The 54,960-nt window shown below is 70.9% G+C and carries 51 protein-coding genes and 1 pseudogene (2 of these 52 only partly in view); 27 read left to right on the plus strand and 25 right to left on the minus strand.

Annotation, left to right across the window (positions count from 1 at the left end; all coding sequences use genetic code 11):
* Both HNQ01_RS11510 and tsaE read right to left on the minus strand, forming a co-directional pair.
* On the minus strand, positions 1-737 hold the 5' portion of the coding sequence (locus HNQ01_RS11510; RefSeq protein WP_173805580.1) for an N-acetylmuramoyl-L-alanine amidase. It extends 712 nt beyond the left edge of the window; the window shows 737 of its 1,449 coding nt (coding positions 1-737); it begins with the start codon at positions 735-737; its stop codon lies off the left edge, out of view.
* Between the two features lie 29 nt (positions 738-766).
* Positions 767-1,267 carry a tRNA (adenosine(37)-N6)-threonylcarbamoyltransferase complex ATPase subunit type 1 TsaE gene (tsaE, locus tag HNQ01_RS11515; protein ID WP_173805581.1) on the minus strand — a complete coding sequence of 167 codons (501 nt, stop codon included), beginning with the start codon at positions 1,265-1,267 and terminating at the stop codon, positions 767-769.
* Between the two features lie 3 nt (positions 1,268-1,270).
* Here tsaE and queG point away from each other — a divergent pair, with 3 nt between their 5' ends.
* Positions 1,271-2,389, plus strand: a complete 1,119-nt coding sequence (gene queG / locus HNQ01_RS11520) for a tRNA epoxyqueuosine(34) reductase QueG (RefSeq protein WP_173805582.1) — start codon at positions 1,271-1,273, stop codon at positions 2,387-2,389.
* 12 nt (positions 2,390-2,401) lie between these two features.
* Here queG and HNQ01_RS11525 read toward each other — a convergent pair whose 3' ends face one another.
* Positions 2,402-3,313, minus strand: a complete 912-nt coding sequence (locus HNQ01_RS11525) for an AEC family transporter (RefSeq protein ID WP_173805583.1) — start codon at positions 3,311-3,313, stop codon at positions 2,402-2,404.
* A 114-nt stretch (positions 3,314-3,427) separates the two neighbouring features.
* Between HNQ01_RS11525 and HNQ01_RS11530 the strand changes: the two genes are divergently transcribed.
* Positions 3,428-4,405, plus strand: coding sequence for a tripartite tricarboxylate transporter substrate binding protein BugE (locus tag HNQ01_RS11530; RefSeq protein WP_173805584.1), 978 nt, complete (start codon positions 3,428-3,430; stop codon positions 4,403-4,405).
* Positions 4,406-4,490: 85 nt separating this feature from the next.
* Here the strand turns inward: HNQ01_RS11530 and HNQ01_RS11535 are convergent, their stop codons facing one another.
* Positions 4,491-5,423 (minus strand): porin, encoded by a 933-nt coding sequence (locus HNQ01_RS11535; protein ID WP_173805585.1) that lies wholly within the window; start codon positions 5,421-5,423, stop codon positions 4,491-4,493.
* A gap of 230 nt (positions 5,424-5,653) precedes the next feature.
* On the minus strand, positions 5,654-6,406 hold the full coding sequence (locus tag HNQ01_RS11540) for an amino acid ABC transporter permease (protein ID WP_173805586.1): 753 nt from the start codon (positions 6,404-6,406) through the stop codon (positions 5,654-5,656).
* A gap of 265 nt (positions 6,407-6,671) precedes the next feature.
* Between HNQ01_RS11540 and HNQ01_RS11545 the strand changes: the two genes are divergently transcribed.
* Positions 6,672-8,888 carry a putative bifunctional diguanylate cyclase/phosphodiesterase gene (locus HNQ01_RS11545; RefSeq protein ID WP_173805587.1) on the plus strand — a complete coding sequence of 739 codons (2,217 nt, stop codon included), beginning with the start codon at positions 6,672-6,674 and terminating at the stop codon, positions 8,886-8,888.
* Here HNQ01_RS11545 and HNQ01_RS11550 read toward each other — a convergent pair.
* The 3 genes from HNQ01_RS11550 to HNQ01_RS11560 form a co-directional block, all read right to left on the minus strand.
* Positions 8,837-9,679 carry a basic amino acid ABC transporter substrate-binding protein gene (locus HNQ01_RS11550; RefSeq protein ID WP_173805588.1) on the minus strand — a complete coding sequence of 281 codons (843 nt, stop codon included), beginning with the start codon at positions 9,677-9,679 and terminating at the stop codon, positions 8,837-8,839. The genes HNQ01_RS11545 and HNQ01_RS11550 overlap by 52 nt on opposite strands.
* A 206-nt stretch (positions 9,680-9,885) precedes the next feature.
* On the minus strand, positions 9,886-10,854 hold the full coding sequence (gene hslO, locus HNQ01_RS11555; RefSeq protein WP_173805589.1) for an Hsp33 family molecular chaperone HslO: 969 nt from the start codon (positions 10,852-10,854) through the stop codon (positions 9,886-9,888).
* 62 nt (positions 10,855-10,916) lie between these two features.
* Positions 10,917-11,444, minus strand: coding sequence for a gamma carbonic anhydrase family protein (locus HNQ01_RS11560; RefSeq protein ID WP_173805590.1), 528 nt, complete (start codon positions 11,442-11,444; stop codon positions 10,917-10,919).
* Positions 11,445-11,495: 51 nt separating this feature from the next.
* Here HNQ01_RS11560 and HNQ01_RS11565 point away from each other — a divergent pair, with 51 nt between their 5' ends.
* Entirely contained in the window at positions 11,496-12,338 is an 843-nt protein-coding gene (locus tag HNQ01_RS11565; RefSeq protein WP_173805591.1) for a ferritin-like domain-containing protein, read from the plus strand.
* Here the strand turns inward: HNQ01_RS11565 and HNQ01_RS11570 are convergent.
* From HNQ01_RS11570 to pnuC, 3 genes are read right to left on the minus strand one after another with little or no spacing between them, the layout of a single operon-like run.
* Positions 12,259-13,626: an acyltransferase family protein gene (locus tag HNQ01_RS11570; protein ID WP_173805592.1), complete on the minus strand. Its 1,368-nt coding sequence runs from the start codon at positions 13,624-13,626 to the stop codon at positions 12,259-12,261. The two genes, HNQ01_RS11565 and HNQ01_RS11570, sit on opposite strands and share 80 nt — an antisense overlap.
* A gap of 27 nt (positions 13,627-13,653) precedes the next feature.
* On the minus strand, positions 13,654-14,298 hold the full coding sequence (locus tag HNQ01_RS11575) for an AAA family ATPase (RefSeq protein WP_173805593.1): 645 nt from the start codon (positions 14,296-14,298) through the stop codon (positions 13,654-13,656).
* Positions 14,295-14,936, minus strand: a complete 642-nt coding sequence (pnuC, locus tag HNQ01_RS11580; RefSeq protein WP_173805594.1) for a nicotinamide riboside transporter PnuC — start codon at positions 14,934-14,936, stop codon at positions 14,295-14,297. Before pnuC ends, HNQ01_RS11575 begins: the two co-directional genes overlap by 4 nt.
* Before the next feature lie 137 nt (positions 14,937-15,073).
* Here pnuC and HNQ01_RS11585 point away from each other — a divergent pair, with 137 nt between their 5' ends.
* The 3 genes from HNQ01_RS11585 to glcF are packed head-to-tail and all read left to right on the plus strand — an operon-like array spanning position 15,074 to position 18,945.
* Entirely contained in the window at positions 15,074-16,567 is a 1,494-nt protein-coding gene (locus tag HNQ01_RS11585) for an FAD-linked oxidase C-terminal domain-containing protein (protein ID WP_173805595.1), read from the plus strand.
* A complete protein-coding gene (glcE, locus tag HNQ01_RS11590; protein WP_173805596.1) occupies positions 16,567-17,685 on the plus strand; it encodes a glycolate oxidase subunit GlcE in 1,119 nt (372 codons plus the stop codon). Before HNQ01_RS11585 ends, glcE begins: the two co-directional genes overlap by 1 nt.
* 24 nt (positions 17,686-17,709) lie before the next feature.
* Positions 17,710-18,945, plus strand: a complete 1,236-nt coding sequence (gene glcF, locus HNQ01_RS11595; protein ID WP_173805597.1) for a glycolate oxidase subunit GlcF — start codon at positions 17,710-17,712, stop codon at positions 18,943-18,945.
* 22 nt (positions 18,946-18,967) lie between these two features.
* Here the strand turns inward: glcF and ftsB are convergent, their stop codons facing one another.
* From ftsB to panB, 6 genes are all read right to left on the minus strand, one after another.
* On the minus strand, positions 18,968-19,261 hold the full coding sequence (gene ftsB / locus HNQ01_RS11600) for a cell division protein FtsB (protein ID WP_173805598.1): 294 nt from the start codon (positions 19,259-19,261) through the stop codon (positions 18,968-18,970).
* A gap of 15 nt (positions 19,262-19,276) precedes the next feature.
* Entirely contained in the window at positions 19,277-20,560 is a 1,284-nt protein-coding gene (gene eno, locus HNQ01_RS11605; RefSeq protein ID WP_173805599.1) for a phosphopyruvate hydratase, read from the minus strand.
* 215 nt (positions 20,561-20,775) lie between these two features.
* Entirely contained in the window at positions 20,776-21,633 is an 858-nt protein-coding gene (gene kdsA / locus HNQ01_RS11610; RefSeq protein ID WP_173805600.1) for a 3-deoxy-8-phosphooctulonate synthase, read from the minus strand.
* Between the two features lie 34 nt (positions 21,634-21,667).
* Complete coding sequence (locus HNQ01_RS11615; RefSeq protein WP_173805601.1) at positions 21,668-23,320, minus strand: CTP synthase; 1,653 nt, start codon at positions 23,318-23,320, stop codon at positions 21,668-21,670.
* A 161-nt stretch (positions 23,321-23,481) separates the two neighbouring features.
* Positions 23,482-24,336 carry a pantoate--beta-alanine ligase gene (panC, locus tag HNQ01_RS11620; protein WP_173805602.1) on the minus strand — a complete coding sequence of 285 codons (855 nt, stop codon included), beginning with the start codon at positions 24,334-24,336 and terminating at the stop codon, positions 23,482-23,484.
* A 36-nt stretch (positions 24,337-24,372) separates the two neighbouring features.
* Positions 24,373-25,230, minus strand: coding sequence for a 3-methyl-2-oxobutanoate hydroxymethyltransferase (panB, locus tag HNQ01_RS11625; RefSeq protein ID WP_173805603.1), 858 nt, complete (start codon positions 25,228-25,230; stop codon positions 24,373-24,375).
* Between the two features lie 138 nt (positions 25,231-25,368).
* Between panB and HNQ01_RS11630 the strand changes: the two genes are divergently transcribed.
* Positions 25,369-25,974, plus strand: coding sequence for a DUF938 domain-containing protein (locus tag HNQ01_RS11630; RefSeq protein ID WP_173805604.1), 606 nt, complete (start codon positions 25,369-25,371; stop codon positions 25,972-25,974).
* 432 nt (positions 25,975-26,406) lie between these two features.
* On the plus strand, positions 26,407-28,680 hold the full coding sequence (locus tag HNQ01_RS11635) for an HzsA-related protein (RefSeq protein WP_173805605.1): 2,274 nt from the start codon (positions 26,407-26,409) through the stop codon (positions 28,678-28,680).
* Here HNQ01_RS11635 and HNQ01_RS11640 read toward each other — a convergent pair.
* The 3 genes from HNQ01_RS11640 to mutS form a co-directional block, all read right to left on the minus strand.
* A complete protein-coding gene (locus tag HNQ01_RS11640) occupies positions 28,656-29,516 on the minus strand; it encodes an alpha/beta hydrolase (RefSeq protein WP_173805606.1) in 861 nt (286 codons plus the stop codon). The genes HNQ01_RS11635 and HNQ01_RS11640 overlap by 25 nt on opposite strands.
* 5 nt (positions 29,517-29,521) lie before the next feature.
* The gene (locus HNQ01_RS11645) at positions 29,522-30,355 is read right to left on the minus strand and encodes a proteasome-type protease (protein ID WP_173805607.1); all 834 of its coding nucleotides are present in this window, start codon (positions 30,353-30,355) and stop codon (positions 29,522-29,524) included.
* 68 nt (positions 30,356-30,423) lie between these two features.
* The gene (gene mutS / locus HNQ01_RS11650; RefSeq protein WP_286180722.1) at positions 30,424-33,111 is read right to left on the minus strand and encodes a DNA mismatch repair protein MutS; all 2,688 of its coding nucleotides are present in this window, start codon (positions 33,109-33,111) and stop codon (positions 30,424-30,426) included.
* A 305-nt stretch (positions 33,112-33,416) separates the two neighbouring features.
* On the opposite strand from mutS, the gene HNQ01_RS22600 reads away from it, so the two are divergent.
* Both HNQ01_RS22600 and HNQ01_RS11660 read left to right on the plus strand, forming a co-directional pair.
* Positions 33,417-33,740 (plus strand): HNH endonuclease, encoded by a 324-nt coding sequence (locus HNQ01_RS22600; RefSeq protein ID WP_353621693.1) that lies wholly within the window; start codon positions 33,417-33,419, stop codon positions 33,738-33,740.
* A gap of 27 nt (positions 33,741-33,767) precedes the next feature.
* Positions 33,768-35,006: a DUF2252 domain-containing protein gene (locus HNQ01_RS11660; RefSeq protein WP_173805609.1), complete on the plus strand. Its 1,239-nt coding sequence runs from the start codon at positions 33,768-33,770 to the stop codon at positions 35,004-35,006.
* A gap of 420 nt (positions 35,007-35,426) precedes the next feature.
* On the opposite strand, the pseudogene HNQ01_RS11665 reads toward HNQ01_RS11660, so the two are convergent.
* A pseudogene (locus HNQ01_RS11665) lies at positions 35,427-36,249 on the minus strand (inositol monophosphatase family protein); the annotation flags it as partial.
* Between the two features lie 169 nt (positions 36,250-36,418).
* Between HNQ01_RS11665 and HNQ01_RS11670 the strand changes: the two are divergent.
* The 5 genes from HNQ01_RS11670 (at position 36,419) to HNQ01_RS11690 (ending at position 43,354) form a co-directional block, all read left to right on the plus strand.
* The gene (locus tag HNQ01_RS11670) at positions 36,419-37,144 is read left to right on the plus strand and encodes an RNA methyltransferase (protein WP_173805610.1); all 726 of its coding nucleotides are present in this window, start codon (positions 36,419-36,421) and stop codon (positions 37,142-37,144) included.
* 116 nt (positions 37,145-37,260) lie between these two features.
* Positions 37,261-38,040: a serine O-acetyltransferase gene (gene cysE / locus HNQ01_RS11675; RefSeq protein WP_173805611.1), complete on the plus strand. Its 780-nt coding sequence runs from the start codon at positions 37,261-37,263 to the stop codon at positions 38,038-38,040.
* A gap of 111 nt (positions 38,041-38,151) precedes the next feature.
* Complete coding sequence (locus tag HNQ01_RS11680; RefSeq protein WP_173805612.1) at positions 38,152-39,792, plus strand: hypothetical protein; 1,641 nt, start codon at positions 38,152-38,154, stop codon at positions 39,790-39,792.
* A gap of 192 nt (positions 39,793-39,984) precedes the next feature.
* Positions 39,985-41,709: a right-handed parallel beta-helix repeat-containing protein gene (locus HNQ01_RS11685; RefSeq protein WP_173805534.1), complete on the plus strand. Its 1,725-nt coding sequence runs from the start codon at positions 39,985-39,987 to the stop codon at positions 41,707-41,709.
* Between the two features lie 79 nt (positions 41,710-41,788).
* Positions 41,789-43,354: a right-handed parallel beta-helix repeat-containing protein gene (locus HNQ01_RS11690; RefSeq protein WP_173805613.1), complete on the plus strand. Its 1,566-nt coding sequence runs from the start codon at positions 41,789-41,791 to the stop codon at positions 43,352-43,354.
* On the opposite strand, the gene mog is transcribed toward HNQ01_RS11690, so the two are convergent.
* Entirely contained in the window at positions 43,342-43,956 is a 615-nt protein-coding gene (gene mog / locus HNQ01_RS11695) for a molybdopterin adenylyltransferase (RefSeq protein WP_173805614.1), read from the minus strand. The genes HNQ01_RS11690 and mog overlap by 13 nt on opposite strands.
* Complete coding sequence (gene yjgA, locus HNQ01_RS11700) at positions 43,949-44,590, minus strand: ribosome biogenesis factor YjgA (RefSeq protein ID WP_173805615.1); 642 nt, start codon at positions 44,588-44,590, stop codon at positions 43,949-43,951. The genes mog and yjgA overlap by 8 nt, the downstream gene beginning before the upstream one ends.
* Positions 44,591-44,685: 95 nt before the next feature.
* On the opposite strand from yjgA, the gene pmbA reads away from it, so the two are divergent.
* The 5 genes from pmbA (at position 44,686) to HNQ01_RS11725 (ending at position 49,803) form a co-directional block, all read left to right on the plus strand.
* Positions 44,686-46,119 (plus strand): metalloprotease PmbA, encoded by a 1,434-nt coding sequence (pmbA, locus tag HNQ01_RS11705; protein WP_173805616.1) that lies wholly within the window; start codon positions 44,686-44,688, stop codon positions 46,117-46,119.
* A 28-nt stretch (positions 46,120-46,147) separates the two neighbouring features.
* On the plus strand, positions 46,148-46,570 hold the full coding sequence (locus tag HNQ01_RS11710; protein ID WP_173805617.1) for an ion channel: 423 nt from the start codon (positions 46,148-46,150) through the stop codon (positions 46,568-46,570).
* A gap of 144 nt (positions 46,571-46,714) precedes the next feature.
* Positions 46,715-47,797, plus strand: a complete 1,083-nt coding sequence (locus tag HNQ01_RS11715; RefSeq protein ID WP_173805618.1) for a TRAP transporter substrate-binding protein — start codon at positions 46,715-46,717, stop codon at positions 47,795-47,797.
* A 108-nt stretch (positions 47,798-47,905) separates the two neighbouring features.
* Complete coding sequence (locus HNQ01_RS11720) at positions 47,906-48,988, plus strand: TRAP transporter substrate-binding protein (protein ID WP_173805619.1); 1,083 nt, start codon at positions 47,906-47,908, stop codon at positions 48,986-48,988.
* Positions 48,989-49,146: 158 nt separating this feature from the next.
* Positions 49,147-49,803, plus strand: a complete 657-nt coding sequence (locus HNQ01_RS11725) for a peroxiredoxin-like family protein (RefSeq protein ID WP_173805620.1) — start codon at positions 49,147-49,149, stop codon at positions 49,801-49,803.
* A 30-nt stretch (positions 49,804-49,833) separates the two neighbouring features.
* Here the strand turns inward: HNQ01_RS11725 and HNQ01_RS11730 are convergent, their stop codons facing one another.
* Complete coding sequence (locus HNQ01_RS11730; RefSeq protein WP_217427511.1) at positions 49,834-50,817, minus strand: LysR family transcriptional regulator; 984 nt, start codon at positions 50,815-50,817, stop codon at positions 49,834-49,836.
* Positions 50,818-50,965: 148 nt separating this feature from the next.
* Here HNQ01_RS11730 and HNQ01_RS11735 point away from each other — a divergent pair, with 148 nt between their 5' ends.
* From HNQ01_RS11735 to HNQ01_RS11760, 6 genes are all read left to right on the plus strand, one after another.
* Complete coding sequence (locus tag HNQ01_RS11735; RefSeq protein WP_173805621.1) at positions 50,966-51,601, plus strand: FMN-dependent NADH-azoreductase; 636 nt, start codon at positions 50,966-50,968, stop codon at positions 51,599-51,601.
* Between the two features lie 89 nt (positions 51,602-51,690).
* On the plus strand, positions 51,691-52,104 hold the full coding sequence (locus HNQ01_RS11740; RefSeq protein ID WP_434801500.1) for a c-type cytochrome: 414 nt from the start codon (positions 51,691-51,693) through the stop codon (positions 52,102-52,104).
* Positions 52,105-52,166: 62 nt separating this feature from the next.
* The gene (locus tag HNQ01_RS11745) at positions 52,167-53,081 is read left to right on the plus strand and encodes a metallophosphoesterase family protein (RefSeq protein ID WP_434801501.1); all 915 of its coding nucleotides are present in this window, start codon (positions 52,167-52,169) and stop codon (positions 53,079-53,081) included.
* Entirely contained in the window at positions 53,078-53,500 is a 423-nt protein-coding gene (locus HNQ01_RS11750) for a cupredoxin domain-containing protein (protein WP_173805622.1), read from the plus strand. Before HNQ01_RS11745 ends, HNQ01_RS11750 begins: the two co-directional genes overlap by 4 nt.
* Complete coding sequence (locus HNQ01_RS11755) at positions 53,497-54,042, plus strand: sigma-70 family RNA polymerase sigma factor (protein WP_173805623.1); 546 nt, start codon at positions 53,497-53,499, stop codon at positions 54,040-54,042. Before HNQ01_RS11750 ends, HNQ01_RS11755 begins: the two co-directional genes overlap by 4 nt.
* Positions 54,043-54,051: 9 nt before the next feature.
* On the plus strand, positions 54,052-54,729 hold the full coding sequence (locus HNQ01_RS11760) for an anti-sigma factor family protein (RefSeq protein WP_173805624.1): 678 nt from the start codon (positions 54,052-54,054) through the stop codon (positions 54,727-54,729).
* Between the two features lie 72 nt (positions 54,730-54,801).
* Here the strand turns inward: HNQ01_RS11760 and HNQ01_RS11765 are convergent, their stop codons facing one another.
* Positions 54,802-54,960 carry the 3' portion of a LysR family transcriptional regulator gene (locus HNQ01_RS11765; protein WP_217427523.1) on the minus strand. 735 nt of this gene lie beyond the right edge of the window, so the window shows 159 of its 894 coding nt (coding positions 736-894); its start codon lies off the right edge, out of view; the stop codon is at positions 54,802-54,804.

The raw sequence follows: 54,960 nt of genomic DNA on the forward strand, positions 1-54,960 counted from the left end.
AGCGCGCCGCTGCGCAGGATCGACGGTGCGGGCGACGGGGCCGCGGCCACGCGCGGCGGTGCGGCCGGCGCGGGCGACGCCGGACCCGGGCCGGGCGCCGGCGGCGAGGCCGGTGCGGTGGCCAGGCCCGGTCCGGGTCCGGGGGCCGGCCCCGGCCGGTCGACCCGGCCGATGAACTCGCCCAGCGCGTCGTCCAGGTCGGAGGCGGCCTGCTGCGCGGCCTCGGCGGTGCTGCTGCCGGCCGGCGCGGCCGGCGCCCCCGCGGTGTCGCGGGCCAGCGCGACCAGCGGATCGGGCGCCTTGACCGGATACAGGTCGAAGACCAGCCGGTGCCGGTACGGCGCGATCGGCGCCAGCGTGAAGACCTGCGGCGTGACCGCGCGCTTCAGGTCGAAGACCATGCGCACCCGGCGCGGCTGGTTCTGGCCCAGGCGCACGCCGCCGATCTGCGGATCGTTGCTGGCGATCTTGGCGACCAGCTCGCGCAGCTGCGGGCTGAGCTCCAGGCCGTCGATGTCGATGACCAGCCGCGACGGGCCGTCGGTGACGAAGTGCTGGGCCTCCAGCGCCACGTCGGATTCCAGCGTCACCCGGGTGTAGTCGGCGGCCGGCCAGACCCGCACCGCCACCAGCGTCGCGCCGAAGGCGAGGTCGCCGGCGCCGAGCGTCAGCACCAGCGCACCGGCCTGGCGCAGCCAGCCGCGCCGTTCGGGACAGGGGGAAAGCGGGGTGGTCATGATGCGGGTCCTCCTCGCGGGAATGAAGGTCAGTGTCGGTGATCCTGCAGCGACCGCAGCGGCTGCAGCAGCTCGCGGCCCCGGGCGGTGCCGGCCTGCCAGGTCACGCGGCGCAGGCCGTCGGCCTGCAGGTCCAGCACCAGCGCCAGGTCGGGCTGCGGCAGCAGGCCCTCGGCCTTGTCCGGCCATTCGACCAGCTTCAGCCCGGGGCTGGCGAACAGGTCCCGGAAGCCGGCATCTTCCCATTCCCGCGGGTCGCCGAAGCGGTAGAAATCGAAGTGCCAGATGCCCAGATCCGGGCAATCCGGCAATTCGTGCGGTTCGACGATCGCGTAGCTGGGGCTCCTGATGCGCCCCTGCACGCCCAGCGCGCGCAGCAGGTGGCGCACGAAGGTGGTCTTGCCGACGCCGAGCGTGCCGTGCAGCGTGATGCAGGCGTCACGGATCGGCGGCGTGCCGGCCAGCGCTTGCGCGGCCCGTTCGCAGTCGGCCTCGTCGGCCCAGGTCTGGTGGCAGGTTTCTAGAATCACCGGATGAAGGATGACGAACGGATCGCCCGGGACGGGCGGACACCCGCAGGCGCGCCGGACCCCGATCGGCTGGTGGTGCGGGTGCGCGAATGGGCTCGTGAACTGGGATTTTCCCAGATCGGCATCGCCGATGTACATCTGGCTACAGCCGAACCGGGTCTTCTGGCCTGGCTGGAGGCGGGCTTCCACGGCTCGATGCAGTACATGGCCGCGCATGGCCTGCGCCGTGCGCGGCCCGCCGAGCTGGTGCCGGGCACGGTGCGGGTGATCAGCGTGGCCATGCCCTACCTGCCGCAGGGCACGGCGCCGGGCTGGCGCGACGACGAGCGCGCCCGGCAGCACCAGCCCGGCGAGGCGGTGATCTCGGTCTATGCGCGCGGGCGGGACTATCACAAGGTGGTGCGCGCGCGGCTGCAGCACCTGGCCGACCGGCTCGCCGCCGAGATCGGCCCCTTCGGCCATCGGGTCTTCTGCGATTCGGCGCCGGTGCTCGAAGTCGAGCTGGCGGGGCGCGCCGGCCTGGGCTGGCGTGGCAAGCACACGCTGCTGCTCGACCGCTCGGCCGGCTCGATGTTCTTTCTCGGCGAGCTTTTCGTCGACCTGGCGCTGCCGGTGGATGCGCCCGCCGAGCCGCACTGCGGGCGCTGCAGCGCCTGCATCGACGCCTGCCCGACCGCGGCGATCGTCGCGCCCTACCGGCTGGATGCGCGGCGCTGCATCAGCTATCTCACGATCGAGCACGACGGCCCGATCCCCGTCGAGCTGCGCGCGGCGATGGGCAACCGCATCTACGGCTGCGACGACTGCCAGCTCGCCTGCCCGTGGAACAAGTACGCGCGCACCAGCACGCTGGCCGACTTCGAGGTGCGCCCCGGCATGAGCGGCGCCACGCTGCTGCAGCTCTGGGCCTGGGACGAGGCGGGCTTCCTGCGCCGCACCGAGGGCAGCCCGATCCGGCGCATCGGCCACGCGCGCTGGCGGCGCAATCTGGCCGTGGCGATCGGCAACGCCTGGCGCGAGACGGGCGACGCGGTGCTGGCCGAGGCGCTGCGTGCGGCCCGCGACGGCGCGGACGCGCTGCTGGCCGAGCACATCGACTGGGCGCTTGCGCAGCGGGCTTGAAGGGCGGCGGGCTCAGCCGCCGTGCAGCACCCGGAAGGCCGCCAGCGCCACCGGCAGGCCGATCATGCCCAGCAGCGTCGAGGCGGTGACCAGACCGGCGACATAGGGCCCGTCGCCGCCCATGCGCGCGGCCAGCACGAAACAGCTCGACGCAGTGGGCATCGCGGCGAACAGCAGCAGCACCTGGGCCTGGCCGGTCGGCAGCCCGAGCAGCAGGCCCAGCCCCAGCCCGGCGGCCGGCAGCAGCGCGTGGCGGATCGTCAGCAGCGCCGTCGCCAGCCCCGGCGCCTTGCGCAGCCCGCCGAACTGCAGCCCTGCGCCCACCGCCATCAGCCCCAGAGGCAAGGCCGCGGCGCCGATGCGCGTGAGCGTCGTGGCCACCGGCACGGGCAGCTGCAGCCCGGCCAGATTGCCGAGCAGCCCGGCGACGGTGGCCAGGATCAGCGGATTGCGGATCAGCTCGGCGCCGATGCGGTGGCCGCCATGGCGCGCCAGGCTCCAGACCGCACCGATGTTGCACAGCGGCACGCACAGCGCGATCAGCAGCGCCACCCAGGCCAGCGCCGGCGCGCCGCCGATCCGCTCGGCCATCGCCAGCGCGACATAGGAGTTGAAGCGGAAGGCCACCTGCGCGCCGCTGGCCTGCAGCTTCGGATCGATCCCCGGCAGCCAGCGCAGCGCGGTCGCCAGCGCGATGCCGGCCAGCACGGTCAGCACGCCGCCGGCCGCCAGCCCCATCGTCGCCGCCGGCGCCAGCGGGCTGCGCACGATGGACACGAACAGCAGCACCGGGAACAGCAGCCAGTAGACCAGACGCTCGACGCTCTCCCAGACCGGGCGGTCCAGCGCGGTGCGGTGGCAGATCGTCCAGCCGGCCACGATCAGCAGGAAGTCCGGGAGCAGCAGCAGGGCGGTGTCGAGCATGGTCGGCAAGGCTATCCGGAGGATGGGGGGTTTCCACTACGCGGCATCCACAATCAGGTGGCCTAGCATGCCCCGGGCACCGCCCGATCCATCCGACCCCAGGAGCCTCCCCGAATGAAACGACGTCTGGCCCTCGCGATCCCGACGCTGGCGCTGAGCGCCGCCGTGCCGCTGCCGACCCTGGCCCAGTCCGCCTATCCGGCCCGTCCGGTCCGGGTGATCGTGCCGTTTGCGCCCGGTGGCACGACCGACATCATCGCGCGCATCATTTCCGACCGGACCGGCGCCGCGCTGGGCCAGCCGATGGTGGTCGAGAACAAGGCCGGCGGCGGCGGCATCGTCGGCGCGGGCGAGCTGACCAAGGCCGCGCCCGACGGGCATGTGCTGGGCATCGCCACCGTCTCGACGGTCGCCTCCAACCCGGCGATCAACCCGCGCACGCCCTACAACCCGCTGACCGACTTCACGCCGATCATCAACATCGCCGCCACGCCGAACGTCATCGCGGTGCATCCGAGCTTTCCGGCGCGCGACCACAAGACCTTTCTCGAGGTGCTGAAGAGGAGTCCGGGGCGCTACAGCTACTCCAGCTCCGGCACCGGCGGCATCGGCCACCTGCAGATGGAGCTCTACAAGAACCTCGCCGGCGTCTTCGTCACGCACATCCCGTACCGCGGGGCGGGGCCCGCGCTCAACGACACGGTCGCCGGTCAGGTGCCGATCATCTTCGACAACCTGCCCTCGGCGCTGCCCTTCATCCGCGAGGGCCGGCTGATCCCGATCGTCGTGGCCGCGCCGCAGCGCCTGGCGGTGCTGCCGGGGGTGCCCACCTTCAGGGAGGTCGGCCTCGAGCCGGTCAACCGCATGGCCTTCTACGGCCTGGTCGGGCCGAAGGGGCTGCCGAAGGAGGTGGTCGAGAAGGTCTCGGCCGCGGTGCGTCACACGCTCGACGATCCCGCGGTCCGCAAGCGCATCGATGACACCGGCTCGCTGATCGTGGCCAACACGCCCGAGCAGTTCGCCGCGCAGATCCGCGCCGAGTTCGACGTCTACCGCCAGGTCGTCGACAAGCAGAAGCTCACGCTGGACTGACGCCCGCGGCGACGCCGACCGCCGCGCAAAGAAAAAAGGCCGGTCTTGCGACCGGCCTTTCTTGGCTGTCAGGATCGACGGGCGATCAGAACAGGTGACGCACGCCGACGGCGTACGAGGTCAGGTCGGTGCCCGAGGTCGCCTTGTAGTCCAGGCGGGTCACGTAGCCGTAGACCTTGGTGCGCTTGCTCAGGTTGTAGTTGTAGGCCAGGGTCGCTTGCTTGGCTTGCGTGTTGGCGACACCGCCCAGCTTGCCCGAGTAGCCGACGTTGGCGTGGAATTCCGACGCGCCCAGGGCGTACATGCCGGCCAGGCGGAAGGTGTTCTGCGACTGGTCGGCAGCGTTGGTGAAGCGGGCAGCGTAGCCGCCGAAGGTGAAGGCACCCAGGCCGTACGCAGCGCGAGCCGAGAAGGCCTTCGCACCGTTGGCCTTGCTGTAGCCGGCACCCAGCTTCAGCGCGCCCAGCTCGTAGTTGGCAGCCAGGTCGACCGGACGCTTGGTCTGGCCGGTGGCGCGCTCGGCGGTGGCGGCTTCCAGGGTCAGGCCCTTGACGAACTCGGGGGTGCGGTAGGCGACCTTGTTCTGCTTGAAGGTGCTGCTGTAGTCGTACAGCGCATCAGCCGACGAGCCGGTGTCGTGGTTGTGCATGCTGACGAAGTCAGCGGTGGCCAGCTCCGACTCGGCGTCGAAGTTGCCGATGCGGACCATGCCCAGCTTGTCCGAGCTCAGGTTCACTTCCGACTGACGGCCCCAGAAGGTCGAGGTCGAGGCGGTGCCGGTGGTCGGGTCGAAGCTGCTCTCGACGACGAAGCCGGCCTTCAGGCCGCCGCCCAGATCTTCCGAACCCTTCAGGCCCAGGTACGACGAGTTGTTCTCCAGCGTGTTGTTCTTGACGCCGAGGGCCTTCTGGTGCTCGGCCGTCACGTTCAGGCGGCCATACAGCGTGACCGAGCTTTGGGCGAGAGCAGCGCCGGAAGCCAGGGTGGCCAGCACGGCGAGTGCGATGGAGCGCTTCATGAGTTTCGTCCTAGAGAAGTGAGTGAGTTTCAGGATCCACGGCTTGCTCGAAGGCGCCGATTGCAGGCCATTCTAGGATCGAAGATTCGGGAAATTGCGCATGACCAGAGCTTGACGCCACGGAAGATGGTCTGTTTCGTTGTGATGAAACAACATGGCACGAGGGCTGTGCAGGCGCTGCATCAGGCCTGGGCGTGATGCACCACACGGATCACCGTCGTCTGCCCGCGTCAGCGTCCGCGCAGATGGGCCGGCGCCTCCAGACGGCGCGCCAGCGTCGTCAGTATCAGCGTCAGGATCAGGTAGATCGCCGAAATCGCCAGGTAGGGTTCCCAGTAGCGCGAATAGGCGCCCGCCACGGTGCGCGCGGCCAGCGCGAGCTCGGCCAGGCCGATCGCCGACACCAGCGAGGAATCCTTGATCAGCGTGACGCCCTCGTTGACCAGCGCCGGCACCATGCGCCGGAAGGCCTGCGGCAGGATCACGAAGCGCATGCTCTGCGCGTGGGTGAAGCCCAGCGAGTAGGCGGCCTGCGTCTGGCCGAGGTGGATGCTCTGGATGCCGGCGCGGAAGATCTCCGAGATGTAGGCGCCGGCATTCAGGCTCAGCGCCACGCAGCCGGAGAAGAAGGCGCCATGCTCCTGGCGGAAGGTGCGTGCGGCCTCGCCGGACATCAGCCAGCCGCCGTCCGGATGGATCAGCGCCGGCATCAGCGCGAAATGCACCAGCAGGATCTGCACGAACAGCGGCGTGCCGCGGAAGAAGGTGACGTAGGCGGTGGTGAGCGCGCGCAGCAGCTTCATCAGCGCGGCACTGGCCGTCGAGCGCGGCGGCGGCGCGCTGGCCGAGCTGCTCACCAGCCCGAAGGCCACGCCCAGCAGCAGGCCGGCCGCGATGGCCACCAGCGTCAGCTTGATGGTGGTCAGCACGCCAGCGGCGAACAGCGGGCCGTAGCCGGCCAGGATGTCCCAGCGAAGATCCATGATCGAAGGAGGGGAAAAAGGAGGGGGGGTTGCGGAAAGGGCGGAGTGTGCCCGTGACATGGTTCGCGAGTCTACGCGCCGGGTCCGCCCGCCGGGCCCGGGAGGCACCCTTGCCGCAGACCGGCCCGCCAGCACGCGTCCTGTTGAAATGCATCACGGGAACTGGTCTGTTCCTCTGCCGGATGAGCCGTCCCGGGGTTCTACTCGGGGGAGCGGGAGCCGGATTTTCCGGTTCTGTTCAAGGCATCTCGAGGCAGTCGGCATCATGGACGGTCAGGGACACGGCAAAGCGCAAGAGCAAAAGCAAGAGCCGGCGCATGGATCAGGGCGCGGGCAGGGCCGCGGCACGGACGCGGGCCGTTCGGTCTGGGAAGAGGGCGCGGACTTCGCGCGCATCCTCTTCCGCGGCCTGCCCGACCTGGCCTGGCTGAAGGATCCGCAGGGGCGCTACCTGTGCTGCAACCGCAGCTTCGAGCGGGTCGTCGGCCGGTGCGAGGCCGATCTGCGCGGGCTGACCGACCTGGACATGTTCTCGGCCGAGGACGCGGCCTTCTTCCGCAGCAACGACCTGGGCGCGATCGAGGTCGACGGCCTGCATGTCAACGAGGAATGGCTGACCTTCCGCGACACCGGCGAGCGCCGGCGCTACGAGGTGCTGAAGACGCCGTTGCGCGGAGACGACGGCGCCTTGATCGGCGTGCTCGGTGCGGCCCGCGACATCACTCGCCAGCACCGCCAGGACGAGGCGCTGAGGCTGGCCGCGCGCATCTTCGAGTCGGCCGGCGAGTCGATCCTGGTGACCGACGCCAGCGGCGCCATCGTCGCGTCCAACGCCGCCTTCAGCCGCATTTCCGGCTACCCGGCCGCGGAGGTGATCGGCCGCAATCCGCGCCTGCTGCGCTCGGGGCGCCAGGGCGCGGCCTTCTACGAGCGCATGTGGCGCCAGCTCGCGCTGCACGACCGCTTCCAGGGCGAGTTCTGGAACCGCGCTCGCGACGGGCGGCTGTACCCGCTGCTGCAGACGATCACGGTGCTGCGCGACGAGCATGGCCGCATCACCCACTACATCGGGGTCGGCGCCGACCTGTCGCAGCTGCACGAGGCCGAGCAGCGCTCGCACCACCTGCGCCAGCACGACACCCTGACCGATCTGCCCAACCGGCAGCTCATCGCCGCGCGGCTGCACGAGTGGATCGAGGCCCGGCGTGGCGGCGATCGCGCCGCGGCGGTGTCGCTGCTGGTCATCGGGCTGGACGGCTTCAAGTCGATCAACGACACGATGGGCCATGCCGCGGGCGACCGGGTGCTGGTCGAGATGGCCGAGCGGCTGCGGGTGCTGGCGGGCGCGCACAGCTTCGTCGGCCGGCTCGGCGGCGACGAGTTCGTGGTGATGCAGGCCGATGCCGGCCTCGAGCGGGTGCAGGCCGAGGCCCGGGCCTGGCTGGCGGCGCTGGCCGAGCCGATCGCGCTGCAGGGCCATGCGCTGACGGTCACCGTCTCGATCGGCATCGCGCATTTTCCCGAGGACGGCGAGGGGGCCGACGCGCTGCTGCGCCATGCCGAGAGCGCGCTGCGCGGCGCCAAGGGCGAAGGGCGCAACACGCTGCGCCGCTACGACCCGCAGCTGCACCAGGCCTCGCTGGAGCGGCTGCTGCTGCTGTCGTCGCTGCGCCGGGCGGTGCCGGCCGGCGAGCTGCATGCCTGGTACCAGCCCAAGCTCGATCTGCACAGCCGCGAGCTGGTCGGCGCCGAGGCGCTGGTGCGCTGGCTGCATCCGGAGCTGGGCTGGGTGTCGCCGGCGCAGTTCATCCCGGTGGCCGAGCAGACCGACCTGATCGTGGCGATCGGCGAGCGCATGCTCGACACCGTCGCGGCGCAGGTCGCGCGCTGGCATGCGCAGGGGCGCGGCTGGCTGCCGGTGGCGGTGAACCTGGGCGCGCGCCATTTCGCCGACGCGGGCCTGCCGGCGCGGCTGCAGGCGCTGCGCGATCGCCACGGCCTGCCCGCGGGCGTGCTGGAGCTGGAGATCACCGAGTCGATGCTGATGACCGCCGGCGGCGCGCCTGAGCAGCGTCTGGGCGAGCTCAGGCGCGCCGGCGTGAAGCTGTCGATCGACGACTTCGGCACCGGCTACTCGAGCCTGTCCTACCTGAAGCGGCTGCCGGTCGACGCGCTGAAGATCGACCGCAGCTTCGTCGCGGCGATCGAGAGCGACCGTCGCGACCTGAGCATCGCCACGACCATCATCGCGCTGGCGCGCGGCCTGGGCCTGACGGTGGTCGCCGAGGGTGTCGAGACCGAGGGCCAGCGCGAGCTGCTCGAGCAGGAAGGCTGCGCCCAGGGCCAGGGCTGGCTGTTCGCGCACGCGATGCCGCCGGCCGAGTTCGAGGCCTGGTGGCAGGTCTGGGCCCCGTCGCCGGGGCCGCAGGATCACTTCGACGCGGCGGCGGCGGCCGGCGCGGCACCGAACCAGCTGGCGTAGATCTTGTCGTAGGTGCCGTCGGCCTTGATGTCGGCCAGGCCCTTGTTGATCTTCTCGAGCAGCTCGGCGTTGCCCTTCTTGACGACGATGCCGTACTGCTCGGGCGTGAAGGTGGTGTCGCTGACGGTCTTGAACTTCGAGCCCGCGTTGTTGGCCACGTAGTGGATGACCACGCCGTTGTCGGCGACGACCGCGTCGACGCCGCCCGACTCCAGCTCCTTCAGCGCCAGCGGGGTCGACTCGAAGCGCTTGATCGCGGTGCTGTCCTTGCCGATCAGCTTGGTCACCACCTCGTCGCCGGTGGTGCCGGTCTGCACGCCGACCTTCAGCTTCTTCAGGTCCTCGAACTTCGCGACCTTCGAGTCTTCCTTCACCGCGATCAGCTGCTGCGCGTCGAAGTAGGGCGCCGAGAAGTCCATCGTCTGCTTGCGCTCGTCGGTGATGGTGATCGCCGACACCAGCAGGTCGCGGTCGCCCTGGGCGACGGTGTTGAACATGCCCTCCCAGGGCGTGTTGACGAACTTGACCTGGATGCCCGCCTTCTGCGCGACCGCCGAGACCACGTCGATGTCGAAGCCGACGATCTCGCCCTTCTCGTTCTGCGACTCGAACGGCGCGTAGGCGGCGTCGGTGCCGACGACGTAGACCCGCGCGGGCGGCGTCTCGGCGGGGGCCGAGGCGGCGGCGGCCGGCGCGGCCTCTTCCTTCTTGCCGCAGGCGGCCAGCACCAGGGCGACCGCCAGGGCAGCGCCGGTCTTCAGGAAACGTCGGGTGGTCAGGGAGGTCGACATGGAGATCCTTGGGGGGTGTCAGGGTACCTGGCAGTTTAGGTGCCGTGCGGCGTGCCGGCCACTGTCTCAGGCAGAAGTCGTGACCCAACGCAGATTCCGTGCCCGGCATGCGGTCCGGCCGGGGGCCGTCCGAACCCGGGGCGGCCGGACGGAAAACCGTTCCGGCGTCCGCGGCGGGCGACGTGATGCCGTCCGCACGCGTCGGCTCACTGCACCGTGCCGCTGCCGGCCGGGTGATCGGCCGCCGGCACGAAGAGCTCGCCGGCATCGACCGCGTCGAAGCGGTACTGCGCGCCGCAGAAGTCGCAGCCGACCTCGATCTCGCCGCGCTCGGCGATCACCGAGTCGACCTCCTCGCGGCCCAGGCCGACGAGCATGCGCGCGACCCGCTCGCGCGAGCAGGTGCAGGCGAAGCGCGGCGTCTGCGGCTCGAACAGGCGCAGGTCCTCTTCCCAGAACAGCCGGCGCAGGATGGTCGGGGTGTCGAGCGTGAGCAGCTCCTCGCGCTTGAGCGTCGAGGCCAGGTGGGCGATGCGGTTGTAGCCCTCGTGCAGCCGGGCCTCCTCGTCCTCGGAGCGGACCTCGAGGTTTCCGGCGCCCTCCAGCGGCAGGCGCTGGATCAGCAGGCCGGCGGCGACCTGCTCGTCGGCGGCCAGGATCAGGCGCGTCTCGAGCTGCTCGGACTGCAGCATGTAGTGCTCGAGCACCTCGGAGAGCTGGTGCATCGGTTCGCCGTGCTCGCCGTGCAGCGGCACGACGCCCTGGTAGGGCTGCTGGCCGGGCTGGCGGTCCTTGGGGTCGAGCGTGATGACGCAGCGGCCCTGGCGGTTCGCGTCGAGCATGGACTTCAGGCTCGCCTCGGCCGGCACGTCGCCCACGACCTTGGCGGTGGCACGCACGGCCAGGTCCGGCTGGGCCTCGGCCACCGCCAGCTTGACCGGGCCGTCGCCCTGGATCTGCAGCACCAGCGCGCCGTTGAACTTGATGTTGGCCTGCATCAGCGTGGCCGCGGCGCTCATCTCGCCGAGCAGCTGCTGCACCGGTGCCGGGTAGCCGCCGGCCCCCTGGCGCCGCGCCAGCATCTCGGTCCAGGCGCCGGTCAGGCGCACCAGCACGCCGCGCACCGGCAGCCCCTCGAAGATGAACTTGTGCAGCTCGCCGCCGTGGATGGTCATGGACAGGTCCTTGTTCGCAAAGAAAGGGGGGGCAGATGCGGGCGCCGGGGCGCAAGTCAAGGTCAGCGCTCGATGCGGCGCAGCGTGTCGCGGTGGCGCCGGGCGTTGTCGACATAGTGCGCCGCGCCGTGCTGGAAGCGCTCGGCCTCCTCGGGCGTGAGCGTCTTCACCACCTTGGCCGGGCTGCCCAGGATCATCGAGTAGTCCGGAAACTCCTTGCCCTCGGTGACCAGGGCGCCGGCGCCGACGACGCAGTGCCGGCCGATGCGCGCGCGGTTGAGCACGATCGCGCCGATGCCGATCAGCGAGCCGTCGCCGACGGTGCAGCCGTGCAGCATGCACTGGTGGCCGACGGTGACGTTCTCGCCGATCACCAGCTCGATGCCGGCGTCGGTGTGCAGCACCGAGTTGTCCTGGATGTTGCTGCCGCGGCCGATGCGGATGCGGTCGGTGTCGCCGCGCACCACGACGCCGTACCAGACGCTGCTGTTCTCGGCCATCTCGACCAGGCCGATGACGTCGGCGCTGTCGGCGATGTGCGCCGTCTCGTGGATCTGCGGAATGTGCTCGCCGAGCTGATAGAGGGCCATCGTCTCTCCTTGAAACGGAACGGGGCGGCTGGAGGGGGCAGAATTCTACGGATGGACCTGAGACAGATGGCCCTGGGGGCCTTGTGCGTGACCGATCCGGTGCGCAAAGCATACGCGGTGCAGTCGCTGTGGGCGCAGCTCGAGGCGCGCGATCCGGGCCTGCGCATCGACGCCGCGCAGGTGCTCGACGAGCCGGCCTTCCTGCCGGGGCGTCCCGAGCGGCCGCGGCTGGTGCCGGCGGTGGAGGTGCCGCAGCGCTCGCCCTTCACGCCGGAGGGGCGCGCGGCGCTGCTGCACGCCATCGCGCACATCGAGTTCAACGCGATCAACCTGGCGCTGGACGCGGTCTGGCGCTTTGCCGGCCTGCCGGAGAAGTTCTACGTCGACTGGATGCGCGTTGCCGCCGAGGAGGCGAAGCACTATCTGCTGCTGGCCGGGCATCTGGCCACGCTGGGCCATGTCTACGGCGACTTCGACGCGCATGACGGACTGTGGAGCATGACCTGGAAGACGCGCAGCGACTTCGTCGCGCGCATGGCGCTGGTGCCGCGCACGCTGGAGGCGCGCGGGCTCGACGCCACGCCGCTCATCCAGGTCAAGCTGCGCAAGGCCGGCGACCTGCGCGCGGTCGAGATCCTCGACCTGATCCTGCGCGAGGAGGTCGGCCACGTCGCCATCGGCAACCACTGGTACCGGTGGGCCTGCGAGCGCGAGGGGCTCGATCCGGTGCCGCACTACCGCACGCTGGTGGCGCAGTACGCCGCGCCGCGGCTGCGGCCGCCCTTCAACCGCGAGGCGCGGCTGGCGGCCGGCTTCAGCGAGATCGAGCTGTCCTGGCTGGAGGAAGCGGTGCCGTCAGCCACGCCGGCCAGCGGCGGCGCGCCGGCGCCCTGAAGCGGCGGCGTGCCGCCGCGTCGACGCGGCCGCGCGGCACCGCCGAGGTCGCATGGTCGACCGGGCGTAGGACCGGCCGGGCCGGCGCGGGCTGCCGGGCCGGCTCCGACGCCGGCTCCAGCGGTGCCAGCCAGCGCGAGCGCAGCGACAGCACCGGCCGCTCGAACACGCGCCAGGACAGCCAGCCGATCGCCCAGCAGGCCAGAGCGGTGACGGCCAGGTAGGCCAGCGCGATCGCCGGATCGGCAGTCGCGTCGTCGCCGCTCCAGCGCCGCAGCAGCGGCAGGCCGATCAGGTCGTGCACCGGCTTGTGGAAGACGTAGATCGCGTAGCTGTAGCGGCCCAGGCTGGCGAGCACGCCCGAGCGCAGCACCCGGCTCGGCCAGCCCATCAGCGCGCTGCGCGCGCGTGCCCGGTCGCACAGCATCGCCCAGCCGACGAAGGCGACGCAGCTCAGCGTCAGCAGCGTGTAGCCGCCGATCTGCGCCGTGTCGCCGAGGCGGTGGAAGCCCTCGCTGAACAGCGCCGTCAGGCCCAGCAGCAGCACGCCCAGGCGCAGCAGGTGCGCCGCGCGCCAGCGGGTCGCGCCGCCGAGCGCGCGGCCGCGGTCCCAGGCGGCCAGCGCGGCGCCGGCGGCCAGCGCATCCATCCGGCTGATCGTGAACTCGTACAGCGCCTCCGCCGGCAGGCCGAGGCCGAGCATCAGCAGGCGCAGCAGCGGGCTGGCCGCCACCAGCGCCAGCGACAGCAGCCAGATCTCGCGCAGGCCCAGCCGCCACAGCAGCAGCGGCCAGACCAGATAGAACTGCTCCTCGACGGCGAGCGACCAGAAGTGCGGCAGCGGCCCGCCCTGCGGATCGAAGGGCGTGACCCAGTTCGACAGGTAGAGCCACAGCCAGGCGGTGCCGAAGGCGGACTCGTGCGGCAGCCGCATGCCCAGCGCCGGCAGCAGCACGGTGAACAGCAGCAGCGCCAGCCAGTACAGCGGGAAGATGCGCAGCACCCGCTTGACGAGAAAGTCGCGCAGCCAGCCGGGCCGGCCCCGCGTCTCGAGCAGGCCGCGGGTGATCAGGAAGCCGCTGAGCACGAAGAACAGCTGCACGCCGATCCAGCCGAGGTAGAAGGTTTCCTTCAGCAGCGCGGCGGCGCGCCCGTGCTGCGGCGCCAGGTCGAGCACGTCGAGGTTGTGCAGCAGCACCAGGGCGATCGCCAGTCCCCTGAGCCCGTCGAGCGAGGGCAGGTGGTCGAGAGCCGTCGGGGAGGCGGGGGCAGCACGGGGGGCGTTCACGGTCGCCGATGCTGCCACAGGCCGGGTTCACGGCGCGCGTTCGCGCAGGCCGTGCCGCTCGCATGCGGGGTCGCCGCAGCGGCCGCAGACATGATTCCACCGGATCTTCGGCTTCGGGCCGTGCCCGCGCTGCCAGGCCGCCCAGGCCGACAGCGCCGCCTGCAGCCGGGCCTCGCCCTGGCCGGCCACCACCGAGAAGCCCAGCCCGGCACCCAGCAGCAGCCCGCGCAGCAGCCGGTCCGTCGGCGCGCGCACCTGCGGACCGTCGCGCTGCAGGCCGTCGGCGACCCAGGGCAGGTCCAGCGCCATCAGCAGCGTCAGGTCGGCCTGGCGGTGCGCGGCCAGCGCGTCCTCGTGCAGCGAGCGGTCGCCGAAGATCATCTCGCTGTAGACGGCCGTCATCAGCGCGGTGGTGTCGGCCACCACCACGTCGACCGGCAGCAGCCGCGAGCGCCGCGCCGCCTCGATGCGCCGGCTCTGCTCGGCGGCGATCGCGGCCTGCTCGTCGGGGCGGGGCGTGCGGCCGTGGCGGTCGCAGAACTCGCGCAGGTACTCGTCGACGCAGACTGCCTCCAGCCCGTCGGCGCGCAGCCGCGCGGTCAGCGCGCGCGCCAGCGTCGACTTGCCGCTGCTCTCGGCGCCGACGATGGCGATCAGCGCGGCCGCGGTCACGGCCGGCGCGCCTGCTCGCGCCAGGCCTTCCAGCCCAGCACCGACAGCACGACGAAGACCGCGTACAGCAGCACCGTCAGGTACAGGCCCTTGTAGGCGAACAGCGCCACCGACACCAGGTTCACGCCGATCCAGGTCGGCCAGTTCTCGACATGCTTGCGCGCCAGCAGCCACTGGCCGACCAGGCTGAAGGCGGTCGGGAAGGCGTCCCAGTAGGGCACGTCGGTGGGCGTGCGGGTGTCGAGGAACCAGCCGATGGCCGGCCACAGCAGCAGCCCGCTGCCGAAGACCGGCAGCCAGGCCCGGCGCGGCAGCGCGCGCACCTGCAGCGGCGCGCCGTCGTCGGTGCCGCGCAGCCACTGCCACCAGCCCCACAGCGAGACCACCGCGAAGAAGATCTGCAGCGAGCCGTCGCCGTAGAGCTGGTAGCTCCAGAACAGCCCGAAATACAGCAGCGAGGACACGATGGCCAGCGGCCAGGCCACCGGCATCACCCGCATGTTGGCGAACACCATCGCCAGCGACAGCACGAAGGCCACCATCTCCAGCCAGGTGAAGGGCGCCTCCCACAGCGTGAAGGCCGGCACCAGCAGCGGCTGCAGGGCCAGGGTCAGGGCATCGGGGGCGGGCTCGGTCATGGTGGCGTGGGGCGGAGGCGACGGGGCCGGCATCATGGCATGGCGGCGCTTGAAAAAGCTTCATCGCCCGTTCCAACAACTCTCAAGCCGGCGGGCCGGCGGCGCCTCGATCATCGGCCTCCCGTTCGGGAGGAGACATGAGCGACCCCATCCATTCCACCCCATCCACCCCGGCTGCCGATGCGGTCCCGGTGCTGGCGCGCCTGCGCGAGGTGCTGCCGGCGCACGCGCTGCTGTCGCGCCGCGGCGAGCTGACCCCCTACGAGTGCGACGGCCTGACCGCCTACCGCGAGCGTCCGCTGCTGGTGGCGCTGCCCGAGACCGAGGCGCAGGTCGCCGCGGTGCTCAAGACCTGCCATGCGATGGGCGTGCCGGTGGTGGCGCGCGGCGCCGGCACCGGCCTGTCGGGCGGCGCGATGCCGCACCGCGACGGCGTCACGCTGTCGCTGGCGAAGTTCAGCCGCATCCTGCGGCTCGACGCCGAGGCCGGTCTGGCGGTGGTGCAGTGCGGCGTGCGCAACCTCGCCATCAGCGAGGCGGCCGCGCCTTACGGCCTGTACTACGCGCCGGACCCGTCGAGCCAGATCGCCTGCACCATCGGCGGCAACGTGGCCGAGAACTCCGGGGGCGTGCACTGCCTGAAGTACGGCCTGACGCTGCACAACGTGCTGAAGGTGCGCGGCTTCACCGCCGAGGGCGAGCTGGTCGAGTTCGGCGGCGAGGCGCCCGACATGCCGGGGCTGGACCTGCTCAGCGTGGTCGTCGGCAGCGAGGGGATGCTGGCGGTCATCACCGAGGTGACGGTCAAGCTGGTGCCGAAGCCCCAGCTGGCGCGCTGCATCATGGCGAGCTTCCCCACGGTGGAGGCCGCCGGCGACGCGGTGGCGGCGGTGATCGCCGCCGGCATCATCCCGGCCGGGCTGGAGATGATGGACAAGCCCATGACCGCCGCGGTCGAGGACTATGTGCACGCCGGATACGACCTGGACGCCGCGGCCATCCTGCTGTGCGAGAGCGACGGCACGCCCGAGGAGGTCGAGGAGGAGATCGGCCGCATGAGCGCGGTGCTGACGCGCTGCGGCGCCAGCCGCATCGAGGTCAGCCGCGACGAGGCGCAGCGCCTGCGCTTCTGGTCCGGGCGCAAGAATGCCTTCCCGGCCTCGGGGCGCATCAGCCCCGACTACATGTGCATGGACTCGACCATCCCGCGCAAGCGCCTGGCCGACATCCTGCGCGCCATCGCCGAGATGGAGCAGAAATACCAGCTGCGCTGCTGCAACGTCTTCCATGCCGGCGACGGCAACCTGCACCCGCTGATCCTGTTCGATGCGCAGGACCCGGACCAGCTGCGCCGCTGCGAGCTCTTCGGCGCCGACATCCTGGAGACCAGCGTGGCGATGGGCGGCACGGTCACCGGCGAGCACGGCGTGGGCGTCGAGAAGCTCAATTCGATGTGCGTGCAGTTCTCGCCCGCCGAGCGCGAGGCGATGCTGGCGCTGAAGACCGCCTTCGATCCGTCCGGCCTGCTCAATCCCGGCAAGGTCATTCCGACGCTGCACCGCTGCGCCGAATACGGCCGCCTGCATGTGCGCCGCGGCCTGCTGCCGTTTCCCGAACTGGAGCGTTTCTGATGAGCGCCGTGAAGACCCCTCCCGATGCCGCGCTGCAGCGGCTGCGCGAGTGCATCCTGGCCGCGGGCCGCGCCGGCATGCCGCTGGCGATCCGCGGCCACGGCTCGAAGGCGGGCCTGGCGCCCGACGCGGCGCGGCCGGCCGACGGCGCCGAGCCGCTCGACCTGACGCTGCTGTCGGGCATCAGCGCCCACGAGCCCAGCGAGCTGGTGGTGACGGTGCGCGCCGGCACGCCGATCGACGAGCTGGAGGCCGCGCTGGCCGCCCAGGGCCAGCACCTGGCCTTCGAGCCGCCGCGGCTGCAGACGCCGGGTGCGCGCGGGCGCGGCACGGTGGGCGGCATGGTCGCCTCGGGCCTGTCGGGCCCGGCGCGCATGGCCGCCGGCTCGGTGCGCGACCATGTGCTGGGCGTGACGATGCTCGACGGCCGCGGCGAGCTGCTGAGCTTCGGCGGGCAGGTGATGAAGAACGTCGCCGGCTATGACGTCTCGCGGCTGATGGCCGGCTCCTGGGGCCGGCTGGGCGTGCTGTGCGAGGTGTCGCTGAAGGTGCTGCCCGAGCCGGTGGCGGGCCTGACGCTGCGCTTCGCGATGGGCCAGGCCGAGGCGCTGGCGGCGCTGACCGGCTGGTCGCGCCGGCCGCTGCCGCTGCAGGCCAGCGCCTGGCACGAGGGCGTGCTGATGCTGCGCCTGGCCGGCGCGCAGGCGGCGGTGGACGCGGCGCGGCGCGAGCTCGGCGGCGAGCCGGTGGCGGCGGCGGAGGCGGCCGCCTTCTGGACCGCGCTGCGCGACCGCCGCCATGCGCTGTGGCAGTTCGCGGCCCAGGGCCTGCCGGCGGGGCAGCGGCTGTGGCGCCTGGCGGTGGCGCCGCATGCGCCGACCTTGCGCCTGCGTGGCAGCGGCCTGATCGAGTGGCACGGCGGCCAGCGCTGGTGGCTGACCGACGAGCCGGCGGACGCGGTGCACGCCGCCGCCCGCGCGGCCGGCGGCCATGCCGAGCTGCAGGCCGGCGGCGCGCCGGGCGAGGCCCGCGCCGCGCCGCTGCCGGCGGTGCAGGCGCAGATCGAGCGCCGCCTGCGCCAGACCTTCGACCCGCACGGCCTGTTCACCCGCGACTGACCCTGCATTGATCCCGAGCCTGCCATGCACACCGAACTGTCCCCCGAACACGCCGGCACCGCCGACGGCGAGGCCGCCCGCGCGCTGCTGCAGAAATGCGTGCACTGCGGCTTCTGCACCGCGACCTGCCCGACCTACCAGCTGCTCGGCGACGAGCTCGACGGCCCGCGCGGCCGCATCTACCAGATCAAGAACCTGCTCGAAGGCGAGGCGCCGACGCGCGAGCTGCAGACGCATCTCGACCGCTGCCTGACCTGCCGCAACTGCGAGAGCACCTGCCCGTCGGGCGTGCAGTACGGCGAGCTGGCCGAGATCGGCCGCCGGCTGGTGGATGCGCGCGTCGAGCGCCCGGCCACCGAGCGCCTGGTGCGCTGGGCGCTGAAGGAGGGCCTGACCTCGCCGCTGTTCGCGCCGGCGCTGCAGCTCGGCCAGGCGCTGCGCCCGCTGCTGCCCGAGACGCTCCAGGCCAAGGTGCCCGAGCGCCGCGAGGCCGATGCACGCGGCTGGCCGCAGAAGCGCCATGCGCGGCGCATGCTGATGCTGGCCGGCTGCGTGCAGCCGGCGATGTCGCCCGAGATCAATCCGGCGACTGCGCGGGTGCTCGACGCCGCCGGCATCGAGGTGGTGGTGCCGGCGGGCGCGGGCTGCTGCGGCGCGATCCGCGCGCACCTGAACGACCGCGACGGCGGCCTGGCCGACATGCGCCGCAACATCGATGCCTGGTGGCCGCTGATCGAGCGCGGCGAGGTCGAGGCGATCGTCATGAACGCCTCGGGCTGCGGTGCCACCGTCAAGGAATACGGCCACCATCTGGCGGGGGACGCGGCCTATGCGGCCAAGGCGGCCCGGGTGAGCGCGATGACGCGCGATCTCAGCGAGCTGCTGCCCGAGCTGGTGCCGGTGCTCAAGCCGAAGCTGGCGGCGGCCGCGCAGGCCGGACGGCTGGCACTGCACCCGCCGTGCACGCTGCAGCATGCGCAGAAGCTCAAGGGCGGTCTGGAGGCGGGTCTGCGCGAGCTGGGCTTCACGGTGGCGCTGCCGGCCGACAGCCACCTGTGCTGCGGCTCGGCCGGCACCTATTCGGTGCTGCAGCCGGCGCTCTCGAAGCAGCTGCGCGAGCGCAAGCAGGCCAGCCTGGCGGCGCTGTCGCCCGACACCATCGTGTCGGCCAACATCGGCTGCATCACGCACCTGCAGGCAGGCTGCGCGACGCCGGTGCGGCATTGGGTGGAAGTGCTCGACGCGGCGCTGCGCGGCTGAGCAGCCGCGCAGGAGGGCGGCCTCAGGGCGAGGCCGGCCGGACGGCGGCCTGCGGGTACTGCACCAGGATCTCGTCGGGCTTGACCATGCCGAGGTCGTGGCGGGCCTTCTCCTCGATGATCTCGGTGCCTTCCTGGAGGTCCTTGATCTCGGCCCGCAGCTGGTCGTTGCGCACGCGCGCCTCGGCATTGCGGGCCTGCTTCTCGGCGACCAGCGCCGAGAGCTCGCGCACGCGCGGCATCCCGTTGCTGCCGAACCAGAGCTCGGCATGGATCAGCCCGAACAGGGCCACCAGGATCACGGTGATGACGCGCATGGCGGACGCGGGCGATCAGCGCAGGTTGTAGAACGCGGCGCGGCCCGGGTAGACGGCGATCTCGCCCAGGTCTTCCTCGATGCGCAGCAGCTGGTTGTACTTGGCGATGCGGTCCGAGCGGCTCATCGAGCCGGTCTTGATCTGGCCGGCGTTCAGGCCGACGGCGATGTCGGAGATCGTCGAGTCCTCGGTCTCGCCCGAGCGGTGCGAGATCACGGCGGTGTAGCCGGCGCGCTTGGCCATCTCGATGGCGGCGAAGGTTTCCGACAGCGTGCCGATCTGGTTGATCTTGATGAGGATCGAGTTGGCGATGCCCTTCTCGATGCCTTCCTTCAGGATCTTCGTGTTGGTCACGAACAGGTCGTCGCCGACCAGCTGGACCTTCTTGCCCAGACGCTCGGTCAGGTGCGCCCAGCCGGCCCAGTCGCCCTCGTGCATGCCGTCCTCGATCGAGATGATCGGGTACTTGTCGCACCAGGTGGCCAGGATGTTGGTCCACTCCTCGGCGGTCAGCACCAGGCCTTCGCCTTCCAGGTGGTACTTGCCGTCCTTGTAGAACTCGCTGGCGGCGCAGTCCAGGCCCAGCGCGATCTGGTCGCCGGCGCGGTAGCCGGCCTTCTCGACGGCTTCCAGGATCAGCTGGATCGCGGCCTCGTGGCTGGCCACGCTCGGAGCGAAGCCGCCCTCGTCGCCGACCGCGGTCGACATGCCCTTGTCGTGGATGATCTTCTTCAGCGCGTGGAAGACCTCGGCGCCCCAGCGGACGGCTTCACGGAAGGTGGGGGCACCGACCGGGATGATCATCAGCTCTTGCAGGTCGAGGTTGTTGTTGGCGTGGGCGCCGCCGTTGATGACGTTCATCATCGGCACCGGCAGCTGCACGCCGCCCATGCCGCCGAAGTAGCGGTACAGGGGCAGACCGGACTCTTCGGCCGCGGCGCGGGCCACGGCCATCGAGACGGCCAGCATCGCGTTCGCGCCCAGGCGCGACTTGTTGTCGGTGCCGTCGAGGTCGATCAGGGTCTTGTCCAGGAAGGCCTGCTCGGCCGCGTCCAGGCCCAGAACGGCTTCCGAGATCTCGGTGTTGATGTTCTGGACGGCGTTGAGCACGCCCTTGCCCAGGTAGCGGCTCTTGTCGCCGTCGCGCAGCTCGATGGCTTCGCGCGAGCCGGTGGACGCGCCGCTCGGCACGGCCGCACGGCCCATGACGCCGCTTTCCAGCAGCACGTCGCATTCGATGGTGGGATTGCCGCGGCTGTCGAGGATCTCGCGGCCGACGATGTCTACGATTGCACTCATCATTGACTCCTGTTTCGGATTCTGGGGGCGCGTGGATGGTGCCGGCTGCAGGTTACCCGCGCTGAACAATCCGACAGGCGATGCCCGCCGGGGTTCACGGCCGTTCCACGAAAATGCCGGATCCGCGATGCTAATGCGCCCGAAGGCGAAGAGCCACCCGGTCCGGACAAGGGGAAAGCATTGTTCGTGCAGTCTCCGCCTTCTTCAGCACCTGTTCAGCACGAGAAGTCGTTCTCGAGCAGCGGCTGCGCCTTGACGACGCGGTCGATCGCGACGAGCTGCTCGAGCAGCGTGCGCATGTGCTTCAGCGGCACCGCGTTGGGGCCGTCCGAGAAGGCCTCGGCCGGGCGCGGATGCGTCTCCATGAAGAGGCCGGCCACGCCGACGCCGACGCCGGCGCGCGCCAGCACCGGCACCATCTCGCGCGCGCCGCCGCTGGAGCCGCCCAGGCCACCGGGCTTCTGCACCGAGTGCGTCACGTCGAACACCACCGGCGCGCCGGAGCTGCGCATCTCGGCCAGGCTGGTCATGTCGGCGACCAGGTTGTTGTAGCCGAAGCTCACGCCGCGCTCGCAGGCCAGGAAGCGGTCCTCCGACAGGCCGGCCTCGCGGGCGGCGGCCCGGGCCTTGTCGATGACGTTCTTCATGTCCCAGGGCGCGAGGAACTGGCCCTTCTTGATGTTGACGGGCTTGCCGCTCTTCGCCACCGCGTGGATGAAGTCGGTCTGCCGGCACAGGAAGGCCGGCGTCTGCAGCACGTCGACCACGCTGGCGACCTCGGCGATCTGCGACTCGTCGTGCACGTCGGTGATGACCGGCAGGCCCGTCTGGCGACGCACCTCGTCGAGGATCTTCAGGCCCGCGTCGATGCCCACGCCCCGCCGGCTGGTGCCCGACGAACGGTTGGCCTTGTCGAACGAGCCCTTGTAGATCAGCGGGATGCCCAGCGCGCTGCAGGCCTCCTTGAGCTGGCCGGCGACGTCCAGGCTCAGCTCGAGGCTCTCGATCGAGCAGGTGCCGGCGATCAGGAAGAAGGGCCGGTCCAGGCCGGCCTCGAATCCGCAGAGTTGCATGATGGGTGTGCCTGCCTGGGCGTCGGGTGGGGGATCAGCGCGCGCCGCGCTTCTTGTGCTGCAGCGCCGCCTCGATGTAGCTGATGAACAGCGGGTGGCCGTCCCACGGCGTCGACTTGAATTCCGGGTGGAACTGCACGCCGACGAACCACGGGTGCACCTCGCGCGGCAGCTCGACCATCTCGGTGAGCTTCTCGCGCTGGGTGATGGCCGAGATCACCAGGCCGGCGTCCTGCAGGCGCTGCAGGTACTTCTCGTTGGCCTCGTAGCGGTGGCGGTGGCGCTCGGTGACGACCGGGCCGTAGATCTCGTGCGCGATCGTGCCGGGCTTGACGTCGGAGCTCTGCGCCCCGAGGCGCATCGTGCCGCCGAGGTCGGAGCTGGCGTCGCGCTTCTGGATCGTGCCGTCGGCGTCCTGCCACTCGTCGATCAGCGCGATCACCGGGTGCGGCGTCTCGGGCTCGAACTCGGTCGAGTTGGCGTCCGCCAGGCCCGCCATGTGGCGCGCGTACTCGATCGTCGCGACCTGCATGCCGAGGCAGATGCCCAGGTAGGGAATGCCGTGCTCGCGGGCGTGCTGGGCGGCGAGGATCTTGCCCTCGATGCCGCGCTTGCCGAAGCCGCCCGGCACCAGGATGGCGTCGTAGCGGTCGAGCTCGGCGGCGCTCTCGGCCGTCAGCTTCTCCGAGTCCACGTACTCGATGTTGACCTTGACGTGGTGGTGGATGCCGGCGTGGCGCAGCGCCTCGTTGAGCGACTTGTACGAGTCCGACAGCTCGGTGTACTTGCCGGCCATCGCGATCGTGACCTCGCCCTTCGGGTTCTCGACCTCATTGACCAGGCGGTCCCAGCGCTTGAGGTTGGCCGGGCGGGTGAAGAGCTGCAGCTTCATGCAGATCAGCTCGTCCAGGCCCTGCTCGTGGAGCATGCGCGGCACCTTGTAGATGGTGTCGGCATCCCACACCGAGATCACGCCGTGGCGCGCGACGTTGGTGAACAGGCTGATCTTCTCGCGCTCGTCGTCCGGGATCGGGCGGTCGGCGCGGCACAGCAGCGCGTCGGGCTGGATGCCGATCTCGCGCATCTTCTGCACCGTGTGCTGGGTCGGCTTGGTCTTGAGCTCGCCGGCCGCGGCGATCCACGGCACGTAGGTCAGGTGCACGAAGGCGGCGTTCTGCGGGCCCAGCTTCAGCGCCATCTGGCGCACGGCCTCGAGGAAGGGCAGCGACTCGATGTCGCCCACCGTGCCGCCGATCTCGACGATGGCCACGTCGACCGCGTCGGGCGTGCCCACGCCCGCGCCGTGCTTGACGTATTCCTGGATCTCGTTGGTGACGTGCGGGATCACCTGCACCGTCTTGCCGAGGTAGTCGCCGCGACGCTCCTTCTCCAGCACGGTCGTGTAGACCTGGCCGCTGGTGAAGTTGTTGGACTTGCGCATGCGCGTCGTGATGAAGCGCTCGTAGTGGCCCAGGTCGAGGTCGGTCTCGGCGCCGTCGTCGGTGACGAACACCTCGCCGTGCTGGAACGGCGACATCGTGCCCGGGTCGACGTTCAGGTAGGGGTCGAGCTTGATCAGCGTGACCTTCAGGCCGCGCGATTCGAGGATGGCAGCCAGGGAGGCCGCGGCGATGCCCTTGCCGAGCGAGGACACCACGCCGCCGGTGACGAAGACGAACTTGGTCATGTGAAGCGGCCCTCCCTTGGGTGCATCGCGGGCGCCGTTCGAGGGGCGCGGGGGACGCATTTCAGGAGGGCCGTGGTGGTAAAACGAGATTATAGGCGGCAGGCCGCGCCCGGGCGAAGGGCGTCCTTCGCGCCGGGGCTTGGCGCCGTGCGGCCCGGCGGTCAGACCTCGAGGTTGTCGATCAGCCGCGTCGTGCCCAGCCTGGCCGCGGCCAGCGCCACCAGCGGCGTGCCGGCGGCCAGGTCCTCGGGCGAGGGCGGCAGCAGGTCGGCGCGGCGGCGCAGCGTCAGGTAGTCGGGCTTCCAGCCGCGTGCGGCCAGCGCGTCGGCGGCGCGCCGCTCGATGCCGGCGATGTCGCGCTCGCCCGCGAGCACCGCTTCGCGCATCGCCTGCAGCGCCAGCGACAGCTGCACCGACTCGGCGCGCTCGGCCTCGCCCAGATAGCCGTTGCGCGACGACAGCGCCAGGCCGTCGCCCGCGCGCGAGGTCTCGCCGGCGACGATCCGCACCGGCAGCGCGAACTGCTCGACCATGTGCCGGATCACCATCAGCTGCTGATAGTCCTTCTTGCCGAAGACCGCCACCTGCGGCTGCACGCACTGCAGCAGCTTCATCACCACGGTGCACACGCCGGTGAAGAAGCCGGGGCGGAAGTGCCCCTCCAGCAGGTCGGCCAGCGCCGGGTCGGGCAGCACCTTGAAGGTCTGCGGCTGCGGGTAGAGCTCGGCCTCGTCGGGCGCGAAGACGATGTCGCAGCCGGCACCCTCGAGCAGCTCGCAGTCGCGCGCCAGCGTGCGCGGGTAGCGGTCGAAGTCCTCGTTCGGGCCGAACTGCAGCCGGTTGACGAAGATGCTGGCCACGACCGGCACGGCCGGGCCGACCAGCGCGCGCGCCTGGCGCACCAGGCTCAGGTGGCCGTCGTGCAGATTGCCCATCGTCGGCACGAAGGCGGGGCGGAGGTCGGCCGGGCCGGCCAGCGCGGCGCGCAGCTCGGCGAGGGTGTGGATGACGCGCATCGGACGGTTCTCGGTGGGGCGGTGGAGGAGCGGGACTCAGTCCGCGGAGTACGCGTGCGCGACCCGGTCGGGGAAGGAGCCGTCCTTGACCGCGGCGACATAGCGCCGCATCGCGTCGCCGATGCTGCCGCCCTCGAGCATGAAGTTGCGCACGAAGCGCGGCAGTCTGCCACGGGTGGCGCCCAGCATGTCGTGCATCACCAGCACCTGGCCGGCGGTGTCGGGGCCGGCGCCGATGCCGATGGTCATCAGGCCGGGGCTGTCGGCCTGAACCGCGGCGGCGACCTCGGTGGGCATCAGCTCGAGCACCATCATCGCCGCGCCCGCGTCGGCCAGCTCCTTGGCCTGGCGGCGCAGCACCGCCGCGCCGTCGGCGTCGCGGCCCTGCACGCGGTAGCCGCCCAGCGCGTGCACGCTCTGCGGCGTCAGGCCCAGGTGTGCGCACACCGGCACGCCGCGCTCGACCAGGAAGCGCACCGTCTCGGCCGTCCAGCCGCCGCCTTCGAGCTTGACCATCTGCGCGCCGGCCTGCATCAGCGCCTCGGCCGAGGCCATCGCCTGCGACGGGCCCTGCTGGTAGCTGCCGAAGGGCAGGTCGGCGATCAGCCAGGCCGCGCCGCCGTGCTGCAGGCCGCGCGCGACGCAGCGGGTGTGGTAGGCCATCTCGGCCAGCGTGACCGGCAGCGTGCTGCTGTGGCCCTGCAGCAACATGCCCAGCGAATCGCCGACCAGCAGCGTGTCCAGGCCGGATTCGTCGGCCAGACGCGCGAAAGTGGCGTCATAGGCGGTCAGCATCGTGATCTTTTCACGGCGCGCATGCATCGCGCGCAGCGAATGCAGCGTGACCGGCTTGCGCTGGCCGGGCAGGGCGGTGGGCTGGACGTGAGAGCTCAAATCTGTCTCCAGACGAAATTGTGCGAGAACCGGCCCTCTTTTCCGAGGACCGCGGCATTCTAGTCAGGCGTGCTGCGCTGCAGCAGTGGTAACTTTCCGGGCCCGTACCGATCATCACCGCCGACCGATACCGCCATCATGACCGTGGACAAGCCTCATGCGCCCGCCTGCGAACGCAACCGTGAGCCCATCCTGGCGGTGCTTCGTGCGCTGTACGCCGATCGCCGCTCGGTGCTGGAGATCGGCAGCGGCACCGGACAGCACGCGGTGCATTTTGCCGCCGCGCTGCCGCACCTGCGCTGGCAGACCTCCGACCTGAAGGCCCAGCTGCCGGGCATCTGCCTGTGGCTGGCCGACCGGATGCTGCCCAACACGCCGCCGCCGATCTGTCTCGATGTCGACAGCGCCTGGCCGGCGCGCCGCTTCGACGCGGTCTACACCGCCAACACGCTGCACATCATGTCCTGGGCCCAGGTTCAGGCGATGTTCGAGCGCCTGCCGACCGTGCTCGACGCCGGCGGCCTGTTCACCGTGTACGGTCCGTTCCGTTATGACGGTGCGCCCACCAGCGACAGCAACGCCGCCTTCGACGCGACGCTGCGCGCGGCCGATCCGCTGCGCGGCGTGCGCGACTTCGAGGCGGTGGCCGCACTGGCCCGCGAGGCCGGCCTCGCGCTGGTCGAGGACCGCGCCATGCCATCCAACAACCGCTGCATCACCTGGCGGCACGTCGGCGCGGCCTGAAGATCTGTGAGATTTCCTGTCCCTGAGGATTGCCTGAGCATCCTCGGGGCCGGCGCACATCAATCCGGCTGATCCGCGCCAGACGCGCAGGAATTCACGCCATCTGCCCATCCTTCGGTCGAGGTGGTGAGATTTCCTCTCGCCACGACACCTCCCTTGCAGCCGCTTACCGCCGGTGTCGAGACGTGCGGTCACAGATGCCGGTGCCTGCTCACGAAACGCCTACAGCGTCGATACAGCCTCTTTCCAGAATCCGGGCTCGCTGACACGGCGACCCTCCAGATCGGCACTGGCTCGCCGAATAACTGGTCATTTCACCGGATTTTGCCGATTCGAATGGCTGGAAGATGCCCTGCGACCCGAGCACCCCGTGCCTGAGGGATTGCAGCAACCGCATGTCCGCATGCAGCAGAAGTTGAGCTGAGGCCCATGATGTCCCTTCCTTTTTCGATGCACCGCCGCCACGCCGCGCTGGCCCTGGCCCTGTGCCAGATCGCGACCCTGAGCGCCTGCGGCGGCGGCGATGCCGCCGTCGCGGAGGCCGACGCCGCCGAGACGACGAGTGCGCAGGCCCTGGCCGGCGGCCGCACCGTCACGCAGAGCGCCGCAGCCGCAGCCGCTGCAGCGACCGGCACCACCACGACCGGCACCACGACCACGGTGGCTGCCGCCGCCACCGGGACGCTGAAGAACCCGATCCTGTTCGTCACGCAGGTGCCGTTCACCACCTCGGTCGACATGGCCACCCGCCTGGCGACCTTCGCCAACCACATCCCGCAGATCCAGGTCGCGCCGCGGGGCGGCGACCTGATGATCCGCTACCCCGACGGCACGCTGCGCAACCTGACCAAGGAGGCCGGCTTCGGCATGGACGGCCTGCAGGGCGACAAGGCGATCGCGGTGCGCGAGCCCAGCGTGCACTGGAGCGGCACGAAGGCGCTGATCAGCATGGTGGTCGGCGCGCCGACCCGCCAGTACTACGACGTCGACGCGAAGTGGCAGATCTTCGAGGTCACCGGCCTGGCCAAGGGCTCCGCCGTCAAGATCACCCGGGTGGCCAACCAGCCGGCCGCCTACAACAACGTCTCGCCGTTCTACGGCACCGACGACCGCATCCTGTTCACCTCCGACCGGCCGCGCGGCGGCGAGGCGCATCTCTATCCGCAGCTCGACGAGTACGAGAGCACGCCGACCAACACCGGCATCTGGCGCCTGAACCCGGCGACGGCCGAGCTCAAGCTGCTCAACCACGCGGTCAGCGGCGCGTTCACGCCGATCATCGACAGCGCCGGGCGCATCGTCTTCACCCGCTGGGACCACCTCAAGCGCGACCAGAACACCAGCGGCCTGGGCGGGGTGAACTACGCCAGCGAGGCCTCGGGCGCCGCCAGGCTGGCCAGCGCCAGCGAGGTCTTCCCCGAGCCGCTGACCAGCAGCACCAGCAGCTACGGCACCGTCAACGGGCATGACTACAACCTGTTCTCGCCCTGGCACATGAACGAGGACGGCACCGGCGAGGAAACGCTCAACCACATCGGCCGCCACGAGCTCGAGCCGACGCTGTTCACCCGCAGCTTCGCCGGCGACAGCGCGCTGTACGACTACTACAGCGCCGGCTTCACCGCGAACAAGAAGACCATCCGCCACGACGGGGGCATCTACCAGATCCGCGAGGATCCCCTCAAGCCCGGCACCTTCTACGCGGTCTACGGCCGCGAGTTCAACGAACTCGGCGCCAGCCAGATCGTGCGCTTCAACGGCGGCGTCGGCATGAACGCCGAGCAGATCGCCTTCACCGATGCCAGCGATCCGACGCTGGCGGTCGGACGCTACCGCTCGCCCACGCCGCTGGCCGACGGCCAGATGGTGGCCAGCTACGCGCCGAGCGTGACGGTGGGCGCCTTCCAGAACACCCGCTTCACCGTGCGGCTGCTGGACTACAACGCCACCACCGGCCAGTACGGCGCCGGCACCTCGCTGACCGGCGGCATCACCAAGAGCGTCAGCTGGTGGGATCCGGACACCAAGAAGAGCTACAGCGGTCCGCTGTGGGAGCTCGATCCGGTCGAGGTCGTCGCGCGCACCCGTCCGGCGATGAAGGTGGAGTCGGCGATGGCCGCGCCCGAGAAGGCGATCCTGACCGAGGAGGGCATCAGCGAGACCGCGCTGCGCACCTGGCTGAAGGCCAACAACCTCGCGCTGATCGTCACCCGCAACCAGACCGCCCGCGACCGTGCCGACAAGCAGCAGCCCTACAACCTGCAGGTGCCCGGCGGCACGAAGACGGTCGGCAACAGCGGCAAGGTCTACGACATCGCGCACTACCAGATCCTGGAGGCCGACTCGGTGCGCGGCTACACCTCGCGTCCGGGACGTCGCCCGATCGCCCAGCCGATGGCCTCGACGGTGACCGCGAAGAACGTGCCCAACACCTCGGGTCCGGCCGGCAGCGTGAAGATCGCCGCCGACGGCTCGACCGCGGCCTTCGTGCCGGCCAACCGCGCGGTGACCTGGCAGACCACGGACACCGTCGGCACGCCGATCGTGCGCGAGCGTGTCTGGATCACCTTCCAGCCGGGCGAGGTGCGGGTCTGCGCGTCCTGCCACGGCATCAACAAGACCGACCAGGCCGGCCGTGCGGCCCCGACCAACAAGCCCGAGGCGCTGCGTGCGCTGGTGCGCTACTGGAACACGCTGCCCAAGTGAGCGTGCGCGGCATGCCGGCCCGGCATGCCCGCCAGCATCTCCAGCACCCGCCGGGCGGCCTCGCCCGGCTTTTCCATCGGAAAGAGGTGGCTGCCCTCGATCCACTGCAGCCGCTCGCCCACCAGCCGGCGGGTGGCGGCCAGCCCGGCCTGGCGCAGCTCGCGCGACTGGGTGCCCGCGAGGAAGCCGACCGGACAGCGCGGGGGCTGGCGCGCGATCAGGCGGTCGAGCGTGTGTGGCAGCGTGTCGTAGATGCGCGCCTCGACCTGGCGGTCGAAGGCCAGCCGCACGCCGTCCGCGTCGGTGCGGCCCGCCGGCACCAGGCCGCAGGCCAGATAGTCGTCGAGCACGCCCGGCGCCCAGCGCGCGAAGACCGGCTTGGCGCCGAAATGCGCCCGCGCCGCGTCGACCGAGGGCCAGTGCATGCGCCGCCGCGCGGCGATGCGCCCCGGCGAGATCCGCGCGATCAGCCGGGTCGCCTTGGCCAGGCGCACGCTCTGCGCCCGCCAGCCGCCGACCACCGGCGAGTCCAGCAGCACCACCGCGTCGGCCAGGTCCGGGCGCTGCAGCGCCGCCTTCAGGCTGAGCACGCCGCCCATCGAGTGCCCGACCAGCACCCGCGGCCCCGGCGCGACCGGCAGGCCGCTGGCGAAGCCGATCAGCTGGTCGCGCAGCCGCGGCCAGTTGCTGCTGACCGGATGCGCCGGATCGTGGCCGTACATCGGCAGCGCCTCGACCCGCCAGCCGGCCTCGCGCCAGACCTCGAGCATCTGGCGGTAGGTGCCGGCCGGAAAGCCGTTGCCGTGGCTGAAGACGATCGTGCCGGGCGCTTCCATCGCGGTCAGACGATCTTCTCGCCCGGGTGGGTGATCTTGCGCATCGTCTCGTAGCGCTCGGACTCGACCATCAGCGGGAACTCGGCCGCGGCGCCGTCGCCGCTCCATTGCGGGTGCTCGATGCCCTCGAACACCTCGCGCAGGCGCTGGCCCCAGGTGTCGTGGATCATCTTGAAGTACGGGTTCTTCTCGTCGATGCAGACGATGCGCTCGGCCTTCAGGTCGCCGTTGCGGTAGACCAGCAGGTCCAGCGGCAGGCCGACCGAGAGGTTGGACTTCAGCGTCGAGTCCATCGACACCAGCGCGCACTTGGCCGCCTCGTCCAGCGGCGTGGTGGGCGTGAGCACGCGGTCCAGGATGGGCTTGCCGTACTTCGACTCGCCCACCTGGAAGAAGCAGGTCTCGCGGGTGGCCTCGATGAAGTTGCCGGCCGAGTAGACCAGGAACAGCCGCATGCCCTCGTCGCCGATCTGGCCGCCGAAGATCATCGAGCAGTTGAAGTCGATGCCGGCCGCGCGCAGTGCCGGGCCGTCGGTCTCGTAGACCCGGCGCACCGCGGCGCCCAGCACGCGGGTGGCGTCGAACATGCTCCTGGCGTTCCAGATCGTGATCGGCTCGCCGCCGTCCGGTGCCGGGATCTTCTCGACCTGCAGGATCTCGCGCACCGACTGCGAGATCGACAGGTTGCCCGCCGACAGCAGCACCATGCAGCGGTCGCCGGCCTTCTCGTAGACCATCATCTTGCGGAAGGTGCTGATCGCGTCGAGACCGGCGTTGGTGCGCGAGTCGGAGAGGAAGACGAGGCCGGCGTTGAGCCGGATGCCGACACAGTAGGTCATGGGAGGGCTGCCTGAGATGTTTCGGGGAGTCGGGGAAATCGTGCGGACGGTGCGGCGCGCGGGCCGGCTCAGCGGCGCGGGGCGCCGGCGGCGAGCTGCTTGAGCTGATAGATCGCGTCGAGCGCCGACCGGGGGGTGAGCGTATCAGGGTCGAGCGCGTCGAGCGCCTGCCGCAGTGCTTCGGCGAGCGGATCGGGTGGCGCGGCCACGACAGCGGGCACGGGCTCCGGCACCGGCGTCGGCGCGGGTTCGGGCTCCGGCGGCGCGGCGAACAGGTCGATCTGCGGGGTGCCGGCGCTTTTCTGCGCTTCGAGCTGGTCGAGCGCCTGGCGCGCCTGGCGCAGCACCGCCGCCGGCATGCCGGCCAGCCGCGCCACCTGCACGCCGTAGCTGCGGCTGGCCGGCCCGGGCTCGATCGCGTGCAGGAAGACGATGTCGTCGCCGGACTCGGCCGCCGAGACATGCATGTTCAGCGCGTGGCGGTGCTTCGCGGGGAATTCGGTCAGCTCGAAGTAGTGGGTGGCGAACAGCGCGAAGGCGCGGTTGCGATCGTGCAGATGGCTGGCGATCGCGCCGGCCAGCGCCAGCCCGTCGAAGGTCGAGGTGCCTCGGCCGATCTCGTCCATCAGCACCAGCGAGTGCTCGGTGGCGCCGTGCAGGATGGCGGCGGCCTCGGTCATCTCCATCATGAAGGTGGACTGGGCGTTGGCCAGGTCGTCGGCCGCGCCGATGCGGGTGTGGATCGCGTCGATCGGCCCGAGCCGGCAGCGCGAGGCCGGCACGAAGGAGCCGATCGCCGCCAGCAGCACCGTCAGCGCCACCTGGCGCATGAAGGTGCTCTTGCCCCCCATGTTCGGCCCGGTGATGACCAGCATGCGCCGCGCCGCGTCGAGCCGGCAGTCGTTGGGAATGAAGCTGCCGGCGCCCGACTCGGCCAGCCGCGCCTCGACCACCGGATGGCGGCCGCGCTCGATCTCGATGCAGGGCTGGGGCACGAAGTCCGGCCGGCACCAGTCGAGCGTGCGCGCGCGCTCGGCCAGCGCGGCGAGCACGTCCAGCGAGGCCAGCGCGCGGCCCAGCTCGGACAGCGCCGCCAGGTGCGGCTGCAGCGCGTCGAGCAGCTGCTCCCACAGCCATTTCTCGCGCGCCAGCGCCCGCTCCTGCGCCGAGAGCGCCTTGTCCTCGAAGGCCTTGAGCTCGGGCGTGATGAAGCGCTCGGCGTTCTTCAGCGTCTGGCGGCGCTGGTAGTTCAGCGGCACCTTGTCGATCTGCCCGGCGGTGACCTCGATGTAGAAGCCGTGCACCTTGTTGTACTGCACCCGCAGGTTCTGGATGCCGGTGCGCAGCCGCTCGCGCGCCTCCATCTCGAGCAGGAAGGCGTCGCAGTTGGACGAGATGGCGCGCAGCTCGTCCAGGTCCGGATCGAAGCCGGTGGCGATGACGCCGCCGTCGCGCAGCAGCACCGCCGGCTCCGGCGCGACGGCGCGGTGCAGCAGCTCGGCGATGGCCGCGTCCGGCGTCAGCGCGGCGTGCAGGTCGGCCAGCAGCGCGCCGTCCTCGGGCACCTGGCGACGCAGCTCGGGCAGCACCGCCAGCGTCTCGCGCAGGCCCGCCAGCTCGCGCGGGCGCACCTGGCGCAGCGCGGTGCGCGCGCTGGTGCGCTGCACGTCGCTCACCTGGCGCAGCGCGTCGCGCAGCGGCTCGACCGCGTGCGCCGCCTGCAGCACCTCGATCGCCTCGAGGCGCCGGCGCGCCGGCTCGCGCTCGCGCGGCGGGTGGGTCAGCCACTGGCGCAGCATGCGGCTGCCCATGCCGGTGCGGCAGCTGTCGAGCAGGCTCAGCAGCGTGGGCGCCGTCTCGCCCTTGAGCGTCTGGGTGATCTCGAGGTTGCGCAGCGTCGCCGGCGGCAGCTCCAGCAGCGCGTGGGCGCGCTCGACCGTCAGCGTGCTGACATGCGACAGCGCCCGGCCCTGGGTGTGCTCGGCATAGCCCAGCAGCGCGGAGGCCGCGGCGTGCGCGGCGTGCAGGTCCTGCGCGTTGAAGCCGGCCAGATGCGCGACCTTGAGCTGCTCGCGCAGCTTGCGCTCGCCCAGCGCCGGATCGAACTGCCAGTGCGGCCGCGAGGTCAGCGGCACGCCGGCCTGGCGCAGCGCCAGCGGCCGGCGCTCCTCGTGCAGCTCGCCGCTGATCAGCACCTCGGCCGGCGCCAGCCGCGACAGCCAGGCCGCCAGCTCGCGCTCGCCGCATTCGGTCAGGCCGAGCTGGCCGCTGGCCAGCGCCAGCCAGGCCAGGCCGTAGACCGGCTGCGCGGCCGGCCCGCGCATCGCCAGCGCCAGCAGCCGGGTGTCGCGGCGCTCGTCGAGCAGCTCGGTGTCGGTCACCGTGCCCGGCGTGACCACCCGCACCACCTTGCGCTCGACCGGCCCCTTGCTCGCGCCCACCTCGCCGACCTGCTCGGCGATCGCCACCGCCTCGCCCAGGCGGATCAGCCGGGCCAGATAGTTCTCGACCGCATGCACCGGCACGCCCGCCATCACCACCGGCTCGCCCGCGCTCTGGCCGCGGGTGGTGAGCGTCACGTCCAGCAGCCGGTTGGCGCGCCGGGCGTCGTCGTAGAACAGCTCATAGAAGTCCCCCATCCGGTAGAACACCAGCGTGTCGGGGAAATCGGCCTTGATGCGCAGGTACTGCTGCATCATCGGCGTGTGGCCGCCCAGGCCGTCCGTGTCCGGGCGCGTCGTCGGGGTTCTGCTCATGGGTGTCGGCGCGACGAAGGCGCCGTGGGCGGGAAAACCCGCCATCTTAGATGGACGAAGGGGGCTTGCCTTCGGTAGCGGCAATTCGCAAAATCTATAGGCGCATGGCAACGGAACACCATGCCCGTCTGGCCGCAATGGCCGACACAGCTGATCGCGTTAGCGGCAGCGCCCGTTTTCACTGGCTACAGGAGCGGGGATTTCCTCTCAACGGAACTCTCCCCATGTGCTCCCAAAAGGTCCAGTCTCTCCGATCCCGCGCCTTTCAGAATCAGTCCGGCTGCTGCTGGTATTGCGGTGTCCGCATGTGGTCGTTGTCGCCGGATGAGCTGGCGAACGCGCCTGCCAAGGGGCGACAAGTCTTGCGCTGCACGGCCGAACACCTGATCGCTCGATGCGATGGAGGACGTGATGAGGCCACCAACATCGTGGCCGCCTGCGAGCGCTGCAATCACACCCGCCATCAGCGCAAGCACCCACCAGTGCCAGAGGTCTACCGCGCCGATGTGCGCAAACGCATCGCGCGGGGTGGCTGGCATCACCGGTGGGTGCACGATCTGGGCTTGATCACGAAAGCCAGGTCAGAGGATCTGCCAAGCGTTTCGCTCACGCATGCATCGCGGCGATGATCGAGCTTCTGACAGGAGCCCCTCCCGATGGACATCATTCACCAGATCCTCGAGCACGACGCCGGCCGCGAGCCTGAGCGGCTGCAGCGCAAGTACGACCGCATGCGCGAGAGCGCCTTCGTCTTCCTGCGTGCGACCTGCGCTCTGTTCTGGCGGCGGCTGCCGGCCGGGCTGGCGCTGTTCGAGGCGGGGCCGGAGGGTGCGCCGGCGGTCTGGAGCTGCGGCGACCTGCATTTCGAGAACGTCGGCAGCTACGAGGGCGACAACCGCCAGACCTACTTCGACATCAACGACTTCGACGAGTCGGCGCTGGCGCCGGCGAGCTGGGACCTGCTGCGGCTGCTCGCCAGCCTGCGGGTGGGCGCCGACACGCTGGGGATCGATGCCGAGGACGCGCGGGGGCTGTGCCGTGCCACTTTGCAGGCCCATGTGCAGGCGCTGCGGCGCGGCAAGGCCTTCTGGATCGAGCGCGACGTGGCCGACGGCGTGGTCCGCGAACTGCTCGACCAGCTGCGCCGGCGCGATGCCGAGGCGTTTCTGGACAAGCGCAGCAGCGGCCGAGGCGCGTCGCGCCGGCTGAAGGTCGACGGGCAGCGCGTGCTGAAGGCGACGGCGGCCGAGCAGGATCGGGTGCGGGACTTCATGGCCGGCTTCGCGGCGACGCAGCCCGATCCGGACTTCTTCCGGGTGCTCGATGTCGAGCGGCGGGTGGCCGGCACCGGCTCGCTCGGCCTGGCGCGCTGGGTGGTGCTGGTGCGCGGCGAGGGAGGCGACAGCGGCCAGCGCCTGCTCGACCTGAAGCAGGCGGTGCCGTCGTCGCTGGAGGCGCTGCTGCCCGCGCACGGCGTGGCGCAGCCGGCCTGGCCGGACGCCGCAACCCGCATCGTCGCGCTGCAGCAGCGGCTGCAGGCGGTGCCGATGGCCTGGCTGCACGCGGTGCGCCTGGGCGACATGCCTTGCGTGCTGCGCGAGCTGCAGCCCACCGAGGACCGCGTCTCGCTCGATCGTGCCACCACCTCGCGCACGGAACTGCACGAGTTCGCCACGACGCTGGGCCGGATGCTGGCCTGGGCGCAGCTGCGCTCGGGCGGGCAGGGCGGCTCGGCAGACGCGGATGCGCTGATCGACTTCGGCGAGCGCCAGGACTGGCACGCGCCGATGCTGGAGACGGCCGAGACGATGGCGCGGCAGGTCGAGCAGGACTGGGCGGTCTATGCGGCCGCGCATGACGCGGGCCGCTTCCGGGTCGCCGCCGAGGGCGGCTGACCCGGCCGTTCGATCAGAACGGCGCGTCGCCGTCGCGGCGGCGGCTGCGGCGCGGGGCCTCGGCGGGCGCCTCTTCCTTCGGCGGCAGGTCGGCCTTGCGGATGCGGGTCGGGGCCTTGCGGACGACGACCGGGACCGGCGCGGCTTCCTCGGGCGTCGGCTCGAAGGCGGCGGCCAGCGCGGCGGCCGGCGACAGCGGCACGTCGACCGGCAGCTCGGCGGCCTTCGGCAGCTCGGCGTCCAGCTCCGGCTGGGTCGCGGCCAGGTACTCGTCCAGCGGCACCAGCTTGCCCGGCTGCGTCGGCGCGGCCTTGCGCACGGTGCGCGCCGGTGCGGCGACGCCGCCCTCGGCGGCCGTCTCGGCCTTCTTCGCGCGCGGCTTGCGGGCCTTCGGCGCGGCCTCGGCCACCGGCGCTTCCGGCTCGTCTTCCTTGATGATGCGGGTGTAGGGGCTCAGCACCTGCACCAGCTGGGCGTAGACCTTCGGCGTGGCGGCGATGACCTCGCGCTGGTAGAGGTAGTCGGCCTCGCCGGTGAAGTTGCCGATCAGGCCGCCCGCCTCGGTCACGATCAGCGAGCCGGCGGCGATGTCCCACGGGTTCAGGCCGGTCTCGAAGAAGCCGTCATACCAGCCGGCCGCGACGTAGCACAGGTCCAGCGCGGCCGCGCCCGGGCGGCGCAGGCCGGCGCAGGCGGGCATCAGCTCTTCCATGATCTTCAGATAGCGCTTGAAGTTGTCGCCCTTGCGGAAGGGGAAGCCCGTGCCGATCAGCGAGTCGGCCAGACGCAGGCGCTTGGAGACGCGGATGCGCTTGTCGTTCAGGTAGGCGCCGCGGCCCTTGGTGGCGTAGAACAGGTCGTTGCGGCTCGGGTCGTAGACGACGGCCTGCTCGACCTTGCCCTTGAAGGCCAGCGCGATCGAGACGGCGTACTGCGGGAAGCCGTGGATGAAGTTGGTGGTGCCGTCCAGCGGATCGATGATCCAGACGAAGTCGCTGTGCTGCGCGCCCTGCGAGCGGCCCGACTCCTCGGCCAGGAAGCCGTGGCCCGGATAGGCCTGGCGAATGGTGTCGATGATCGCCTGCTCTGCCGCCTGGTCGACCTCGGTGACGAAGTCGTTGGGCCCCTTGCTGGTCACGGTCAGGCGCTCGAGGTCGAGGCTGGCCCGGTTGATGATCGCCCCGGCCGCACGCGCGGCCTTGATGGCGATGTTGAGCATGGGGTGCAAAGCGGCTTGCGACATGGGAATGCGGCTCCGGGACTCGGTTCGACGAGTGAAGTGGGTGCGAGGGGCTGGCGAAGGGAAAGAGCGGGCGCGGGTCTTGCGCGGCCACGCTGGCCTGCAACGCCTAAGATAACCGGACATTGTACGATGTCCGCGCCGCAAAAAAGCGCCTGAAAGGTCTTCTCCCGTGCCTGCCGTTCCCGATTCGACCCGCTTCGTGCTGGTCAACACCAGCCACCCCGGCAACGTCGGCTCCACCGCCCGCGCGATGAAGGTGATGGGCTTTTCCGAGCTGGTGCTGGTGGCGCCGCGCTTCGGCGACGTGCTCAGCCAGGAGGAGACGGTGGCGATGGCCAGCGGCGCGGCCGACATCCTGGTGCGCGCGCGCATCGTCGCGACGCTGGACGAGGCGCTCGACGGCGTGCAGCTGGCCTGCGCCACCGCGATGACGCCGCGCGACTTCGGCCCGCCGGTGGAGTCGCCGCGCGCCTGCTTCGAGCGGCTGGCCGTGCGGCCCGACAAGGTCGCCTTCGTGTTCGGCAGCGAGCGCTTCGGGCTGTCGAACGAGGATGTCTACCGCTGCCACGTCTGCCTCTCGATACCGACGAACCCCGACTACGGCTCGCTGAACCTGGCGCAGGCGGTGCAGCTGCTGGCCTACGAGTGGCGCCAGGCGCTGGGCGGCTTCGAGGTCGTGCCGCGCACCCGCGACGCCGCTCGCGCCGGCATCGACGCGGTGCAGGGCGCGCTCGGCCACTGGGAGCAGGCGCTGGTGCACCTGGGCTTCCTCGACCCGAAGGTGCCGCGCAAGCTGATGCCGCGCCTGAACCAGCTGCTCAACCGCGCCGAGCCGACGCTCGAGGAGATCAGCATCCTGCGCGGCATCGCCCGCGAGATCCTGCGCCGCGGCTGAGCGGCGCCGCCGAAATCGCGGGTGCCCGAGCGTGGCGCTGCGGCATTGCATCACGCGCCCTACACTGGGAGGCATCGACGCGCCGCGTCGCCCCCGAAGCTCGTCACGAGTCCGCCATGTTCAGCCGCCTGAAAGAAGACATCGACTGCATCCTCGAACGCGATCCGGCCGCCCGCTCGCGCCTGGAGGTGCTGACCTGTTATCCGGGCCTGCACGCGCTGTGGATCCAGCGTCTGGCGCACTGGTTCTGGGTGCGCGACTTCAAGTGGCTGGGCCGCTGGCTGTCGCACTGGGGCCGCTTCCTGACCGGCATCGAGATCCACCCCGGCGCCACCTTCGGCCGGCGGGTCTTCATCGACCACGGCATGGGCATCGTCATCGGCGAGATGGCCGAGATCGGCGACGACTGCACCATCTACCAGGGCGTGACGCTGGGCGGCACCTCGCTGGTCAAGGGCGCCAAGCGCCACCCGACGCTGGGCAAGGGCGTGATCGTCGGCGCCAATGCCTGCGTGCTGGGCGGCTTCACGGTGGGCGACGGCGCCCGCGTGGGCTCCGGCGCGGTGGTGACCAAGCCGGTGCCCGAGGGCGCCACCGCGGTGGGCAACCCGGCGCGCATCATCGCCGCGCAGCAGGACGCCCAGCGCGAGGCCGCGGCCGCCCGCATGGGCTTCTCCGCCTACGGCGTGACGCAGGGCGAGGATCCGGTCGCGCAGGCGATGAAGGGCCTGATCGACAACGCCTCCAGCCACGAGCACCAGATCGCGCTGCTGTGGCAGGCGATCGAGAAGCTCTCGGCGCGCGCCCGCGAGCTGCCGGCCGATCCCTGCGTGCCCGACGAGGCGCACCGCACCGAGAAGTTCGACGCCGAGCGGCTGAACCGGCTGGTCAAGTGAGCCGCTGATCCGCGGAGCCGCGGATCAGCGGCCCGCCGCCTTCATCCGTCGCCAAGGCGGGCCCGGCCACGCCGGGCTATGTTGCATCCTGTTTCAATCTGGATCGGGATGATGAAGGATGTCCGACGCGGCCGCGCCGCTTTCCTGGCCGCGGCCGTGCCGGCGCTGCAGCTGCTGGCGGCCTGCCAGTCCGACGAGGCTCCGGCCGGTGCCGCGACGCCGCAGGCGGTCGCCCTGACGCTGGGCGGCACGCTGCCGCTGCCGGGCGAGGCCGCGCTGGTGGAGCAGCCGGCCTGCGTGGCCTCGGGCCTGGGCACCGATCACCGCGTCGGTCCGGGCCAGACCTACGCGGAGCTCGACCAGGTGCCGTGGGAGAGCCTGAAGGCCGGCGACACGGTGCGCATCTTCCACCGCAGCTCGCCCTACCGCGGCAAGTTCATGCTCGCCGCGCAGGGCACGGCGGCCGCGCCGGTGCGCGTCTGCGGCGTGCGCGGCTCGAACGGCGAGCGCCCGGTCATCGACGGCCGCGGCGCGACGACACGCGCGGCGCTGGCGGCCTCGTTCGCCGGCAGCGCCAGCGCGATCTACCAGGCGCGTGCGGTCGTGATGGTCCGCGCCGCCGGCGACAGCTGGACGACGCGGCCGTCCCACCTGCGCGTCGACGGGCTGAAGATCGTCGGCGCGCACCCGCAGCAGTGCTTCCGCGACACGGCCGGCCTGGAGCAGGCCTACGAGCAGTTCGCCGCCTGCATCTGGATCGACCGCGGCGACCAGATCGTGCTGGCCGACAACGAGCTCGCCGGCTGCTCGATGGGCGTGTTCAGCCGCAGCACCGATGACGCCGAGGCCACGCAGACCCGCGGCCTGAAGCTGGTGGGCAACCATTTCCACGACAACGGCATCGTCGGCAGCTGGCTCGAGCACCACAGCTACACCCAGGGCCTCGACGTGCTGATCGAGCACAACCTGTACGGGCCGCTGACCGACGGCGCGCTGGGCAACGCGATCAAGGACCGCTCGGCCGGCCTGGTGGTGCGCTACAACCGCATCGAGGGCGGCGCGCATTCGCTCGACCTGGTCGAGGCCGAGGACTTCCCGGTCACCGCGCTGGCGCGGCCCGACTACCGCGTCACGCGGGTCTACGGCAACCAGATCCGCAAGGACGGCGAGACCGGCAGCCTGGTCCACTACGGCGGCGACCACTACGGCAGCACGCCCGGCGCCCGCTGGGGCGAGCCGATCTACCGCGGCGGCACGCTGCACTTCTTCCACAACACCGTGCTGGTGACCGGCCGCGCGGCGGCGATCTTCCAGCTCTCGACCACCGGCGAGCGCGCCGAGGTGCGCGACAACCTGATCGTCTTCGCCGACACGGTGACGCAGCGCAGCCTGCGCATGGGCCAGTCGGTCGGCGCGTCCTGGACCACCGGCGGCACGCTGGTGCTGGGCCGCAACTGGATCTCGGCGGGCTGGCAGGACACCGATCCGTGGCACCCGATCGGCGGCGAGCTGGTGCTGGAGACGGCGCAGCCCGGCGATGCCGTGCCGCCGGTCGAGCCGCTGGCGGGGCTGCCGGCCGACAGCGGCGCGGGCTGGACGCCGCGCACCGGCCGCGGCGTGACGGGCGCGGCGCAGGCGCTGCCGGAGGCGCTGTCGGCATATCCGGTGCAGTGGCAGAAGGGCCTGGACGGCCGCTCGCAGGCGCGGGCGCTGTCCGGCGCCGGGGCGGACCTCGGCGCGATGCAGCGCTGACCGGAACGCGGCGGTCCGCTGCGCAGGCCGTCACGCCGGCGGCCATCGACAGGCTCATCCCCCGCGTTCCCGGGGGCTCGTCGCGTGAACCTCTGCCTTCGGCCGCGCGGGCTGCCTGCCTAGCATGGCTGAAGGCCGTCCGCGGGGGGCGGCCGCCAAGCGGCGGCGACCGCCCGCCGGGGAACATCGGCCATGCTGGAACACGCTCACGACCTGCCGCGCGACGCACGCGGCGCCCGTTCTCTTGCCACGCTGACGGCGCTGTTCGCCAGCGCCGCGGCGCTGCTGGCCGGCTGCGGCGGCGGCAGCAGCGACGACGGCGAGGGCAGCGCCGCCCCGCGCGCCCAGGTGATGGCGGCCAAGACCGCCGGCGGCAACGGCAAGGGCAAGACCGCCCCGGCGCCTGCACCCGCCCCGGCACCCGCGCCGGCGCCATCACCGGCTCCGGCGCCGGAGACGCTGGTGTCGATGCCCGCCTGCGAGCCCTCCGGCAAGGGGCGCGACTATCCCGTCGGCCCGGGGCAGGCCTACACCGCGCTCGACCAGGTGCCCTGGGAGAGCCTGAAGGCGGGCGACACGGTGCGCATCTTTCCGTCGTCGACGCCCTATGCCGGCAAGTTCCTGATCGCCGCGCAGGGCACGGCCGATGCGCCGGTGCGCATCTGCGGCGTGCGCGCGGCCGACGGCTCGCGGCCGGTGATCGACGGCAACGGCGCCACCACCCGCGCCGCGCTGGCCTCGGCCTATGGCAGCAGCACCTACGCCAGCGACATCCACCAGGCCCGCTCGGTCATCGTCATCAAGCCGCTGGCCACGCAGGACTGGACCGCCTACCCGCAGCATGTGCAGATCGACGGGCTGAAGATCCAGCGCGCCCATCCGTCCTACACCTTCCGCGACGCCTCCGGCGCGACGAAGAGCTACCTGCAGTTCGGCGCCTGCATCTGGGTCGAGCGCGGCCACCACATCACGCTGGCCGACAACGAGATCAGCGACTGCCAGATGGCGATCTTCAGCAAGTCGACCGACGACGGCGAGTTCGCCCAGACCCGCGACCTGCGCATCGCCGGCAACCACATGCACGGCCACGGCATCGCCGGCAGCTACACCGAGCACACCACCTACACCCAGAGCGTCGGCGCGGTGATCGAGTTCAACCACTACGGCCCGCTGCGCGCCGGCGCGCTGGGCAACTCGGTCAAGGACCGCTCGGCCGGGCTGGTGGTGCGCTACAACCGCATCGAGGAAGGCGCGCACGCGATCGACCTGGTCGAGGCCGAGGACTTTCCGGTGACGGCGCTGGCGCTGCCCGCCTACCGCACCACCCACGTGATCGGCAACCAGATCCGCAAGACCGGCGACACCGGCAGCGTCATCCACTACGGCGGCGACCACTACGGCAGCTCGCCCGGCGCGCTCTGGGGCGAGCCGATCTACCGCAAGGGCACGCTGCACCTGCAGCACAACACCTTCCAGCTGGGTGGCACGACCGCCTGGCTGCTGCAGCTCTCCACCACCGAGGAGACGGCCGAGGTGCGCAACAACATCGTCGTCTATGCCGACAGCGTCACCCAGCGCAACCTGCGCATGGCGCAGGAGATCGGCGCCGGCTGGACCAGCGGCGGCATCGTCAACCTGGGCATCAACTGGGTGTCGAGCGGCTGGCAGGACTCGGACATCTGGCATCCGGTGCCGGGGCAGCTCAACGGCACCGCCGCGCTGATCTCGGGCAGCAGCGCGCCGATCGATCCGGCGACCTGGATTCCGCTGGCCGGCAGCGCAGTGATCGACGCGGCCGCGCCGTGGCCGGTCGAGCTGGCCGGCCTGGAGCCGACCTGGCAGCTCGACGCGGCCGGCATGGCCCGGCCCCGCACGATCGTCGGCGCGGCCCGCGACCTGGGCGCGGTCGAACGCTGAAGCGCAAGCCGCCGGCAAGGTCGGAGCGGCGATCCTTCGGTAAGTTACATCCTGTTTCAAATGGATTCGGGATGTCGTCATGAAGATGGATCGCCCTGGAGATCGGCACGGCCGTGGTGCCCCCGCGCGGCCGCGCCACGCCGCCACCGGTGTCGTGCTGGCGCTGCTGGCGGGCTCGCTTCTGTCGCTGTGCGGCTGCATCTCGGGCGGCAGCTCGGCCGCGGAGCAGGACGGGCCGCGGGCCCAGGCGCTGGACACGACGATCCAGGAGACCGTCGGCAGCAGCACGCTGCAGCCTTTCAGCGACTGCGTTCCCTCCGGGCGCGGCATCGACTTCCGCGTCGGGCCGGGGCAGTCGCTGGCCTCGCTCGACGAGGTGCCGTGGGAGAGCCTGAAGGCCGGCGACACGGTGCGCCTCTTCCCGTCATCGACGCCGTACCGCGGCAAGTTCCTGGTGGCGGCGCAGGGCACGGCCGACGCGCCGGTGCGCATCTGCGGCGTGCGCGATGCACGCGGCGAGCGTCCGACGATCGACGGCAGCGGCGCGACCACCCGCCGCGCGCTGGCCGGCGCCTACAGCAGCGTCGCCGAATACAGCGACATCCACCAGGCGCGCTCGATCATCCTGATCAAGCCGCTGGCGACCGATCCGGACGCCTGGAACCGGGCGCCGTCCCACATCCAGATCGACGGGCTGCGCATCGTGCGTGCCCATCCCGACCTGAGCTTCTCCGACGCGGCCGGGGCGCAGCACCGCTACGACGCCTTCGGCGCCTGCATCTGGATCGAGCGCGGCCGCAGCATCACGCTGGCCGACAACGAGATCGCCGACTGCCAGATGGCGGTCTTCAGCAAGTCGACCGACGACAACGAGGCCTCGGTGACGCGCGACCTGCGCCTGGTCGGCAACCATTTCCACGGTCACGGCATCGCCGGCAGCGACCGCCAGCACGCGACCTACACCCAGGGCGTCGGCACGATCATCGAGTTCAACCGCTACGGCCCGCCGCGCGAGGGCGCGCTGGGCAACGCGATCAAGGACCGCTCGGCCGGGCTGATCGTGCGGCACAACCGCATCGAGGAGGGCGCGCACGCGCTCGATCTGGTCGAGGCGGAGGACTTCCCGAAGACCGCGCTGGCCACGCCTGCCTACCGCCAGACCGACGTGCACGGCAACGTCATCATCAAGCGCGGCGACACCGGCAGCGCGGTGCACTACGGCGGCGACCACTACGGCAGCTGGGCCGGCGCGCTCTGGGGCGAGCCGATCTACCGCAAGGGCACGCTGTACTTCCACGACAACCTGGTCGAGCTGACCGGCGCCGAGGCGGCGCTGTTCCAGGTCTCTACCACCGAGGAGCGGGTGCAGGCGTGGAACAACATCGTGGTCTACGCGCCGACGGTGCAGGCGCGACTGCTGCGCACCGACCAGGACATCGGCGCGTCCTGGACCAGCGGCGGCATCGTGACGCTGGGCGCCGACAACCGCATCGTCGCCGGCTGGCGCGACGCCAGCCCGTGGCGCGCGATCGGCGGCCAGCTGGTCGGCGTCGAGCGGGTGACGACGATCGACGCGATGCCGGCCGATCCGGCCGCGCTGATCGCGCAGTCCGGCGGCCTGCTCGGCGCGCCTCAGGTGCGCTGAGGCCTGCGCGCGGTCTTCGGCCGGAAGGCGCTGACGACCGACTCGCGCGTCTCGATGTAGGGCCCGCCGATCAGGTCGATGCAGTAGGGCACCGCGGCGAAGATGCCCGGGCAGGGCGGCTGCGCGCCCGGCAGGCCCTCCAGCGTCTCGGCGATGGACTTCGGCTGGCCCGGCAGGTTCAGGATCAGCGCGCGGCCGCGGATCACCGCCACCTGGCGCGACAGGATCGCCGTCGGCACGAAGCGCAGGCTGATCTGGCGCATCTGCTCGCCGAAGCCCGGCATGACCTTGTCGGCCACCGCCAGCGTGGCCTCGGGCGTGACGTCGCGCGGCGACGGGCCGGTGCCGCCGGTGGTCAGCACCAGGTCGCAGCGCTCGACGTCGACCAGCTCGCGCAGCGTCGCGCTGATGCCGTCCTGCTCGTCCGGGATCAGCCGGGTGACCCAGGTGACCGGGTTGTGCAGCGCGCGCGCCATCCAGTCCTGCAGCGCCGGCAGCCCCTTGTCCTCGTAGACGCCGCTGCTGGCGCGGTCGCTGATCGAGACCAGGCCGATGCGCAGCGGCTCGGGCGGGGGCAGGGCGGTGGCGGTGGGGTCACTCATCGTCGTCCTCCTGGTCGTCGGCTTCGTCGTCCTGGGCGGCTGCGGCGGCGGCCGCGGCCAGCGTGGCCTTGATCTGCTGGAACAGGTCGCGATAGGCGCGGCCCTTGCGCTCGGTCGGGGCCTCGGCGCCCTGGGCGGCAGCGGCCTCGGCCGTGGCCTGGTCCTTGCGCGCGTTGCGGATCAGCGTGCGCAGCGCCTGCGCGTCGGTGCCGGGGTGCTCGCCCATCCACTGGGTGAAGGCGTCGTCCTCGGCGATCAGGCGGTCGCGCCAGCGCTCGGCGGTGTGCAGCGCCAGGGTTTCCCTGGCGCCGGGCAGCTTGAAGGAGGCCACCGCCTCGCGCAGCGGCTCCGGGTCGATGCCGCGCATGATCTTGCCGATGTACTGCAGCTGGCGCCGGCGGCCCTCGTGCGAGCGGGTGCGCTTGAGGTCGAGCAGCGCGTCGAGCAGCGACTCAGGCATGCCGACGATCGCCTTCAGGCGGTGCGCCGGCATCTCGTCGAGCTCCTTGCCCAGGGCCTGCAGGTCGTGCATCTGCTTCTTCAGCCGCGTCTTGCTGGGGCGGCCGGCGAAGTCCTCGTCCTGGAAGCCGTCATCGGCGCCGTCGTCGTGATCGAAGTGGTAATTCGGGTGCATGGGTGAGAGGGGGGCTCGGGGACCGCGCGGGTCGGGCTGCCCCCATTGGGGACGACGGCTATGATACGAGCGACCACCCCCAGCCCAGCCTGTCCATGACCGCCAAGACCCGCCGTCCGTCCCGTTCGAAGGCTGCAGCTCCGGCTGCCGCGACCGTGCCCGCCCAGGCGCCCGAGGCCGGCTTCGCCTACAGCCGGGCGCAGTTCGCCGACCTGGTCGAGCAGACGCTGGAGATCGCGAAGTCGCTCGGTGCCAGCGATGCCGGCGTCGAGGTCTCCGAGGGCTCGGGCCTGTCGGTGTCGGTGCGCAAGGGCCGGCTCGAGAACGTCGAGCGCAACCGCGACAAGGCGGTCGGCGTGACCGTCTACCTCGGCCAGCGCCGCGGCAATGCCAGCACCTCCGACTTCTCGCCGCAGGCGCTGCGCCAGACGGTGCAGGCCGCCTACGACATCGCCCGCTTCACCGCCGAGGATCCGGCCGCCGGCCTGCCCGAGGTCGAGGACCTCGCGCTGGGCGAGGCGGCCGAGTGCCGGCTCGATCTCTTCCACCCCTGGCAGGTCGAGGCCGAGGCCGCCGCCGAGATGGCGCTGCGCTGCGAGGCCGCGGCGATGGGCGTGGACCGGCGCATCACCAATTCCGACGGCGCGGGCGTGTCGGCGCAGCAGTCGCACTTCTTCGCCGGCAACAGCCGGGGCTTCCGCGGCGGCTATGCCAGCTCGCGCCACTCGATGTCGGTCTCGCCGATCGCCGGGCGCGGCGCGCAGATGCAGCGCGACTCCTGGTACAGCTCGGCGCGCGACGTGGCCGACCTGGCCTCGCCCGAGGCGGTGGGCCGCTACGCCGCCGAGCGGGCGCTGTCGCGCCTGAAGGGCCGCAAGATCGCCACCGGCGAGGTGCCGGTGCTGTTCGAGTCGACGGTGGCCGCCGGCCTGCTCGGCGCCTACGTGCAGGCCACCAGCGGCGGCGCGCTCTACCGCCGCACCACCTTCCTGGCCGACAGCCTGGGCCGGCAGGTCTTTCCCGAGCACATCGACATCCTCGAGGATCCGCACATCCTGAAGGCCAAGGGCAGCGCGCCCTTCGACGACGAGGGCGTGCGCACCCGCGCCCGCCAGGTGGTCGAGGCCGGCGTGACCCAGGGCTACTTCCTGTCGAGCTACTCGGCGCGCAAGCTCGGCATGAAGACCACCGGCCACGCCGGCGGCGCGCAGAACCTGCGCCTGTCGAGCCGCCTGACGCAGGCCGGCGACAGCCTCGACGAGATGATCCGCAAGCTCGGCCGCGGCCTGTTCGTCATCGAGCTGATGGGGCAGGGCGTCAACTACGTCACCGGCGACTACTCGCGCGGCGCCGCCGGCTTCTGGGTCGAGAACGGCCGCATCGCCTATCCGGTCGAGGAGATCACCATCGCCGGCAACCTGCGCGACATGCTGCACGGCATCGTCGCCGTCGGCGCCGACGAGTACACCTCCGGCAGCCGCACGATCGGTTCGGTGCTGCTCGACCGCATGATGGTGGCCGGCCACTGAGCGGGCGGACCGGACGCGCCTCGCCGCCGTGCTGGCCGTCGTCGCCTGCTCGATCGCGCTGGTCGTGCTGACCACGCTGATCCACTACGAGACGCTGCGGCAGCTGCACCGGCGCCTGCCGCGGCTGCCGCTGCCGCACCGCGCGCGGCTGGTGGTGGTGATGCTGGTGGCCTTCGTCGCCCATGCGGTCGAGATCCTCGTCTACGGGCTGGCGATGCATGCGCTGGTGCGCTGGGGCGGGGCCGGCGTGCTGCAGGGAGCGCCGGGCTCGCCGCTGGCGACCTTCATCTACTTCTCGGCCGAGACCTACACCTCGCTGGGCTTCGGCGACCTGGCGCCGATGGGTCCGGTGCGCTTCATGGCCGGCGTCGAGGCGCTCAACGGCCTGCTGCTGATCGGCTGGACCGCCTCCTTCGTCTACATCGCGATGGAGCGTTTCTGGAGCCGCTGAGATGCGCATGTCCATGCGCGTTGACCCTAAGTAATTCTGCGCAGGGGTAAGTCTCGTGGCTGGCCGGGGGGAGGGCTTCCTAGAATCGGTCCCGATCCCGATCGTACCGGTCGCTCGAAAGAAATCCCTTCAGGAGCCTTCTGCATGGAACGTCGTTCATTCATCCGTCACTCCGGCCTGGCCGGCGTCCTGGCAGCGGGTGCCGCTCCGGCCCTCGTGCATGCGCAGGCCAGCATCCGCTGGCGCCTGGCCTCGAGCTTCCCGAAGTCGCTCGACACCATCTTCGGCGGCGCCGAGGTCTTCGCGAAGAAGGTCGGCGAGATGTCGGGCGGCAAGTTCCAGATCACGACCCACCCGGGCGGCGAGCTGATGCCCGCCTTCGGCGTGGTCGACGGCGTGCAGAACGGCACCGTCGAGTGCGCGCACACCGTGCCGTACTACTTCTTCGGCAAGGACGAGACCTTCGCGCTGGGCGCGGCCGTGCCCTTCGGCATGAACAGCCGCCAGATGACGGCGTGGATGATGGAGGGCAACGGCCTGAAGCTGATGCGCGAGTTCTACGCGCAGTACAACATCGTCAGCTTCCCGTGCGGCAACACCGGCGCGCAGATGGGCGGCTGGTACCGCAAGCCGCTGCAGTCGCTGGCCGACGTCAAGGGCCTGAAGTTCCGCGTCGGCGGCTTCGCCGGCAAGGTGGTCGAGCGCCTGGGCGGCGTGCCGCAGAACATTCCCGGCGGCGAGATCTACCAGGCCCTCGAGAAGGGCACGATCGACGCGGCCGAGTGGATCGGCCCGTACGACGACCAGAAGCTGGGCTTCAACAAGGTGGCGCCGAACTACGCCTACCCGGCTTGGTGGGAAGGCGGTCCGCAGATCGACCTGTTCATCAACACCAAGGCCTACAACGCGCTGAGCGCCGAGTACAAGGCGATCGTCGAGGCGGCCGCGGCCTATGCGCATGTGGACATGCAGGCCAAGTACGACGCGAAGAACCCGGCGGCGCTCAAGCAGCTGGTCGCCAGCGGCACCAAGCTGTTCCGCTTCCCGAAGGACGTGATGGAGGCGGCCTTCAAGGAATCGATGGCGCTGTACAGCGAGCTGTCGGAGAAGAACCCGAACTGGAAGAAGGTCTACAGCGACTTCGCCAAGTTCCGCGCCGACCAGAACCTGTGGTTCCGCTTCGCCGAGGCCGGCTTCGACGACTTCATGCAGGCGCAGAAGCTTTGATCCACATCCCTTGTGGATTGTCGCTGGGGTAATCCCCGCACGACACATCGAGCGGCGCTTCCTAGAATCGGTCTCCTGCCTTCGGGTGAGAAACAGGAGACAAGGTTCATGGAACGTCGCTCGTTCGTTCGTCATGCCGGCCTGGCCGGCGTCCTGGCCGCCGGCACCGCCCCGGCCCTCGTGCATGCGCAGGCCAGCATCCGCTGGCGCCTGGCCTCGAGCTTCCCGAAGTCGCTGGACACCATCTTCGGTGCGGCCGAGACCTTCGCGAAGAAGGTCAGCGACATGTCGGGCGGCAAGTTCCAGATCACGACCCACCCGGGCGGCGAGCTGATGCCGGCCTTCGGCGTGGTCGACGGCGTGCAGAACGGCACCGTCGAGATCGCGCACACCGCGCCGTACTACTTCTTCGGCAAGGACGAGACCTTCGCGATGGGCTGCGCCATCCCGTTCGGCCTCAACAGCCGCCAGATGACGGCGTGGATGATGGAGGGCAACGGCCTGAAGCTGATGCGCGAGTTCTACGCGCAGTACAACATCGTCAGCTTCCCCGGCGGCAACACCGGCGCGCAGATGGGCGGCTGGTACCGCAAGCCGATCCAGTCGCTGGCCGACATGAAGGGCCTGAAGTTCCGCGTCGGCGGCTTCGCCGGCAAGGTGGTCGAGCGCCTGGGCGGCGTGCCGCAGAACATTCCCGGCGGCGAGATCTACCAGTCGCTGGAGAAGGGCACGATCGACGCGGCCGAGTGGATCGGCCCGTACGACGACCAGAAGCTGGGCTTCAACAAGGTGGCGCCCAACTACGCCTACCCGGGCTGGTGGGAAGGCGGTCCGCAGCTGGACTTCTTCGTCAACAGCAAGGCCTACGGCGCGCTGAGCGCCGAGTACAAGGCGATCGTCGAGGCCGCCGCGGCCTACGCGCATGTGGACATGCAGGCCAAGTACGACGCGAAGAACCCGGCGGCGCTCAAGCAGCTGGTCGCCGGCGGCACCAAGCTGTTCCGCTTCCCGAAGGACGTGATGGAAGCGGCCTTCAAGGAATCGATGGAGCTCTACGGCGAGCTGTCGGAGAAGAATCCGAACTGGAAGAAGGTCTACGCGGACTACTCGAAGTTCCGCGCCGAGCAGAATCTGTGGTTCCGCTTCGCCGAGGCCGGCTTCGACGACTTCATGCAGGCGCAGAAGCTCTGATCTGGCGCTTATCGCCTGTCGGGTGATGCAGGTTCCGCACGGGTGCCATGCGCTGGCACCCCTGTGACTCGCTCGGCGGCGATCACACACTGGTCGCCACGGGTCGGACACCACTTTCCTTCCTCCTCCCTCAAACCCGACCCGGAGAAGGATGCGACATGAGCCTGCAACAGGAACTCGACGATTTCATGGCCCACGTGCGTACTCAGGTGCCGGCCGAGGTGCTTGCCCCCGTCGAACGCTTTTACGCCCAGGATCTGCAGTCGGCGGGGCGTTTCCCGGACGTGCTGCAGGTCGGCGATCTCGTGCCGCTGTTCGAACTGCCCGATGCGCACGGTCGTCCGGTGAGGCTGGCCGACCTGCTGGCGCGTGGCCCGGTGGTGCTGAGCTTCTACCGCGGTGCCTGGTGCCCGTTCTGCAACATGGAACTGCGCAGTCTGCAGAGGGTGCTGCCCGAGTTGCAGGCGCTGGGGGCCAGTCTGGTGGCGATCTCGCCCGAACTGCCCGACCACAGCCTGCCGCTGGTCGAGCGCGAAGGCCTGTCGTTCCCGGTGCTGACCGATCTCGGCAATACCGTGGCCCGGCAGTTCGGCATCGTGTTCCCGCTGGAAGGCGAGGTGCGCCGGATCTCGCTGGAAGTCTTCCAGGTGGATTTGCCCAGGTTCAACGGCGATGCCAGCTGGGATCTGCCCGTCCCTGCCACCTTTGTGATCGCACCGGATCGTTCGATCCGTCTGGCCTTCTTCGATCCGGAGTTCCGCCATCGGGTCGAGCCGCAGGTCGTCGTGCAGGCCGTCCGCGACACACAGGCCTGAGCCGCCGACTGGCATGGGGTGCGTACCGCGCTATGCGGTGCGATCACCGCTCCTGCAGTCCGCCGGGCGAGGGCAGCTGGCCACGGCGTCCTTCAAGAAGTCGATGAACAGCCTCACCTTGGCTGGCACATGGCTGCGGCTGGGATAGACCAGCCAGGCCCCGGCGGGCGCATCGGTGACGCCCACCTCGTGATCGGGAAACAGGTTCAGCAGGTTCCCGGCCAGCAGGTCCTCGTCGATCAGCCAGTGCGGCAGCAGTGCCGGGCCCATCCCGGCCAGGACGAATTCGCGCAGGGCCAGCCCGTTGCTGGTCTGGACGCGTGCACGGATGGGCACCTGCATGCTGCCCCCGCCGTCGGAAGGCCTGAACAGCCAGCGGTCACGGAAGCCGGGCAGGGCAAAGCTCACGCATTCCACCTGCGCCAGATCGGCCGGCGACTGCGGTGCCGACGACTGCGCCCGCAGCCAGCCCGGACTGGCCACGACGCGGTACTGCACCGGCATCAGCGGCACCGCCACCAGACTGGAATCCTTCAGAGCGCCCAGCCGCACGGCCACATCGACACGGTCGGCCACCAGGTCCACCATCGCATCGGTGAGCATCAGCTCGACATCCAGCCGCGGATGACGGGCGCAGAACGCCGGCAGGAAGGGCGCCACCCGGCGCAGCCCGAAGGTGTTGGAGACGCTCACGCGCAGCTTGCCGCGCACCTGCTCACCGGCATCGACCAGGGCCAGGCGCGCCTGGTGCATTTCCTCCAGCAGCGGGCCCAGTCGCTGGGTGTAATCGGCACCGGCCTCGGTGAGCACCAGCTGGCGGGTGCTGCGCTGGAACAGGCGCACGCCGAATTCCGCTTCCAGTCCCGCCACCACGCGAGAGACCGACGAGGGGTCCACGTTGCGCTCGCGGGCGGCGGCCGCGAAGCTGCCTAGCCGTGCCACGCTCATCAGCAATTCCAGATCGTTCAGGTCCATGCATTCATGTATCAGCAATTCCAGATCGTTCAGGTCCATGCATTCATGTCGTTCCGGCATGGCAGCCGTGTCGGGGAGCGACTGTATCAAGCCGGGAGGTATCCCTAGTCTTGCCGCCGTGATCGCCCCATTTGGTCGGTGCGATCTCTTCCACCGGCCCTCGGGCTGCCATTCAAAGGACTGCGACATGACCCATACTCCGCTGCTTGTGCGCATCGATTCGAGCGCCCGTCTGCAAGACTCCACGAGCCGTCAGCTGGCTGACGAGGTCGAGCAGGCGTGGCGCCAGGCCCACCCGTCCGGCACCGTCCTGCGCCGCGATCTGGCGCTGCAGGCCCTGCCACATCTCGAAGATGCCACCATCCAGGGCTTCTACACGGCGCCCGACGCGATGACATCCGCCCTGCGCGAGGCCACCGCCTTGTCGGATACCCTGATCGACGAGCTGAAGTCGGCGCACACGCTGCTGATCTCGGCGCCGATCTACAACTTCTCGATCCCGTCGGCGCTGAAGGCGTGGATCGATCAGGTCGTGCGCATCGGGTACACGTTCTCGTTCGACGGGCACCAGTTCACAGGACTGGTGACCCGGCCCCGCGCCGTCCTGGCACTGGCTTATGGCGCGGAGGGCTATCAGGATCCGGGTCGGCTGATGGCGATGGATCACCTCAGGCCCTATCTGACGCAGCTGCTGGGTTTCCTGGGCATCGGTCAGATCGACGTGCTGAGCGTCGAAGGCACGTCCACCCAGCCTGAAACGGCGCAGGCAGACCGGGCCTCGGCCCGGCAGCAGATGCTGGCCCTGTTCAGCCGGCAGGACTGACGGCCGTCGCATCAGGGGCCGAGGGAATAATCCACCCGCTTGGCCGGTATCTCCGTGCATCGGTTGTCTGTCTGAACGAGGAGCTGATGATGCGGATGAGGCATGGTGCCGGCCTGATGTGCCGGGTCGGATTCGGGGTTGCCGGAGGGCTGCTGATGCTCGGAGCGGCGCAGGCTGCAGCAGGCGATGTCGAGCGTGGCCGCCTGCTTTATCAGGGCCGCTGCAGCGCCTGCCACGCGCCCGACTACCACGGCGTCGGGCCGCTGCACCGGGGCGTGTTCGGACGCGGCGCCGGCAAGGCCCCAGGCTACGACTACTCGCCAGCGCTGAAGGCGGCAACGCTCACCTGGGACGATGCCAGCCTGGATCGCTGGCTGGCCGATCCGGAGCGGCTGCTGCCCGGGCAGCGCATGGGCGTGAACGTGCCCGATGCGGCCGAACGGGCTGATCTGATCGCCTATCTGAAGTCGCTCGCACCTCGTCAGTCGCTCCGCAAGGAATAAACCGCACCGTCCGCCGGTATGGCATGACGGGACGATCGGTTCCCTGACAAAGGAGCGAAGGCATGGACATGGATCGGGACATCGGGCGGCGGCACTTCCTGCACCTGGCGGCGCTGGGTGGCGGGGTGGTGTTCGCCTCGGGGTTGAGCGGCTGCGCGGCGGCCGGCGCAGCGATGCAGGACGGGGCGATGCAGGGTGATTTCTGCTTCGTGCAGCTGTCCGACACGCACTGGGGCTACCAGGGCGCGGCCAATCCGGACGCGCAGGGCACGCTGCGCAAGGCGGTGGCGGCGGTCAATGCGCTGCCGGTGGCGCCGGACTTCATCGTCTTCACCGGCGACCTGACCCACACCACCGACGATCCGGCCGAGCGCCGGCGCCGCATGGCGGAGTTCAAGTCGATCGTCGCCGACCTGAAGGTGCGCGATCTGCGCTTCATGCCGGGCGAGCACGATGCCTCGCTGGACCGGGGTGCGGCGTTCCGCGAGTTCTTCGGCGAGACGCACTACACCTTCGCGCATCGCGGCGTGCAGTTCGTGGTGCTCGACAATGTCTCCGACCCCGGCGCGCGCCTGGGCGACGAGCAGCTCGGCTGGCTGGCCGCGCATCTGGCGACGCTGGATCGCACGGCGCCGCTGGTGGTGCTGACGCACCGGCCGCTGTTCGATCTGGCGCCGACCTGGGACTGGGCCACCCGCGACGGCGCCCGCGCCATCGCGCTGCTGATGCCGTTCCGGCACGTCACGGTGTTCTACGGCCACATCCACCAGGAGCATCACCAGATGACGGCGCACATCGCCCATCACGCGGCCCGCTCGCTGATCTTCCCGCTGCCGGCCCCGCTGTCGCAGGACAAGCGCGCGCCGCTGGCGTGGGATGCCGGCATGCCGTATCGCGGCCTGGGCTGGCGCAGCGTGAATGCGCGCGGACAGGGGCTGCAGCTCGCGCTCGACGAACACCCGGTGGTGCGCGCATGAGCCGCACATCCATGAGCCGCACATCGTCAAGGCGCCGGTGGCTGCGGCTGGCGCTGGCCTCGGCCGGTTCGGCTGGCGGCCTGCTGGCGCTGGGTGGATCGATGCGCTCCGCGCTGGCACAGCCCGCAGCAGCAGCCGGGCCGGTGCGCGAGGTCGAGGTCACCGCGCGCCGCTTCGAGTACCTGCCCAACGAGATCGTGCTGAAGGCTGGCGAGCCGGTGGTGCTGCTGGTGCGCTCGCTCGACTTCGTGCACGGCATGAATTTTCCGGTGCTCGGGCTGCGGGCCGATCTGGTGCCGGGGCGCATCACCCGCGTCGAGATCCCGGCGCAGCGGCCGGGCGTGATCGACTTCGTCTGCGACAACTTCTGCGGCGACGGGCACGAGGAGATGCACGGCCGACTCGTCGTGCGCGCATGACGGCCGGCGGCACGACCTCCGCCTTCGAGGCGGCCATCGTGCCGTGGCTGGACGCCGGCTACAACCTGGCGCGCTGGTTGCTGCGCGACGAGGCCCAGGCCGAGTACGCCGTGCAGGAAGCCGTGCTGCGGGCGCTGCGCTATTTCCACGCGCTGCGGGGCGGGGAGGCGCGGGCCTGGTTCCTGGGCATCGTGCGCAAAACCTGCTTCACGCATCTGGAGCAGCGTCGCGACGGCCGCGAGCAGAACGGGCTGGAGGACGATCATCTGGAGGTGCTGCAATGGTCGGCCGGGCTGGCGGGGCAGGATCCGGCCCTGCTGGTCGAGCAGTCGCAGGGGCGCGGGCGCGTCGATGCGGCGATACGTGCGCTCAGCCCGCCGCTGCGCGAGGTGCTGGTGCTGCGCGAGCTGGAGGAGCTGGACTACGCCGAGATCGCGCAGGTGGTCGGCATTCCGATCGGCACGGTGATGTCGCGCCTGTCGCGTGCCCGGGCGCAACTGAAAATGCGGCTGTCGCCGACCGGCCAGGCCGGACGATCATGATGAACGACGATGGACGATGACGAACTCTCCGCGCTGATCCGCCAGCAGGCCACCCGCCACCGCGCCGATGACCGGCTGCGCGCCGCCGTGCAGACCCGCATCGCGCTGCACGCGGCGCAGCAGCCGCTGTCCGGGCAACCACCGACCGGCGCTGGGTCGAGGGCGGGAGCCGGCCGGATGCCGGCATGGCGCCCTGTGCTGGCCGGCATGCTGGCCGGCGCGGTGCTGAGCTGGGCCAGCCTGACGCTGCTGCCGCCCTGGCTGTCAGACACCCGGCTGCCCGACGCGCTAGTGACCGACCACGTGCGCTCGCTGCAGCCCGGGATGCTGATCCAGGTCGCATCGAGCGATCGCCACACCGTGAAGCCCTGGTTCCAGGGCCGCATCGACTACGCCCCGCCGGTGCCCGACCTGTCGGCTGGCGGTTTCCATCTGGCTGGTGGCCGGCTGGAGCCGCTGGAGGGTGCTCAGGTGGCCGTGCTGGTCTACACCTACCGCGAGCATGTGCTGAACGTCTATGTGCGCCCTGCCGGGTCGGTGCAGGCGGCGCAGCACTGGCAGCGGCGCGGCTTCAACCTGCGCCGCTGGAGCGCGGGAGCGTTCCAGGTCTGGCTCGTCAGCGATGCGGATGCCGCACGCCTGCAGCAGTTCGAGGCGGCGTGGCGTGCCGCTCTCGGCGCCACCTGACGCCGATGGATCGGACGGGGCGCCCTGTCCCGTTCGCTGTCGAGGCGGTCCGGGCGCCTTCTTCTTCCAGATCTAGAGCACCTCTGCCACAGCCCGAAGCCGCTTGCTGAGTCGCGGCCCGGCCCAGTCCAGGAAGGCCCGCAGCTTCTGCGGAACCAGCCGGTTGCTCGGGTGAACCAGGTTGACGGGCGTGGGTGCCGCCTCGAACTCGCGCAGCACCGGCACCAGCTG

The organism is Sphaerotilus uruguayifluvii, assembly GCF_013294065.1.
Taxonomy (GTDB): domain Bacteria; phylum Pseudomonadota; class Gammaproteobacteria; order Burkholderiales; family Burkholderiaceae_C; genus Sphaerotilus; species Sphaerotilus uruguayifluvii.

What these genes read in the sequence shown, in the direction of transcription:
- queG (WP_173805582.1), top strand. Translation starts at nt 1,271, where the DNA reads ATGAAGGATGACGAACGGATCGCCCGGGACGGGCGGACACCCGCAGGC.
- HNQ01_RS11525 (WP_173805583.1), bottom strand. Translation starts at nt 3,313, where the DNA reads ATGCTCGACACCGCCCTGCTGCTGCTCCCGGACTTCCTGCTGATCGTG.
- HNQ01_RS11530 (WP_173805584.1), top strand. Translation starts at nt 3,428, where the DNA reads ATGAAACGACGTCTGGCCCTCGCGATCCCGACGCTGGCGCTGAGCGCC.
- HNQ01_RS11535 (WP_173805585.1), bottom strand. Translation starts at nt 5,423, where the DNA reads ATGAAGCGCTCCATCGCACTCGCCGTGCTGGCCACCCTGGCTTCCGGC.
- HNQ01_RS11540 (WP_173805586.1), bottom strand. Translation starts at nt 6,406, where the DNA reads ATGGATCTTCGCTGGGACATCCTGGCCGGCTACGGCCCGCTGTTCGCC.
- HNQ01_RS11545 (WP_173805587.1), top strand. Translation starts at nt 6,672, where the DNA reads ATGGACGGTCAGGGACACGGCAAAGCGCAAGAGCAAAAGCAAGAGCCG.
- HNQ01_RS11550 (WP_173805588.1), bottom strand. Translation starts at nt 9,679, where the DNA reads ATGTCGACCTCCCTGACCACCCGACGTTTCCTGAAGACCGGCGCTGCC.
- hslO (WP_173805589.1), bottom strand. Translation starts at nt 10,854, where the DNA reads ATGACCATCCACGGCGGCGAGCTGCACAAGTTCATCTTCGAGGGGCTG.
- HNQ01_RS11560 (WP_173805590.1), bottom strand. Translation starts at nt 11,444, where the DNA reads ATGGCCCTCTATCAGCTCGGCGAGCACATTCCGCAGATCCACGAGACG.
- HNQ01_RS11565 (WP_173805591.1), top strand. Translation starts at nt 11,496, where the DNA reads ATGGACCTGAGACAGATGGCCCTGGGGGCCTTGTGCGTGACCGATCCG.
- pnuC (WP_173805594.1), bottom strand. Translation starts at nt 14,936, where the DNA reads ATGACCGAGCCCGCCCCCGATGCCCTGACCCTGGCCCTGCAGCCGCTG.
- HNQ01_RS11585 (WP_173805595.1), top strand. Translation starts at nt 15,074, where the DNA reads ATGAGCGACCCCATCCATTCCACCCCATCCACCCCGGCTGCCGATGCG.
- glcE (WP_173805596.1), top strand. Translation starts at nt 16,567, where the DNA reads ATGAGCGCCGTGAAGACCCCTCCCGATGCCGCGCTGCAGCGGCTGCGC.
- glcF (WP_173805597.1), top strand. Translation starts at nt 17,710, where the DNA reads ATGCACACCGAACTGTCCCCCGAACACGCCGGCACCGCCGACGGCGAG.
- ftsB (WP_173805598.1), bottom strand. Translation starts at nt 19,261, where the DNA reads ATGCGCGTCATCACCGTGATCCTGGTGGCCCTGTTCGGGCTGATCCAT.
- eno (WP_173805599.1), bottom strand. Translation starts at nt 20,560, where the DNA reads ATGAGTGCAATCGTAGACATCGTCGGCCGCGAGATCCTCGACAGCCGC.
- kdsA (WP_173805600.1), bottom strand. Translation starts at nt 21,633, where the DNA reads ATGCAACTCTGCGGATTCGAGGCCGGCCTGGACCGGCCCTTCTTCCTG.
- HNQ01_RS11615 (WP_173805601.1), bottom strand. Translation starts at nt 23,320, where the DNA reads ATGACCAAGTTCGTCTTCGTCACCGGCGGCGTGGTGTCCTCGCTCGGC.
- panC (WP_173805602.1), bottom strand. Translation starts at nt 24,336, where the DNA reads ATGCGCGTCATCCACACCCTCGCCGAGCTGCGCGCCGCGCTGGCCGGC.
- HNQ01_RS11630 (WP_173805604.1), top strand. Translation starts at nt 25,369, where the DNA reads ATGACCGTGGACAAGCCTCATGCGCCCGCCTGCGAACGCAACCGTGAG.
- HNQ01_RS11635 (WP_173805605.1), top strand. Translation starts at nt 26,407, where the DNA reads ATGTCCCTTCCTTTTTCGATGCACCGCCGCCACGCCGCGCTGGCCCTG.
- HNQ01_RS11640 (WP_173805606.1), bottom strand. Translation starts at nt 29,516, where the DNA reads ATGGAAGCGCCCGGCACGATCGTCTTCAGCCACGGCAACGGCTTTCCG.
- HNQ01_RS11645 (WP_173805607.1), bottom strand. Translation starts at nt 30,355, where the DNA reads ATGACCTACTGTGTCGGCATCCGGCTCAACGCCGGCCTCGTCTTCCTC.
- mutS (WP_286180722.1), bottom strand. Translation starts at nt 33,111, where the DNA reads ATGAGCAGAACCCCGACGACGCGCCCGGACACGGACGGCCTGGGCGGC.
- HNQ01_RS22600 (WP_353621693.1), top strand. Translation starts at nt 33,417, where the DNA reads ATGTGGTCGTTGTCGCCGGATGAGCTGGCGAACGCGCCTGCCAAGGGG.
- HNQ01_RS11660 (WP_173805609.1), top strand. Translation starts at nt 33,768, where the DNA reads ATGGACATCATTCACCAGATCCTCGAGCACGACGCCGGCCGCGAGCCT.
- cysE (WP_173805611.1), top strand. Translation starts at nt 37,261, where the DNA reads ATGTTCAGCCGCCTGAAAGAAGACATCGACTGCATCCTCGAACGCGAT.
- HNQ01_RS11680 (WP_173805612.1), top strand. Translation starts at nt 38,152, where the DNA reads ATGAAGGATGTCCGACGCGGCCGCGCCGCTTTCCTGGCCGCGGCCGTG.
- HNQ01_RS11685 (WP_173805534.1), top strand. Translation starts at nt 39,985, where the DNA reads ATGCTGGAACACGCTCACGACCTGCCGCGCGACGCACGCGGCGCCCGT.
- HNQ01_RS11690 (WP_173805613.1), top strand. Translation starts at nt 41,789, where the DNA reads ATGAAGATGGATCGCCCTGGAGATCGGCACGGCCGTGGTGCCCCCGCG.
- mog (WP_173805614.1), bottom strand. Translation starts at nt 43,956, where the DNA reads ATGAGTGACCCCACCGCCACCGCCCTGCCCCCGCCCGAGCCGCTGCGC.
- yjgA (WP_173805615.1), bottom strand. Translation starts at nt 44,590, where the DNA reads ATGCACCCGAATTACCACTTCGATCACGACGACGGCGCCGATGACGGC.
- pmbA (WP_173805616.1), top strand. Translation starts at nt 44,686, where the DNA reads ATGACCGCCAAGACCCGCCGTCCGTCCCGTTCGAAGGCTGCAGCTCCG.
- HNQ01_RS11715 (WP_173805618.1), top strand. Translation starts at nt 46,715, where the DNA reads ATGGAACGTCGTTCATTCATCCGTCACTCCGGCCTGGCCGGCGTCCTG.
- HNQ01_RS11720 (WP_173805619.1), top strand. Translation starts at nt 47,906, where the DNA reads ATGGAACGTCGCTCGTTCGTTCGTCATGCCGGCCTGGCCGGCGTCCTG.
- HNQ01_RS11725 (WP_173805620.1), top strand. Translation starts at nt 49,147, where the DNA reads ATGAGCCTGCAACAGGAACTCGACGATTTCATGGCCCACGTGCGTACT.
- HNQ01_RS11730 (WP_217427511.1), bottom strand. Translation starts at nt 50,817, where the DNA reads ATGGACCTGAACGATCTGGAATTGCTGATACATGAATGCATGGACCTG.
- HNQ01_RS11735 (WP_173805621.1), top strand. Translation starts at nt 50,966, where the DNA reads ATGACCCATACTCCGCTGCTTGTGCGCATCGATTCGAGCGCCCGTCTG.
- HNQ01_RS11740 (WP_434801500.1), top strand. Translation starts at nt 51,691, where the DNA reads ATGCGGATGAGGCATGGTGCCGGCCTGATGTGCCGGGTCGGATTCGGG.
- HNQ01_RS11745 (WP_434801501.1), top strand. Translation starts at nt 52,167, where the DNA reads ATGGACATGGATCGGGACATCGGGCGGCGGCACTTCCTGCACCTGGCG.
- HNQ01_RS11750 (WP_173805622.1), top strand. Translation starts at nt 53,078, where the DNA reads ATGAGCCGCACATCCATGAGCCGCACATCGTCAAGGCGCCGGTGGCTG.
- HNQ01_RS11755 (WP_173805623.1), top strand. Translation starts at nt 53,497, where the DNA reads ATGACGGCCGGCGGCACGACCTCCGCCTTCGAGGCGGCCATCGTGCCG.
- HNQ01_RS11760 (WP_173805624.1), top strand. Translation starts at nt 54,052, where the DNA reads ATGGACGATGACGAACTCTCCGCGCTGATCCGCCAGCAGGCCACCCGC.